Annotated in this window: 42 protein-coding genes and 1 riboswitch (1 of these 43 running past the window's edge); of the genes, 26 read left to right on the forward strand and 16 right to left on the reverse strand. The window is 51.9% G+C overall.

Annotation, left to right across the window (positions count from 1 at the left end; translation table 11 throughout):
• Positions 1-185 precede the first annotated feature (185 nt).
• Together RAC90_RS00005 and RAC90_RS00010 are read right to left on the reverse strand one after the other, a co-directional pair.
• Complete coding sequence (locus RAC90_RS00005; protein ID WP_375123789.1) at positions 186-662, reverse strand: hypothetical protein; 477 nt, start codon at positions 660-662, stop codon at positions 186-188.
• A gap of 799 nt (positions 663-1,461) precedes the next feature.
• Positions 1,462-1,629, reverse strand: coding sequence for a hypothetical protein (locus RAC90_RS00010; RefSeq protein ID WP_375123790.1), 168 nt, complete (start codon positions 1,627-1,629; stop codon positions 1,462-1,464).
• Positions 1,630-2,024: 395 nt separating this feature from the next.
• A riboswitch (TPP riboswitch) is annotated at positions 2,025-2,121 on the forward strand.
• A 34-nt stretch (positions 2,122-2,155) separates the two neighbouring features.
• Between RAC90_RS00010 and thiM the strand changes: the two genes are divergently transcribed.
• Both thiM and thiD read left to right on the forward strand, forming a co-directional pair.
• Positions 2,156-2,944 (forward strand): hydroxyethylthiazole kinase, encoded by a 789-nt coding sequence (thiM, locus tag RAC90_RS00015; RefSeq protein WP_152607495.1) that lies wholly within the window; start codon positions 2,156-2,158, stop codon positions 2,942-2,944.
• Positions 2,941-3,741, forward strand: coding sequence for a bifunctional hydroxymethylpyrimidine kinase/phosphomethylpyrimidine kinase (gene thiD, locus RAC90_RS00020; protein WP_133745368.1), 801 nt, complete (start codon positions 2,941-2,943; stop codon positions 3,739-3,741). The genes thiM and thiD overlap by 4 nt, the downstream gene beginning before the upstream one ends.
• Positions 3,742-3,769: 28 nt before the next feature.
• On the opposite strand, the gene RAC90_RS00025 is transcribed toward thiD, so the two are convergent.
• The 13 genes from RAC90_RS00025 to RAC90_RS00085 all read right to left on the reverse strand — a co-directional run bounded on the left by RAC90_RS00025 (position 3,770) and on the right by RAC90_RS00085 (position 26,124).
• Positions 3,770-4,456: a GntR family transcriptional regulator gene (locus RAC90_RS00025; protein WP_039338144.1), complete on the reverse strand. Its 687-nt coding sequence runs from the start codon at positions 4,454-4,456 to the stop codon at positions 3,770-3,772.
• Positions 4,457-4,506: 50 nt separating this feature from the next.
• Positions 4,507-5,967: a mannitol dehydrogenase family protein gene (locus RAC90_RS00030; protein ID WP_044242198.1), complete on the reverse strand. Its 1,461-nt coding sequence runs from the start codon at positions 5,965-5,967 to the stop codon at positions 4,507-4,509.
• A 155-nt stretch (positions 5,968-6,122) separates the two neighbouring features.
• Complete coding sequence (gene yegS, locus RAC90_RS00035) at positions 6,123-7,022, reverse strand: lipid kinase YegS (protein ID WP_054633462.1); 900 nt, start codon at positions 7,020-7,022, stop codon at positions 6,123-6,125.
• 230 nt (positions 7,023-7,252) lie between these two features.
• Positions 7,253-8,629: a tRNA 5-hydroxyuridine modification protein YegQ gene (yegQ, locus tag RAC90_RS00040; RefSeq protein WP_033740520.1), complete on the reverse strand. Its 1,377-nt coding sequence runs from the start codon at positions 8,627-8,629 to the stop codon at positions 7,253-7,255.
• 116 nt (positions 8,630-8,745) lie between these two features.
• Complete coding sequence (baeR, locus tag RAC90_RS00045; protein ID WP_033740518.1) at positions 8,746-9,453, reverse strand: two-component system response regulator BaeR; 708 nt, start codon at positions 9,451-9,453, stop codon at positions 8,746-8,748.
• Between the two features lie 6 nt (positions 9,454-9,459).
• Positions 9,460-10,848: a two-component system sensor histidine kinase BaeS gene (gene baeS, locus RAC90_RS00050; protein WP_375123791.1), complete on the reverse strand. Its 1,389-nt coding sequence runs from the start codon at positions 10,846-10,848 to the stop codon at positions 9,460-9,462.
• Positions 10,845-12,245, reverse strand: coding sequence for a multidrug transporter subunit MdtD (gene mdtD / locus RAC90_RS00055; protein ID WP_375123792.1), 1,401 nt, complete (start codon positions 12,243-12,245; stop codon positions 10,845-10,847). Before mdtD ends, baeS begins: the two co-directional genes overlap by 4 nt.
• A 12-nt stretch (positions 12,246-12,257) precedes the next feature.
• The gene (gene mdtC / locus RAC90_RS00060; protein ID WP_367143851.1) at positions 12,258-15,335 is read right to left on the reverse strand and encodes a multidrug efflux RND transporter permease subunit MdtC; all 3,078 of its coding nucleotides are present in this window, start codon (positions 15,333-15,335) and stop codon (positions 12,258-12,260) included.
• Positions 15,332-18,454: an MdtB/MuxB family multidrug efflux RND transporter permease subunit gene (locus RAC90_RS00065; protein ID WP_054687524.1), complete on the reverse strand. Its 3,123-nt coding sequence runs from the start codon at positions 18,452-18,454 to the stop codon at positions 15,332-15,334. The genes mdtC and RAC90_RS00065 overlap by 4 nt, the downstream gene beginning before the upstream one ends.
• Positions 18,454-19,683, reverse strand: a complete 1,230-nt coding sequence (locus tag RAC90_RS00070) for an MdtA/MuxA family multidrug efflux RND transporter periplasmic adaptor subunit (protein ID WP_054687526.1) — start codon at positions 19,681-19,683, stop codon at positions 18,454-18,456. The genes RAC90_RS00065 and RAC90_RS00070 overlap by 1 nt, the downstream gene beginning before the upstream one ends.
• A gap of 898 nt (positions 19,684-20,581) precedes the next feature.
• Positions 20,582-21,934, reverse strand: a complete 1,353-nt coding sequence (yegD, locus tag RAC90_RS00075) for a molecular chaperone (RefSeq protein ID WP_375123793.1) — start codon at positions 21,932-21,934, stop codon at positions 20,582-20,584.
• 75 nt (positions 21,935-22,009) lie between these two features.
• On the reverse strand, positions 22,010-25,345 hold the full coding sequence (locus RAC90_RS00080) for a diguanylate cyclase (protein ID WP_375123794.1): 3,336 nt from the start codon (positions 25,343-25,345) through the stop codon (positions 22,010-22,012).
• A gap of 167 nt (positions 25,346-25,512) precedes the next feature.
• Positions 25,513-26,124 (reverse strand): phosphatase PAP2 family protein, encoded by a 612-nt coding sequence (locus tag RAC90_RS00085; protein WP_033740507.1) that lies wholly within the window; start codon positions 26,122-26,124, stop codon positions 25,513-25,515.
• 278 nt (positions 26,125-26,402) lie between these two features.
• Between RAC90_RS00085 and udk the strand changes: the two genes are divergently transcribed.
• The 3 genes from udk (at position 26,403) to asmA (ending at position 29,533) form a co-directional block, all read left to right on the forward strand.
• Positions 26,403-27,044 (forward strand): uridine kinase, encoded by a 642-nt coding sequence (gene udk / locus RAC90_RS00090; protein ID WP_006119880.1) that lies wholly within the window; start codon positions 26,403-26,405, stop codon positions 27,042-27,044.
• A gap of 84 nt (positions 27,045-27,128) precedes the next feature.
• Positions 27,129-27,710 (forward strand): dCTP deaminase, encoded by a 582-nt coding sequence (gene dcd, locus RAC90_RS00095; protein WP_006119878.1) that lies wholly within the window; start codon positions 27,129-27,131, stop codon positions 27,708-27,710.
• A 14-nt stretch (positions 27,711-27,724) separates the two neighbouring features.
• Positions 27,725-29,533 carry an outer membrane assembly protein AsmA gene (gene asmA, locus RAC90_RS00100; RefSeq protein WP_375123795.1) on the forward strand — a complete coding sequence of 603 codons (1,809 nt, stop codon included), beginning with the start codon at positions 27,725-27,727 and terminating at the stop codon, positions 29,531-29,533.
• Positions 29,534-29,557: 24 nt separating this feature from the next.
• Here the strand turns inward: asmA and RAC90_RS00105 are convergent, their stop codons facing one another.
• Positions 29,558-31,129, reverse strand: coding sequence for a TerC family protein (locus RAC90_RS00105; protein WP_054633470.1), 1,572 nt, complete (start codon positions 31,127-31,129; stop codon positions 29,558-29,560).
• Between the two features lie 777 nt (positions 31,130-31,906).
• Between RAC90_RS00105 and wbaP the strand changes: the two genes are divergently transcribed.
• The 21 genes from wbaP to asnB all read left to right on the forward strand — a co-directional run.
• Positions 31,907-33,340, forward strand: coding sequence for an undecaprenyl-phosphate galactose phosphotransferase WbaP (wbaP, locus tag RAC90_RS00110; RefSeq protein WP_039338133.1), 1,434 nt, complete (start codon positions 31,907-31,909; stop codon positions 33,338-33,340).
• A 274-nt stretch (positions 33,341-33,614) separates the two neighbouring features.
• Positions 33,615-34,754 carry a polysaccharide export protein gene (locus RAC90_RS00115; protein WP_033740498.1) on the forward strand — a complete coding sequence of 380 codons (1,140 nt, stop codon included), beginning with the start codon at positions 33,615-33,617 and terminating at the stop codon, positions 34,752-34,754.
• A gap of 9 nt (positions 34,755-34,763) precedes the next feature.
• A complete protein-coding gene (locus tag RAC90_RS00120; RefSeq protein WP_006119871.1) occupies positions 34,764-35,198 on the forward strand; it encodes a protein-tyrosine-phosphatase in 435 nt (144 codons plus the stop codon).
• Positions 35,199-35,210: 12 nt separating this feature from the next.
• A complete protein-coding gene (gene wzc, locus RAC90_RS00125; RefSeq protein ID WP_039338132.1) occupies positions 35,211-37,388 on the forward strand; it encodes a tyrosine-protein kinase Wzc in 2,178 nt (725 codons plus the stop codon).
• Positions 37,389-37,634: 246 nt separating this feature from the next.
• Positions 37,635-38,771 (forward strand): EpsG family protein, encoded by a 1,137-nt coding sequence (locus RAC90_RS00130; RefSeq protein WP_006119869.1) that lies wholly within the window; start codon positions 37,635-37,637, stop codon positions 38,769-38,771.
• 128 nt (positions 38,772-38,899) lie between these two features.
• A complete protein-coding gene (locus tag RAC90_RS00135; RefSeq protein WP_054687534.1) occupies positions 38,900-39,817 on the forward strand; it encodes a glycosyltransferase in 918 nt (305 codons plus the stop codon).
• 81 nt (positions 39,818-39,898) lie between these two features.
• Entirely contained in the window at positions 39,899-40,651 is a 753-nt protein-coding gene (locus RAC90_RS00140) for a glycosyltransferase family 2 protein (RefSeq protein WP_006119867.1), read from the forward strand.
• Positions 40,652-40,697: 46 nt separating this feature from the next.
• Positions 40,698-41,732, forward strand: coding sequence for a glycosyltransferase family 4 protein (locus tag RAC90_RS00145; protein ID WP_054687535.1), 1,035 nt, complete (start codon positions 40,698-40,700; stop codon positions 41,730-41,732).
• 88 nt (positions 41,733-41,820) lie between these two features.
• On the forward strand, positions 41,821-44,031 hold the full coding sequence (locus RAC90_RS00150; protein WP_375123796.1) for a phage tailspike protein: 2,211 nt from the start codon (positions 41,821-41,823) through the stop codon (positions 44,029-44,031).
• Positions 44,032-44,181: 150 nt separating this feature from the next.
• On the forward strand, positions 44,182-45,444 hold the full coding sequence (wcaK, locus tag RAC90_RS00155; protein WP_039338130.1) for a colanic acid biosynthesis pyruvyl transferase WcaK: 1,263 nt from the start codon (positions 44,182-44,184) through the stop codon (positions 45,442-45,444).
• 4 nt (positions 45,445-45,448) lie between these two features.
• Positions 45,449-46,672, forward strand: a complete 1,224-nt coding sequence (locus RAC90_RS00160) for a glycosyltransferase (RefSeq protein WP_039338129.1) — start codon at positions 45,449-45,451, stop codon at positions 46,670-46,672.
• Positions 46,669-48,009 (forward strand): lipopolysaccharide biosynthesis protein, encoded by a 1,341-nt coding sequence (locus tag RAC90_RS00165; RefSeq protein ID WP_033740483.1) that lies wholly within the window; start codon positions 46,669-46,671, stop codon positions 48,007-48,009. The genes RAC90_RS00160 and RAC90_RS00165 overlap by 4 nt, the downstream gene beginning before the upstream one ends.
• 268 nt (positions 48,010-48,277) lie before the next feature.
• Positions 48,278-49,174, forward strand: a complete 897-nt coding sequence (gene galF, locus RAC90_RS00170; RefSeq protein WP_006119858.1) for a UTP--glucose-1-phosphate uridylyltransferase GalF — start codon at positions 48,278-48,280, stop codon at positions 49,172-49,174.
• A 49-nt stretch (positions 49,175-49,223) separates the two neighbouring features.
• Positions 49,224-50,237: a UDP-glucose 4-epimerase GalE gene (galE, locus tag RAC90_RS00175; RefSeq protein ID WP_033740479.1), complete on the forward strand. Its 1,014-nt coding sequence runs from the start codon at positions 49,224-49,226 to the stop codon at positions 50,235-50,237.
• 483 nt (positions 50,238-50,720) lie between these two features.
• Positions 50,721-51,797 (forward strand): UDP-N-acetylglucosamine--undecaprenyl-phosphate N-acetylglucosaminephosphotransferase, encoded by a 1,077-nt coding sequence (wecA, locus tag RAC90_RS00180; RefSeq protein WP_375123797.1) that lies wholly within the window; start codon positions 50,721-50,723, stop codon positions 51,795-51,797.
• A gap of 143 nt (positions 51,798-51,940) precedes the next feature.
• Entirely contained in the window at positions 51,941-53,026 is a 1,086-nt protein-coding gene (gene rfbB / locus RAC90_RS00185) for a dTDP-glucose 4,6-dehydratase (protein WP_054633479.1), read from the forward strand.
• On the forward strand, positions 53,026-53,913 hold the full coding sequence (gene rfbD, locus RAC90_RS00190) for a dTDP-4-dehydrorhamnose reductase (protein ID WP_375123798.1): 888 nt from the start codon (positions 53,026-53,028) through the stop codon (positions 53,911-53,913). The genes rfbB and rfbD overlap by 1 nt, the downstream gene beginning before the upstream one ends.
• A gap of 59 nt (positions 53,914-53,972) precedes the next feature.
• On the forward strand, positions 53,973-54,851 hold the full coding sequence (rfbA, locus tag RAC90_RS00195) for a glucose-1-phosphate thymidylyltransferase RfbA (RefSeq protein WP_054633481.1): 879 nt from the start codon (positions 53,973-53,975) through the stop codon (positions 54,849-54,851).
• Positions 54,852-54,853: 2 nt separating this feature from the next.
• Positions 54,854-55,393: a dTDP-4-dehydrorhamnose 3,5-epimerase gene (gene rfbC / locus RAC90_RS00200; protein WP_054633482.1), complete on the forward strand. Its 540-nt coding sequence runs from the start codon at positions 54,854-54,856 to the stop codon at positions 55,391-55,393.
• A gap of 119 nt (positions 55,394-55,512) precedes the next feature.
• The gene (locus tag RAC90_RS00205; RefSeq protein WP_375123799.1) at positions 55,513-56,727 is read left to right on the forward strand and encodes an oligosaccharide flippase family protein; all 1,215 of its coding nucleotides are present in this window, start codon (positions 55,513-55,515) and stop codon (positions 56,725-56,727) included.
• Positions 56,715-57,671 carry the 5' portion of an asparagine synthase (glutamine-hydrolyzing) gene (asnB, locus tag RAC90_RS00210; protein WP_375123800.1) on the forward strand. 903 nt of this gene lie beyond the right edge of the window, so 957 of the gene's 1,860 nt are visible here — the first part of the coding sequence; its start codon is at positions 56,715-56,717; its stop codon lies off the right edge, out of view. Before RAC90_RS00205 ends, asnB begins: the two co-directional genes overlap by 13 nt.

Here is a 57,671-nt window from a genome sequence, read left to right on the forward strand (position 1 = left end):
GCTGAATATTAGTAAGACATTATTTTTTGAATTAACGGAGTATCGGTTAATATTAATATAAGGTCGCAAGATAGTGGTTGGCACATTATTCCTTAATGAAATCAATGAAATAGCACCTTTGCATGCTGTTTTTTTGTCGTGTCTGTACTCATCTTGCGAAGTAAGGCTATATTTCTGCAAAGCAATTATTTCGTAGAATCATCAATCATATGCTGAAGTACTGCAATAATTTCCTGTGCTGATGCCCCGTTATCATATATCTTATCAATTTCGTACTTATCGACTGGCGTCAAGTAATAGTGTCCATCCTGGGCTGCCTTAAACAGTCTTACGCCTTTCTTATGTGCTGTGACCAATGCTACAGATAACTGTTTAATGATTGTAAGAAACTTACGTACAGTATTAATAGTTGGTAGTGAATCCTCTTTGTACATAGCTGAATAGTAATCTAACCAGTACTTAATAGTGTTTTTATTCACTTCAAAAATATTAAAAAACACATAATATACTTTCTTGTGCGGATATCCATTCTTACCAGAACACTTAGTAATAATATCGTTAACAATTTTTTTTCCATTTAACGTAAGATCATTGTAATTACTAAAGTTACCAGCTATATTTTTAAATTCAGTATTGTCAAAATTTTGTGTTTTTCCTGCCATAAATAATCCTCTTATAACAAACAATTCAAATGAAAGATGGTTTTCTATTAATTAGTGGATATGATAAAAATTTATAATATATGTCTTGTTCTTTTATTGCCATCAGCTATTTCTTTTGCCTTCTTAACTTGCAATTCATTAGTTAATGGCATTATTGCTATTTTCAGAAGCATTAGAGTCGAAAAATTCTGATGCTTTATTATTAAAGCTTAAATATTGTCACCCCAGCTTGAATGTGTCATCCTTCAGTAATTAATGTACTGTTTGCTATTGATGACGCTATATTGCATTGTCGGGCAGCATATTTGATTTAGGATAGAATCTTTAATCGTATCAAAAATTTTCTCCATTAGTCCTATTATTAATTATTTCGCATAAAATATATGTTTTTCCTGAGCCATACTCAGTAGATACATAATTAAATTTGGTAAAAATAGATATAGGATTAATCATTTGTATACACTCTATATTGATAACTTTAGAAAGACCGGCTCATGCGAGTGAGTCGGCCTTTTTTTTGGGGCGATTAGTTGTTTAACTGGGGGCTGTGTAAATGCTTAATTTTTATTTTTTGGTACCAGTTCTTGTATTTCGTAAGTTTGTTATTTCTTAGCTTCTCTATGTATCCTTTTGGTAATCGCACTTTTAATATGTTACATATTCGTGCTGAGGTCATATCGCTACATAGAATGTTTTCATATTGATAGAAAGTCAGTGATATATCTGATGAAATTATTTTTTTACGAACTGATTTATTCAACGTCTTTCTATTGGTACGTATTTCCCTTTTTTTCAATTGTTATTCTCCATGATTTGTTCTTTTGCTAATATATTGTTGCAGCCATTTTGTTGCAACAATGTTCATATCTGGTGGGGGATTGTTGAAGTACATCATTTCATCATATTCTTCTTCCAGTCTTTTTATATTAGATAATATTTCATTTTCTAAATTATCTTTAAATTTCATTTTATACCTATGTGTATAAGATTTGGCTTTCAGATTTTAGTATAGGTCACAAAAAAACTTGTTTCATGAGAAAATAACAGTTAATTACTGTCTCTACAGATTATTTCTGTTGAAGGTAATTACATAGCGGAAAGAAATGAATAAAGTAGGGCATCTACTTTATTTTTCTAAACATGATTCAAAACTTCATTTGGCGATAATAATGATTAATTCTGTCCATAGATTCTAACTATAACCGTTTTACATGGGTAAAGAATAATCAAGCTTTTTGTTTTCCTGTGGGGTACAAAATGGGGTACAGGCTGGGGTACAATGCTCAATAGTGAGATTCGTAAAAACAACCTTATACAAACAGGTAAACTTACATAACTCACTAATTAATAAAGAAATGTAATCTACACGACTCGGGGTGCCCTTCTTTGTGAAGGCTGAGAAAAACCCGTATTACCTGATCTGGATAATGCCAGCGTAGGGAAGTCTGATGCCTGACCGCATTCGCCTTCTTGTCCGCCGGTTGGGAGTTCTGATGACACATCAACCGCACCATCTTTCTGATGCGCAATGCGCGCCCATCCTGCAACAGTTTCGCCGTCAGTCACCGCTCGTGCACTGCATGACCAATGATGTGGTGCAAATGCTCACGGCTAATGTCCTGCTTGCTCTGAACGCGTCACCTGCCATGGTCATCGATCGCGAGGAAGCGCCGCAGTTCAGCGGTATCGCGGATGCACTGTTAATCAATGTCGGCACATTAACGCACGAACGCCAGCAGGCCATGGCCGCGGCAATCGAGGCGGCTAATCTGGCAGGCACGCCCTGGACGCTGGACCCGGTAGCGGTGGGCGCACTGACGTTGCGTACCCGGTTTTGTCAGCAGGTGCTAATGCAGTCGCCTGCCGTGATTCGCGGCAATGCTTCCGAGATTCTGGCGCTGGCCCAGCAGGCTGACGGCGGACGTGGCGTGGACAGTCTGCACGCCGCCGAAAGCGCCCTGCTGGCCGCCCAACAACTGGCGCGGGAGTATCAGACCTGTGTGGTGGTCACTGGCGAGGTGGATTATGCCACCGACGGGATGCGTACCCTGTCGATCGTCGGCGGATCGCCCTTAATGACGCGGGTGGTCGGTACCGGCTGTGCACTGTCTGCGGTCGTCGCCGCCTTTGCCAGCCTGCCGGGTGACAGACTGGTCAATATCGCCAGCGCCTGTCGGGTGATGGCACTGGCCGGAGAGAAAGCCGCACAGGCATCAACCGGGCCGGGCAGCTTTGCACCGGCGTTTCTGGACGCGCTCTGGACACTGGAGGCCGCCCTGTGAAACGCATCAATGCTTTAACGATTGCCGGTACCGATCCCAGCGGCGGTGCCGGGATTCAGGCCGACCTGAAAACCTTCTCCGCACTGGGCGCTTACGGCACCAGCGTGATTACGGCCCTGGTGGCGCAAAATACCTGTGGCGTACAGTCGGTGTACCGTATTGATCCTGATTTTGTCAGCGCACAGCTGGATTCCGTTCTTGATGACGTGCGCATCGACAGTGCAAAAATTGGCATGCTGTCCGACGCGGCGATCGTGGAGCGGGTGGCGGTTGGCTTGCAGCGCCGGGCAATCCCGTTTGTGGTGCTGGACACGGTGATGGTGGCCAAGAGCGGCGATGCCTTACTGAGTCCTGATGCCATTGCCTGTGTCCGCGAGCGCCTGTTGCCACAGGTGTCACTGATCACACCTAATCTGCCCGAAGCCGCCGCGCTGCTCGAATGCCGTATGGCCAGCAATGAGAACGAGATGCTGACGCAGGGCGATGCCCTTCTGGCGCTGGGTTGTCAGGCCGTGCTGATGAAGGGCGGACATCTGGATCATGGCGAAAGTCCTGACTGGCTGATCACGCCAGCGGGGCGGCAACGGTTCAGCACGCCTCGGGTGAAGACGCGCCATACGCACGGTACCGGTTGTACGCTGTCTGCTGCGCTGGCGGCCCTGCGTCCACGGCACAGTGACTGGGCGGAGACGGTTAATGAAGCCAAAACCTGGCTACAACAGGCCCTGCTGGCAGCCGATTCGCTGGAGGTGGGCCACGGGACTGGACCTGTTCATCATTTTCATCAGTGGTGGTAACGGCTTCGCTCAGCGATTGTACGGCGCGCTACTCAGCCTCGAACCAGTCACGGTTTTGCCTGATCACGGGCGCGAGCGAAAACATCATTGCCTGCAGATGGTGACGCAGGGCGGTTTCTGCCTGGTCCGCATCGCGCGCTTTCAGGGCGGCAAAAACGGCTTCATGTTGTTCGATCAGCGTTTCAGCGGGCGCGACCTGATTCAGGGTGAGATAGCGCACCCGGTCCATCGTCGCCTTGATGTTTTCAATGGTTTCCCATGCCAGCATACAGTCGATGCTCTCGGCAATCAGACGATGGAATTCATCGTCCAGGCTGAGAAACATCTGGCTGTCGCCCCGGGCGGCAGTGATGCGCTGGAGCTGCAGATTATGCTCCAGCGCCATCAGTCCGCGCTGGCTTGTTTCCCGCGCTGCGCGGCGTATCACGGCCAGTTCTACCGCTTCCCGGATAAAGCGTCCATCTTCGACCTGCTTCGCTGAAATCTTACGCACAAAGGTGCCGCGCTGTGGAAGGATTTGTACCAGACCGGCTTCTGCCAGCTTAATGAACGCCTCACGTACCGGCTGGCGAGAGAGATGAAAACGGGCGGAAACCTCTTTTTCCGACAGCAAAGCGCCCGGCTGAATGACGCAGGTGACGATATCTTTGCGTAGATAACGGTAAATCTGCTGATTGACCGGTTCACTTGTCGTGATGGTGTAGGAAAGCGTCATGTTCTGTCCCTGTTAACATTAACCCGATTTCGCCAGCGCGTTAAAACGCCTTAGCCCTGTGCGATGGCCTGTTGCACGGCTGCCCGTGCCCCCACTTTCGTCAACTGTATATAGCAGGCGGAGAGCGCGTCAACAAAGGCTGTATTATCCGCCAGATCCTCGCCGAAAACGGTTTTCAGGCCCAGTAAGGCCCGCACCCGCTCCTGACCTTCCGCGCTTTCCGCCACACAGGTGGCCAGCTGCGCTTTAAGTGGGTCGCGGATCGCTATAGGTTCGCCTTTTTCATCGACCGCACCGACATAGCGCATCCAGGCGGCAATGCCCAGTAACAGCAGCGGGCAGGGTGTGCCGTTAGCGAGATGCCAGCGCACGCTGTCGAGAAAGCGTTGTGGCAGTTTCTGGGTGCCATCGGTCGCAATCTGGTAGGTGCGGTGTCTGATAGCGCGGTTGGCAAAGCGAGCGATTAAGGCGTCGGCGTAAGCCGGTAAATCCACGCCCTGCGTGGTTAACGTCGGTGCCTGTTCGTTAACCATCAGCGCACGTGCAGCCGCCCGGAACGCGTCGTCAGCCATACAATCGCTGATGTGTTCATAACCCGCAAGGTAACCAAGGTACGCCAGAAAGGAGTGGCTGCCATTGAGCATGCGCAACTTCATTTGCTCAAACGGCAGCACATCCTCCACCAGTTCGGCACCGGCCTTGTCCCAGTCAGGTCGGCCGCTGACAAAGTGGTCTTCAATCACCCACTGAAAGAAGGGTTCAGCCTCAACGGCCACTGGATCGGACGAACCAATACGGGCACGTAACGCGTCAAAGGCGGCCTCATTCATCGCCGGAACGATGCGATCTACCATGGTGGAGGGAAAGGTGATGTTGTGCTGAATATAGTCCGCCAGCGACGCATCATGCTGCCGGGCGAGCTGCGTCACCACATTCCGTGTGACGTGGCCATTTTCAGGCATGTTATCGCAGGACATCACGCTGAAAGGCGCTAAACCCAGATCGCGTCGACGGCGGATGGCGGCGACAATCAATCCGGGCAGCGAGCGGGGCTGTGCGGGGTGCGCCAGGTCATGTACGATATCCGCATGTTGCAGATCGAGATTGCCGCTGGCGGGCAGGTGACAATAGCCTTTTTCCGTCACGGTCATCGACACAATCGCCACGTCCGGCTGGCACAGGGCCGTAATCACGGCATCAATGCCGTCCGTTTTGCCGTGCAGTGCCGCGGTAACCACCCCAATGACCCGGGTTTTCACGGCGTCGTCACTTTTTTCGGTCAACGTATAGAGAAAGTCCTGCTGGCGGAGTGCCTGAATCAGCTCGCCGCTGTTAAGGTTAACCTCGCAGATTCCCCAGTCGCTACCCTGTTCGGCCAGTTTATCCGTGCACAAGGCCTGATGGGCGCGATGAAAGGCACCAAAGCCGATATGCACTATACGGGTTTTAAGCTGGCGACGGTCATAGGCGGGCAGATGAACATCCGCAGGAAGGTGATCGATGTGTAGCATAAAGCATCCTTGTGGCAGACGGACGGCAGGCCATGCTGGCATTAAGGATGAAAAATTACGCGCCCCGCTACTACCATACAAGTTGAAGTAGCGGAATTGTGAATGTAATCACGAACTGTTTACATTAAGGCCGGGAGCCAGGGCTCCCGTGAGAATTAACTCAGCAGGGCACACTGCGGCGGCAGGCGGCAGCTTAACGCGCCCGGCATGATATCGATGGTAAATGACTGGCCTGTCAGCGGTTCGCCATCCAGGTTAAAGGTCATTTCATGCGGTGAGCGAATCGTCAGGGACGATAAGCGCGTGGAAATAATGCCGGGATTCTCTTCATCGCCGGTCAGGGAATGCAGCAGGGTAGGCAGCAACTCCTGCGCGGTGACAATGCTGACGTCCAGCAGGCCATCGTTAATCAACGCCGACGGGCATAAACGCTGACCGCCTCCGGCCTGACGACCGTTGCCGATGCCGATGACCAGCGCATCGCCCTGCCAGTTAAAACCGGGCCCGGTAATTTCACAACTGTCCGGTTTTAGCGTGTCCATGCGCATCAACCCATGAATAAAATAGGACACGCCGCCCAGCGCGGATTTGAGTTTTTCCGGCGTCTCGGTCGTAATGCGCGTGCCAAATCCTCCGGTCGCCATATTAATAAAATAGTGATGCTGGTTAACGCGGGCGAGGTCGATATCACAGGCTTTACCCTGGATAGCCAGGCGCAAGGCGTGCTCAATCTCTTCAGGAATGCCGACGCTGGTGGCAAAATCGTTCGCTGTGCCCAGCGGCAGAATCCCCAGAACCGGGCGCTCATCCGCGTTGACCGACGCCAGTGCGGTAGCGATTTCGTTGACGGTGCCGTCACCGCCGCCCGCCACCACGGTTTCCGCCTGCAGTTCAAGGGCTTCTTCCACGTAACGCTCACCGTCTCCTTTTTCATACGTCACGCGCACGGCTATGTTAAAGCCCTCGGCGCGCAGCTTCGTGATCGCTTCACGGAGATCGTCATTGCCTGCGCCTTTACCATTCAGGATTAGCAGCGTAAGCGATTGTTTGTCCATTATCTGTTCCTTGGAGATCGAAAGCGTAGTTAGTGGTTATAGCATAGCCGGAAGAGAAAAATGATTGGCGAAAGGGAGAAAAAAGAAAACCCGCACGGGGGAGCCGGGCGGGTGAATGAGGTGGATCCAGTTACTGCTGCTGATAATTGTTACTCATTGGTAGCAGGCAGCACTATAGTTCAGTAAAACCGAGCCGTCTGTGATCCTGTTCTTGCTTTTGTCAAATTTTGTCAGGCCGTGGCGTGAGCGGCATGCGGATCCTGAGTGTTCTGGCCTGGCGCAAAGTTACGCAGCAGCAAGGCAAACCGCAGATCTACCTCCGGCGGCACTTTCATCCAGACGCGATGCCCGTCTCCCGGGGCCACCTCTGTCGGTTCTCCACGGCTGTTTTGCAGGGCATCAAGGGTGCAGATCAGGTTACCGGACGGCGTCATGATTTCCAGGCTGTCATGCAGAACAAATTTATTCTTTACCCGTACTTCCGCCCAGCCCTCGCGCTGTTCACCGCTAAACTCCCCGACGAACTGCTGGCGCTCTGAGACAGAGTAGCCGGTCTGGTAATTCTGGTAGCTGTCGTGGGTGTGACGACGCAAAAAACCTTCGGTATAGCCGCGATGCGCCAGGCCTTCCAGGGTTTCCAGCAGGGCAGAATCAAACGGTTTACCTGCCGCCGCATCGTCAATGGCTTTGCGATAAACCTGTGCGGTGCGGGCGCAGTAGTAATAGGATTTGGTGCGACCTTCGATTTTCAGCGAGTGAACGCCCATCTGGCTCAGGCGCTCGACGTGCGCCACGGCACGCAGATCTTTCGAGTTCATGATGTAGGTGCCGTGTTCATCTTCAAAGGCGCTCATCATTTCGCCGGGTTTCATTTTCTCCTCCAGCAAAAACACCTTGTCGCTGGGTTGCCCGATGCCCAATGTAGGCGTCACGTCCTGTACGCTGACCGGCTGATGAATTTCAACAATGTTGCCGACGTCATCTTGTCTGGCTTCCTGCAACTGATATTCCCAGCGGCAGGCGTTGGTGCAGGTTCCCTGGTTAGGATCGCGTTTATTCATGTAGCCCGACAGCAGACAGCGCCCGGAGTACGCCATACACAGTGCGCCGTGCACAAACACTTCCAGCTCCATGTCCGGCACCTGCTCGCGAATATCGGCGATCTCCTCCAGCGACAGCTCGCGGGATAAAATCACCCGGCTTAAGCCCATTTGCTGCCAGAATTTCACCGTTGCCCAGTTCACGGCGTTAGCCTGCACAGATAAGTGGATGGGCATGGCCGGAAACGCCTCGCGCACCAGCATGATCAGGCCAGGATCGGACATGATTAACGCGTCGGGCTGCATCTCAATTACCGGCGTTAAATCGCGAATAAAGGTTTTCAGCTTGGCGTTATGCGGGGCGATGTTCACCACCACATAAAACTTTTTACCCAGCGCGTGGGCTTCGTTAATGCCTTTCGCCAGGTTTTCATGGCTGAATTCGTTATTGCGTACCCGCAGGCTGTAGCGCGGCTGGCCGGCATAGACGGCATCGGCCCCATAGGCAAACGCGTAACGCATGTTTTTCAGCGTTCCGGCGGGGGAAAGTAATTCGGGTTTCATGATGTGCTCACTGATGTCAGGTCAGCATGTCGCCTGGGCGGCATGTGCAGGGGGAAACCCTGCAAAAGGTGTGGAATTGTAGGCAGGGTGAAAACGGAAGTAAATTGATCTGGGTCAATCTAAATCAACTGGCAGACATCGGCTTCCCAGCGATAGCCCATGCCATATACCGCGCGGATAAAGGGTTGTTCGCTGTCCAGGCTTTCCAGTTTCCTGCGCAGGTTCTTGATATGGCTGTCAATGGTTCGGTCGGTGACAACCCGGTAATCGTCGTAGAGATGGTTTAACAACTGTTCACGGGAGAAGACTTTTCCCGGTTCAAGGGACAGCGTTTTCAGCAGACGAAATTCAGCGGGCGTTAAATCCAGCGGCTCATCACGCCAGCTGGCCTGAAAGCGGCTTTCATGAACTTTCAGCAAAGACGCGACGGGCGCTTCTTCGGGAGATCGCTTCACCCGGCGCAAAATGGTTTTGACCCGCGCTACCACTTCGCGTGGGCTGAATGGCTTGCAGATATAGTCATCCGCACCAATCTCCAGGCCCAGCAGGCGATCGATTTCTTCCGTGCGCGCGGTCACCATAATAATCGGCAAGTCGGAATCACGGCGAATCTCACGGCACAGCGTCAGCCCATCTTTACCCGGCAGCATCAAATCCAGCAGGATAAGATCGGGCGGCGTCTGTTTAACGTAGTCCAGTACCGCGTTGCCGTGCGCCAGATGATGCGTGCGATAGTTAGAAGCCTCAAGGTAATCAATCATCAGCTGTGCCAGCTTGGGTTCATCTTCAACCACAAGGATTAGCGGGTAAGTGTTTTCCTGGTTCATAATCTTCTAAACGGGAGGAACATAACGCAATTGTAGCGCGATTTTCAGCCCACCTAAATCCGCATGCGAGGCGCTGATGCTGCCACCGTGGGCATCAACAATGTTTTTACAGATTGCCAGCCCCAGGCCAGAGCCGCCGCTGGCGCGATTGCGCGAACCTTCTGTGCGGAAAAAACGCTCAAATATTTGTGCCTGTTGATCGCCTTCCACGCCGGGCGCGCTGTCCTCTACGGTGACGTGCCAGTAGGGCACGTCATACCAGAGCCGCACCCGGACTACGCCGCCGGCATCGGTGTAACGCAGGCTGTTTTCCAGCAGGTTAATAAACAACTGCATCAGCCGGTCAGGATCGCCAAAAAACGACGCGTCATCCGGCATGTCGAGCTTCAGGGTTAGATCATGGCTGCGGTAGCGCTCGGTAAAATTGCCTGCGCTGATCTCAATAAGCTGCACCAAATCGGTGGCCTGCTTGCGATAGGCCAGTGCGCCGACGTCAGAGAGCGAAAGCTGGTGCAGATCATCCACCAGCTTGGTCAGCAGCGCCACTTCGCTTTGCAGAGAGGTAATCGCGTCTGGCGTGAGTTTACGTACACCATCCTGCATGGCTTCCAGCTCACCGCGCAAAATCGCCAGTGGCGTGCGCAATTCATGCGAGATGTCGGCCATAAAGGCCCGACGCATACTTTCATTTTTCTCCAGCGAACTGGCCAGCAGGTTAAAGTCATGGGCCAGCTGGCCCAATTCGTCCTGGCTGTCAACCTTAACCCGTGTGGCTAAGTTCCCCGCCGCCAGATGATGCGTACCGTCTACCAGTCTTTTCACCGGTGCCAGCAAGCCCCGCGCCATCAGCCAGGTGACCAGGGCGGCAAGCAGAGTAGAGAGGCCCACGATATACCAGCTGGTTCGTCGCTGCTGCTGATCAAAATTGATATCGGTGCTGCGCGTCAGGCGCTCTGGCGGCGAGCTGATGATCCAGCCCACGACTTTACCGTTACTGAGCGTAATATCGTGACGTATCCCTTCCGGGGGAACCTGTGAGCGCGGGCCGACCATCACTTTGTAGTGCTGATCGAGTACCCAGAACTGGGTGCGCCAGCCGTGAGGCGGTAACTGGTTACTGCTGTCCGGGTTTTGCTCCAGCGAGCGCAGCATCGAGAAGATCAGCCGGTCGTTATTACGCAGAAAATCCCAGTCGCCATGCTGTTCATACTGATCGGCCAGCGCCGCACCCAGCAAATTCAGCCGCTGTTCATTCCCGCGTTTAATATAGTCCACAAAGCCATGTTCAAAGCTGAGCCGGACGCCCCAGTGCATGGTAATCAGGACCAGCATGCAGGTGGAGAATATGGCCATGAATAATTTGGCACCGATGCCAAAATGCAGGAACGATCTCATTCACTTCTCCGACGTCGCAGATCGACGCTTTTACTCATCTCTTTCGGAACCCGCCAGAACACCAGCGCAGGCAGAATAATGATCAGCGCCATACAGAGATAAACACAGATAAACGCCTGATGGCTTAAACCCTGTTCCCCGGACGTTGCATGACCAAACGCGCCCAGCAGCAGGCCCGCCACGGTTACGCCAATACTCATTGAGAGCTGCATGATCATCGATAACAGGCTGTTGCCGCTGGAGGCCAGGTCATCGGGTAGATCCTTGAGCGTCAGCGTGTTCATCGAAGAGAAGCGAATCGCATTCACCATGCCTTGCAGAAACAGCACCAGCGGCAGCATGACTGTCCAGCCGAGCATCGCCACCAGTGGAAACAGCAAGACCACCAGCGCCAGGCCTATGGTTGAACCCACCAGCACGTTGCGATAGCCAAACAGGTTAACAATGCTGACAACCACACGCTTCATGCCCATATTGCCCAGCACCATGGCAATCATCATCAAGCCTGCATGAAACGGGCTGAAGCCCATGCCGATTTGCAAGAACAGCGGCGTCATAAAGGGCAACATGCCGCTGCCGATGCGGCCAATCAGACTACCGAGTAAGCCAATGGAGAAAATGCGGTTGTCGAACAGCTTCAGGCTGAAAAGCGCACTGTCGTTTTGGCGCGCATGCAGCAGATAAAACAGAAGAGAGCCGGTGCCGATGAGGATCATCGCGGCCAGTAACAAGGCAGAGCCGCCGCTACTGCGTTGACCGTCAAGCGCCAGCGTTAACGTGGCCATTCCGGCGGCCAGCAGGACAAACCCGACAAAATCAAAGCGTCGCGGCGGCATCGCGTAGTTCGGCAGTAACTTCAACGTGGCGACGGCACCGATGATGCCGACCGGGATGTTAATCAGGAAAATCCAGTGCCAGCTGGCATATTCCACCAGCACACCGCCCAGTGCGGGCCCCAGCAGCGGCCCAATCTGGCCGGGCAGGGTGACAAAGGTCATCGCAGACATATACTGGTCACGCGGTACAATGCGCATTACCGTCAGCCGTCCTACCGGCACCATCATGGCCCCGCCAATCCCCTGAATCACACGCGCCATGATAAGCTGATTCAGCGTGCCTGACAGGCCGCACAACAGCGATCCCACGCTGAACAGTACAATCGCGCTAAAAAAGATATTTCTCACGCCAAACCGGTCCGCCAGCCAGCCGCTCAGCGGCAGCGTCACCGCCACCGTGAGCACATAGGCCACAATCACCGAATGCATATGCAGTGGGCTCACGCCCAGATCGTGCGCCATGGACGGGATCGCCGTGTTGACGATGGTGGTGTCCAGCGTCTGCATAAAAAAACCAAAGGCAACAATCCACAACTGCCAGCGGACCGTGACGCTCTGCATGATATTTACCCCTTAATGCTGAGTGGCATTCATCATCTGGGTGCGCGTTTTACGTCGCAGTTTGTCCATCATTAAGTACACCACCGGCGTGGTATACAGCGTGAGGAGCTGGCTCATGATCAAGCCGCCGGCAATGGTAATGCCCAACGGCTGACGCAGCTCGGCGCCGTCTCCGCTGGTCAGCACCAGCGGTAACGCGCCAAACAGGGCCGCCAGCGTGGTCATCAGGATAGGGCGGAAGCGTAACAGGCAGGCCTGGAAAATCGCCTCGCGGGCACTCAGGTTGCCGTTGCGTTCTGCGTCAAGCGCAAAGTCGACCATCATGATGGCGTTCTTTTTTACTATCCCGATCAACAACAGAATCCCGATCAAGGCAATCAGGCTGAACGGCGTATCAAACAGCTCCAGCGCCAGCAGGGCACCGACGCCCGCAGACGGCAGCGTCGAAAGAATGGTCAACGGGTGCACATAGCTTTCGTAGAGAATCCCCAGCACGATATAAACTGCCGCAACCGCAGCCAGCATCAACCAGAGTTGACTGCTTTGCGATTGCTGGAACGCCTGTGCGGTGCCGGCAAAGCTGCCGCGCACGCTGGACGGTACGCCAAGCGCCGTCATAGTGCGATCGATCGCCTCGGATGCCTGGGACAGCGACACACCTTCTGGCAGATTAAAGGAGAGGGTTGACGCGGCAGACAAGCCCTGATGATTAACCGACAGCGGCGCGTTGGCCGGTTGCCATTTGGCGAACCAGGAGAGCGGGATGGGTTTGCCGTCGCTGTTAATCACAAACATCTGATCCAGTGAACTGATGTCCTGGGTATAGCGCGGATCCACTTCCATGACGACCTTGTACTGGTTCAGCGGCTGATAGATGGTGGAAATCTGACGCTGACCAAACGCATCGTTGAGCAACGCATTCGCTTCGGAAACATTAATGCCCAGCCGCGCCATGCTGGCCCGGTCATACGTCAGGGCCATTTCGCTGCCCTGATCCTGCTGATCGGAGTTAACGTCGGCCAGTTCCGGCAGGGCGGTAAAGGCCTGACGAATTTTCGGTTCCCAGGTGCGCAGCGCAGCCAGATCGTCTGTTAACAGAGAATACTGATAGCTGGCGTTGGCTTCGCGACCGCCCACCCGGATATCCTGCACCGCATTAAGATACAGGTTGGCACCGGGCTCCTTTGCCAGCTTGGTACGCAGGCGGGCAATCACTGCCTGTGCATTATCTTTGCGTTCGGACAAGGGTTTCAGGGAGATAAACATCAGGCCCATATTGGTGCGCATGCCGCCGGTAAAGCCCACCACGCTTGAGACATCCGGATCGGCCCCCACGATTTTCATGAAGTCCTGCAACTTACCGCGCATCGCCTGAAACGAAATGCTTTGGTCGGCAGAAATAAAGCCGGACAGGCGACCGGTATCCTGCTCGGGCAAAAAGGTTTTAGGGATACTGATGAACAGCCACACCGTCAGGGCGACAGTGCCCACGAGCAACAGGATGACCCAGCGCGCATGGTTCAGCACGACGTTCAGAGAGCGCGCATAACCCTGTTGTACCGCCAGCAGCAGGCGGCCAATGCCCCGTCGCCGCGGCTGACTGCGCGGCGCATGGGGTTTCAGCAGGTAAGCACACATCATAGGCGTCAGCGTGATGGACACAAACAGCGAGATCAGAATAGCAACCGACAGGGTGATGGAAAACTCCGCGAAGAAGCGGCCAATCAATCCGCCTGTCATCAACAGCGGCAGGAAGACCGCGATCAGCGACAGGCTCATCGACAGCACCGTAAAGCCCACTTCACGCACGCCTTTGAGCGCGGCGGCCAGCGGTTTCATGCCCGATTCAACATGACGGGCAATGTTTTCCAGCACCACAATGGCATCGTCCACGACAAAGCCGGTGGCGATGGTCAGCGCCATCAACGACAGATTGTTCAGGCTAAAGCCGCACAAATACATGGCGGCAAAGGTGCCAATCAGCGAGACCGGCACGGCCGCCGCCGGAATCAGCGTGGCGCGACCTGAGCGCAGGAAAACAAACACCACCAGAATGACCAGGCCAACGGCGATAATTAGCGACTGCTCCACTTCTTCGAGCGACGCGCGGATGGTGGGTGATCGATCCTGGGCAATCTGCAGATCGATCGCCGTCGGGATGATTTCGTGCAGTTCGGGCAGTTCAGCGCGAATACGATCAACCGTCTCAATCACGTTCGCATCCGCCGTTTTGCGAATCACCAGCAAAACGGCCGGTTTGCCCCGCGACATACCGGCGTTGCGCACATCCTGCACGGAGTCCTCAACGGTGGCGACATCGGACAACCGTACTGCTGCGCCGTTGTTGTATTGCACGATCAGCGGCTGGTATTCCCGGGCGGTTTGTAATGCATCGTTGGTCCGTAACTGCCAGCGCTGTTGCCCGTCTTCCAGCGCGCCCTGGGGACGGCGCTGGTTAGCGTTAGCGATGGTCTGACGCACCGCATCCAGCGACACGCCCTGATTAAATAACGCCTGCGGATTGAGCGCCACGCGCACTGCGGGCAGCGAGCTGCCGCCCACGGTGACATCGCCCACGCCATTAATCTGCGACAGCTTCTGTGCCAGCTGTGTCGACGCATAATCATAAAGCTGGGCTGGCGTGTACAGATCTGACGTCAGCGTCATAATCATGATCGGCGCGTCAGACGGGTTGGCTTTGCGGTAGGTCGGACGCGACGGCATGCCGGTAGGGAGCAGGCTCTGCGCCGCGTTAATGGCCGCCTGTACATCACGTGCCGCGCCGTTAATATCACGATTAAAATCGAACACCATAATAATGCGGGTCGATCCCAGCGAACTGGTCGAGGTCATTTCACTGACGCCTGCAATTCGGCCCAGCGAGCGCTCCAGCGGCGTGGCGACCGAAGACGCCATCGTTTCGGGCGAGGCTCCTGGCAGGGACGCTGACACCATAATGACCGGAAAATCCACCTGCGGCAGCGGCGCCACCGGCAGCAGGCGGAAGCCCAGAATGCCCGCCAGCGCAATGGCCAGCGTCAGTAGCGTCGTGGCGACCGGACGATGGATAAACAAAGCAAAAAACTTCACGGCTGCGCCTCCGTCTGACCCAGGCGACGACGCAGGTTATGCGCCAGGCGGTCAAACAGCAGGTAGATTACCGGCGTGGTAAACAGCGTCAGAATCTGGCTCAGAATCAGGCCGCCGACCATGGCGATCCCCAGCGGCTGCCTCAGCTCTGCACCCACGCCAGTGCTGAGCATCAGCGGTAATGCACCCAGCAGGGCGGCCAGCGTCGTCATCAGAATCGGTCGGAAACGCAGCAGGCAGGCCTGATAAATCGCATCATAGGGCTTCATGCCCTGTTCACGTTCCGCCGCTAACGCGAAGTCGATCATCATAATGGCGTTCTTTTTCACAATACCAATGAGCAGAATGATGCCGATGATGGCAACAATATCCAGCTCATTCCCACTTATCATCAGCGCCAGCAGCGCACCGACGCCCGCCGTGGGCAACGTGGAGAGAATGGTGATGGGATGGATAAAGCTCTCATACAGCACGCCGAGCACGATATACATCGCCACGACTGCCGCCACAATCAGCCAGACGGTACTGGTCAGGGCAGCCTCGAAAGCCAGCGTGCTGCCCTGGAACTGCGTCATCACCTCTGACGGCATCCCCAGTTCCGTCTCTGCCTGGTTGATCGCTTTGGTCGCATCCTCCAGCGAATAGCCCTTCGCCACGTTGAAAGAGAAGGTGGCGGAGGGGAACTGACTCAGGTGGTTAATCGCTAAAGGCGCATGGCGCTGGGCAATGCTGGCGATCGCGCTCAACGGCACGCTGCCACCGTCAGTGCTGTTCAGACGAATACCGTCCAGGCTTTGCAGGCCCGGCATGGTGCTGTTGTCCTGTTCCAGCACCACGCGGTACTGATTCGCCTGGGTATAAATCGTGGAGATCAGCCGCTGACCAAAGGCGTCATACAGCGCGTTATCTACGTCCGCCATGCTGATGCCCAGCCGGCTGGCACTGTCACGGTCCACTTTGATATAGGCTTCCAGCCCCTGGTCCTGCCAGTCACTGCTGACGTCACGTAGCGCAGGGTGTTTCTGCAGGGCGTTAAGCAGGGCAGGGACCCAGGTGCTGAGCGAATCCAGCGAACCGGACTGCAGGGTAAACTGATACGGCGTTCGGCTGGCCTGGGTATCAATTGTCAGGTCCTGCACCGCCTGCAACCACAAGGTGACGCCAGGAATTTTGCTGATCTGCGCTTGCAGCCGCTGCTGAATCTCCGGAATACGCTCGCTACGCATATCCAGCGGTTTGAGGTTAATCTGCAATCGGGCGCTGTTGAGTGACGGATTGGTGCCGTCCACGCCCACGAACGAGGTCAGACTCTGCACAGCCGGATCTTTCATAATCACAGAGGCAACATCGCGTGTCCGCTGCGCCATACTGGCGTAGGATACCGACTGCGGTGCCTCCAGCGTTCCCTGGATAATGCCGTTGTCCTGCTGCGGAAAGAAACCTTTCGGAATGGCCATCCACAGCAAAACCGTCAGCAGCAACGTGCCGAGCGCCACGGACAGCGTCAGCCAGGGGTGATTCAGCACCCGGCGCAGCCCACGACCATAAACGGCAATGATGCGATCGAACATCGCTTCGCTGGCACGGGAAAAGCGGTTCTGCTTACGCAGTGACTCGGCGCTCAGCATGCGGGCACACATCATCGGCGTCAGGGTGAGCGAGACCACCGCTGAGATCAGAATTGCCACCGCCAGCGTCACCGCAAATTCGCGAAACAGGCGACCAATCACGTCGCCCATGAACAGCAGCGGAATCAATACCGCAATCAGTGAAAACGTTAACGAAATAATGGTAAAGCCAATTTCGCCTGCCCCTTTCAGGGCCGCTGTCATCGGCTTTTCCCCTTTTTCGATATAGCGCGAGATATTCTCAATCACCACGATGGCATCGTCCACCACAAAGCCTGTGGCGATGGTCAGCGCCATCAGCGTCAGATTATTGATGGAAAAGCCCAGGAAATACATTGCCGCAAAGGTGCCAATAAGCGACAGCGGAACAGCCACGGCCGGAATGATGGTCGCAGGCACATTACGCAAGAACAGGTAGATGATCATCACCACGAGCGCCATTGCCAGCATCAGCTCATGCTGCGTATCGGTGACGGACGCGCGGATATTGGTGGTGCGATCGGTGACCAGTTTCACATCGACGGATTTGGGCAGGCTGGCAATCAGCCCGGGCAGCATGGCGCGAATATTGTCGGCGGTTGCAATAATATTGGCACCCGGCTGGCGCTGCACATTCAGTACGATGGCGGGTTCACGGTTAGACCAGGCACCCAGCCAACTGTTTTCGGCACCCTGTTCAATCGTAGCCACATCGGCCAGCCGCACTGGCGCGCCATTTTTATAACTGACGATCAGCTGGCGGTAATCCTCGACCGATTTCATCTGATCGTTGGCTGACAGCGTAATCGAGCGGGTCGGACCATCAAGACTGCCTTTCGCGGAATTTACGTTGGCGTTGGTGATCGCCGTACGCACCATTTCGCTGGTCAGGCCCATAGAGGCTAATGCCTGGGTGTTCATCTTAACGCGCACAGCGGGACGCTGGCCGCCGGTCAACGTGACCAGGCCGACGCCGGTCACCTGGGAAATTTTCTGCGCGACGCGTGTTTCCACCATGTCCTGTACTTGGGTTAAAGGCATGCTGGTGGTGGTGACGGCGAGCGTCATGATGGGCGGATCCGCCGGGTTAACTTTGCTGTAAACCGGCGGATTCGGCAAATCGCTGGGCAGCAGGTTAGAGGCAGAGTTAATCGCCGCCTGGACTTCCTGTTCTGCGACATCGAGCGGCAGCGAGAGCTGGAACTGCAGCGTCACCACCGAGGCGCCGCCAGAACTTTGCGAGGCCATCTGCTTAAGACCGGACATCTGACCGAACTGACGTTCAAGAGGCGCTGTAATCGACGACGTCACCACATCCGGACTGGCACCGGGATACAGGGTAACAACCTGAATGGTCGGATAGTCCACTTCGGGTAACGCTGACACCGGCAAAAAGCGGTAACCCAGAATCCCCGCCAGCAGAATAGCAATCATCAGTAACGTCGTCGCGACCGGGCGCAGAATAAACTGGCGTGACGGTCCTCCGCTGCGGTCAGGAGGCATAACCTGCATTACTCTGACTCTCCTTTGGATGGCAAGCTGGCGCGGCTCTGTTTAGTTGCACTGCTCTGTGCTGCAACCACTTCCACTTTTGCCCCCTCTGTCAGGCGGTCAAGGCCATCCGTTACCACGCGGTCGCCCGCGCTCAGTCCGGCATTGATGACCACTTTCTGACTGTCCTGGAAACCGGCGGTCACGGTTTTCTTACTCACCTTATCTTCGCTGTTAATCACCCAGACAAAGTGGCCTTCGTTGCCCATCTGTAACGCAGCTACCGGAATCACGACGGCATCCTGCAACGTATTCACCTTCAGCCGGGCGTTGACGAACTGATTAGGGAAAAGCAGGTCATCCTGATTATCAAAACGCGCTTTGATTTTAATGGTCCCTGTCGTGACGTCGATCTGGTTATCCAGGCTGAGCAGTTTTCCGCGCGCAATCAGATGTTGATTGCTGCGGTCCCAGGCTTCCACCAGCAACGGTTCGCCACTTTTCTGCGCCTGCATGATCTGGCTGATATTGTTTTCGGCGACGCTAAAGACGACATCCACCGGATGCGTCTGAGTGATCACCACCAGACCATTGGTATCACCGCTGGTGATGTAGTTGCCAATATCAACCTGCTTCAGGCCGACGCGACCCGCAATCGGGGAAGTAATTCGGCTGTAAGTCAGGTTCAGCTGTGCGCTGGCAACGCTGCCTTCGTCGGCCTTAATCGTGCCCAGGGTTTCACTGACCAGCGCGTTTTGCGTATCCAGATCCTGCTGGGATACCAGCGAGGTTTTCGCCAGCTTCTGATAACGGGCTAAATCACGGCGGGCGTTCGCTAGCGTAGCCTGATCGCGCGCCAGCTGGCCTTGAGCCTGCATCAGGGCGACCTGATAGGGACGCGGATCGATCTCTGCCAGCAGATCGCCGGCTTTGACCTGCTGACCTTCCGTGAAATGGATCGCCACCAGGTTACCATCTACCCGGCTGCGTACCGTGACGGTATTGGCTGCGGTCACCGTACCCAAACCGCTAAGGTATTGCGGCACACTTTCTGTCACGGCGCTGGCAGCCTGCACGGGCGCAAGCGCTTTATGCCCGCCGTTGCCTCTTTTGCCGTGTTCTGACTGGCTGGGTGTTTCGTTGCCTGCGGGTTGGGCTGGATGCTTCCACCAGTAGTAACCGCCTGCAGCAGCGGCAATAACCACCGCTAAAATCAGGCCTTTTTTCATTCCAGGATGTCGGTTGTTCATTGTTATTGTTGCTCTCCAGCGATATCGTTCCAGGACGCGGGCGTAAACGTTAGCCTGCAAACCACGAATTGTAGTCGTCCCTGCGGGTAAAAATTTGAAGGAATTAAGGATATCTGTCAGCGCACCGTAAGTTTGTCGGTTTTTTGAAAAAACGGCGTTGGCAAAGAGTCAGATTTGATGTGAAACAAGGCGGACTACGCTGACCACAGCGCGCCGGATCATATCCTGCCTGACCAGGAAATACAGGATTAAAAACAACTTATCCTTCAGGAAGATGACACATTCATCACCCAGCGCTTTACGCAGCCGTGCGCAGCATGAAGAAGGTCAGCGTTTAACCTTACGTTATGCCTGCTGAGACATTGAGCGCTGAGCAAGGGGGCGCGGTGCGAAGAGGAATAAGCATCATCTTCGATACCGCCGGGTCCGTCAGTAACGTGTATTGCCGGACTGGGCGCTATCCTTAACGCGGCAGAACCGGCTGACGCATGGTGCCGCTTTAACCCCGCTCAAGATTAAAGGGCAGAAGGGCTTTTTTCTGAGGACAGGCACTGCATTCGTTTTGCCTTCACCGCAAAAGAAAGCACGGGCTCACATACTGTGTCGCTTTACCCGCGCACAAACTGACAAAGCCAGAAGGGGCATTTTCTGCGAGGTATTCCGCAGCGCTGAGCGACCTGAAGGCACCGCGTGAGCGGCGCGAGGACCGCCGAAGCCAAAGTGCCTCTTCTGGCGATCTCACCCGCCGACATCACAACAATGGGTTAGCATCCCAAAACAGCTCAGCCTGACGTCTTCGCGGTAAAGGCAAACGAAGGAAAGGGAGCCGAAGCCAAAATGCCCCTTCAGGCGATTTCACCCGCCGAGAGTGCTGCACTTTATTCGACTCCCCCCGCTGTCAGGCAAACATCACCTCAGCCCAGCGCGCCAGACCAGCAGTCACTGAGGCAAAGTCATCTCCGCCAGCAATCGGTGTACCTGGCAGGGCCTGCTGCAGCGCAGCGCGCAGCAGAGGCGAACGTGCACTACCGCCCGTCAGATAGATCACTTCCGGCTTAATATGACTGGTCGCCAGCGCCAGATGTACCTGTTCCAGGATCTTCTCCAGCGGCTGGCTGATCGCGTCCTGCAGGGTTGCCACGCTGATATCGGCCTGTAAATCCGCGCTGATAAAATCCAGTGCGGCGGCGAAGTCAGGGCGGTCGGAGAGGGCGATTTTGCTCTCTTCCGCAGTACGCACCAGACGATAGCTCAGCTTTTGTTGCCAGACTTTTAACAGGTGTGCCACGGCGGCAGGATTTTCGGCATCCCGTACCAGATCGCGCAACAGTTTGCCGCAGACGGTACTGTAAAAATCGCTTTGTGCAGGCACATCGTTGATGGCGACGGCATTCCACCAGGGCAGGGCAGGTAAGGCCGTGCCTTTTTGTGTCTTCCCGCCCGCGCCAAGCAGCGGCATCAACGCTTTAAACGCCAACATAATATCCAGGTCATTACCGCCCACGCGGCAGCCACTATGGCCCAGCAGGCTTTCCCGCCGGTCTGACAGATGACGCCACTGCGGCCCCATCAACAGCATCGAACAGTCGGTGGTTCCCCCACCGATGTCCACGACCAGCACGCGGGTTTCTTTTTCGAGTGTGGCTTCAAAGTCCAGCCCCGCCGCGACCGGCTCAAACTGAAACTCCACCTCCCGAAAGCCCGCGCGTTTAGCGGCACGCAATAAGATGCCCTGCGCCTGCGCGTTGGCCTCTTCGCTGCCCAGTCCCTGAAAGTTCACCGGGCGGCCAATTACCGCCTGTTCAATTGACTGGTCAAGCTGTGCTTCGCCCTGCTGACGAATATGCAGCATCATGGCGCACACTAAATCTTCAAAGAAGGCGATCTGCTGGGGTTTTAACCCACTCGCGCCCAGGAAGGACTTCGGCGACTTCACGAACCAGACATCTTCCGGATCGACCATATAGTGCTGAAGCGCGGTCAGACCGAACTGCACGCTATCGGAGAGAACATCGATATCTTCTTCACGGTTATAGCGCAGCGCCCGTTGCAACAGCGCCGTGCTTTCCTGGTCCGGCGTGGCAACCTGATGATGGCGATGAAGCCATTCCGTAACGGCTTCACGTGTCGGGGAGCAGATCATCGATGGCAGCAGGCGTTGACCGTTCTCCAGCGTTAACAGTCGTGGTGTGCCTTTTTCGCTGACCGCAATCAAGCAATTAGCCGTACCGTAATCGAATCCAATGAACATTTTTCGCCCCCAGGCAGGAAAAAGGGGGCGACTTTAGCGCAGCTGTAAAGGTGAGGCAAGCGGCGAGCGGCAGAATTAGCGAATCGCAAAAAGGTGATCTTCACTCAGTTTGCTGAGCGGCTGGCGCTCGGCAACAGCACTGCCCCAGACTCCGTCAACATCCAGGCTGGTAAGCGTGGTCAGAACGGCCGGCACGGAGACTGGCCCCGCAAGCAATATAATATTGCGTTCATTGGTCTGGCTTTGAATAATGGAAATCAGCATTTCATCCATCAGATTGTTATGCAGGTTCGCCACCAGCTCGGGTGCCAGAATCAGGCAGTCCACCACTTTACCGGTTAACTGATTAAACGCATCCAGGTTACGGCCAAACTGTTGCAGCACGATGCGACAGCCTGCCTGGCGCAGTTTCATCAGTGTAGCCAAAAGCTGCTCGCCGCCCGATAACACGCTGGCGGCATGCAGCGCGATACCGCTGTTACTGTTCGCCAGACCGGATTCTGCAAAACGGACACAAAGTTTCTCAACGAAAACCGGATTATAAAGCGCGTTAACATCCACGGGCAAAATTAAGGCAATGCCTTTTTGGCTCATAGCCGCAATGCGATGACGGAAAAAAGCCTCAACGATATTGTCTTCCAGCCGCTGTTTCAGCGCCGCGTCAGTCAGGTTGTTACGCAGCAGATGTTCATCCACCAGCAGTCCTTCCCGGGTAAATAACTGTACTTCAATCAACCAGACGCTGGCAGAGTGCGGCTTGCCTGGCGGTGCGACAGCCCAGACCTGAAGTTCCACCTGCAAGGCATCAAGGGTTGCCTGATCCAGCGAATGGTGGCTGCCGGTCAGGGCCAGCGGATGCTGTTCGTACACCATGTAGCGCCCGCGGCCGCTGCGTTTAGCGTTGTAACAGGCAATATCGGCCTGGGACAACACATCACTGCTTTGACAATTATTCGGTGAAATTTGTGTCATGCCTGCGCTGGCCCCAACCTGATAGGCCCGGCCCAGCCATTCAAAACAATAGTCGTTGACTGCACGCACGATACGCTGCACCACATCACGGGCCTGGTCCACCAGACATTCAGGCATGAGCACGGCAAATTCATCCCCGCCAAGACGGGCGAGAAAGTCGGTGCTGCGCAGGTGATGACGCATTAAATCGGAAAGTTCGCTCAGCAGTGCATCCCCGGCGGCGTGCCCGGCGCTGTCGTTAACCGCTTTGAATTTATCCAGGTCAATAAACACCAGTACATGCTGATGTTGATGTTCAGCGGCATCGGACAGCAGTCGCTTCAGTTGCAACTCAAAACTGGCGCGATTGGGCAGGCGGGTTAACGTATCGTGCAGCGCGCTGTAGCTCAATCGTTTCATGACCTTACGTGATTCACTCACATCCTGAATGACCATCACCGCGCCGCGTTCAGTTCCCGATTCCGATTTCAGCGGCGTTATCGTGTAATGGATATCAATGTGCTCACCATTCAGGGTGTGAAGCACCCACTCTTCAGACAGATAGGGCGCAGTCTTTTCAGAATGCGTGGGGTTGATCATCAGATTTTCCACGGGCGCGCCGTGACGGCCATGGGTGATGTGAAGCAGTTCACTTACCGGTCTGCTGACCGCGGCTTCCTGTGACCAGCCAGTCATTTTTTCAGCCACCGGATTCATGAAGGTGACGCGCATGGCCTGATCCGTACTGATGACGGCCTCGCCGATGGAATCGAGCGTAATCATCATGCGCTCTTTTTCCTGAAACAGGGCTTCGTTCAGGTTACGCAGCGGCGTAATATCCTGTGCAACGCCCAGTATGCGCTCGATCCGGCCTTCCTGACTGAGTAAACGATTCGCCTGAGAACGTATCCAGTAATGTCCTTCTTCGCGTATCACGCGATACTCCATTTGAAACGCGCTGCTTTCTTCAATGGCCTGCTGTATGGTCTGCACACAAAATGCGCGATCGTCGGGATGCACCAGTTTGATCCACAAGTCGAAGCTGGGCACTTCATCCGACTGCAAACCGAACAATGTGTACATGCGTTTATCCCACAGCATTTCTCCACTGTTCATGTTCCATTCCCACACGCCAATGCCGCCCGCTTCGTTGGCCAGCGTGATACGTTCCATTAACCGCTGGTTGACCAACTCGCTCTGTTTTAATTCAGAAATATTCACAATCTGCGCAATAAAATAGAGCGGTTGTTGTTCGCTGTCCCGTACCAGCGAAACCGTCAGCCGCACCCAGACGATTTCATGGTCCTTACGGAAGTAACGCTTCTCCAGCGTGAACGACAAAATCTCGCCAGCCAGAAGCTTATCCATTTTGCCATCGTCAATACCCAGGTCGTCAGGATGCGTAATCTGCTGGAAAGTCAGGTTCTTTAATTCGTACTCGGGATAACCCAGCGTGTCGCATAATGATTTATTCACCTGAAGCCAGCGGCCTTCGGGTGAAACCAGCGCCATGCCAATAGCGGAATACTCCATGGCGTTACGAAAACGCGTTTCGCTTTCACTGATATGACGCGTTTCATGGCGGAACGCATCCATGACCAGCGACATAATATGGCAGGGGATTAAGACCATCAGAAACGGCAGCCAACTGACAATCATGGCGTAATTCGTCGTCGTAGGCGTGACGATTATCCAGTCTAAAGAAAGCAGCAGCGCCATAAAGCTGGCGTTGAGAAAGAACAGGACAAACGCCTCCACCTTGGGCAGTCGAACAGCGCACCAGAACAGCACGACCAAAATGAAGGTAAACGGCCAGGGCAAAAAACGCAGCGACAAATAGCTGGCAATCAGCGTCAGAACGAGGCTGAAAAGTGTTTCAAACAGCGAGGCGCGCCTGAGGTAACCCTTAGGCAAGGGCCAGGAGAGCAGCAGCAGAACCGGCCCAAGGGCGAGCATGCCGATGATTTCCGAAATCACCCATGTATAAAAGAAGGCGAAAGAGGCCTGTTGTCCAACCTGTAAAACCCACAGCGCCAGTACGCCACCAATCAGTGGCGAAATCACGCCGGTGGCAAAAACAAAGCGCAGCCAGTCGCGCAGCGACACCAGCGGTGCCTCGCGGTTAAGCAACGCGCGCAGCAGCATGCCACCGATGCCCGCCTGCAAAAGGTTCAACAGGGCAAATTTTAAATTTGAAAGCGCAGGACCGATGACAAACGCATTGGCTGCGGCGGTGCCAATCAGGCAGGCCGCAAGGAACAACGGCAACTGACGTGATGTGCAGCGAAACACCACCACGGTCATTAAGGCGGTGGAAAACCATAAAGGCGAAATCTTGCCGCTCACTACGATCAGTTCAAGGCAGAACAAGGTCAGGACGAACGAAACCAGGCCAAGCCCGCAGGCATGAAGCCACGAATTAGGTGATTTATCTGACGAAGCCAGCGCATCAACGATCATTTATCGATCCAGCAGGGTACAAGGTATTGACATGGCAGGTGACGAGATAGCCATCCTGATTGAAGAATGCTAGCACATTTGTTGGAGAAAAAAGGGGGGAAATCATTAAATTGCGTTATTTGACCGATTGACGGGCTCGTCTGTGAGGCGAGCCCGTCTCGCCTTATTCAACGAAAAAGGTCGGCACGGGTATAGGGTTTTTCCAGGCCCGCGAGGCAGGCTGAAAAGTGCTCAAGAAACTGCTGCGTGGTGGCGATGCGTCCATGTCCCAGCAGCAGCACCGGCACCAGCAACGCGGCGGCAATCTGCGGCCAGCTAAACCCTTTTAATGCGGTTTCGCGTTGTGAAAGCAAAAAAGCGGTGCTCAGTGTAAAGCCTAACAGCAGTCCGGTCAGGACTTCGCTGAGGGAATGGGCATGGATGACGAGGCGGGAAAACCCCACCATTAAGGGGATCATATAGCCCACGCCAATGGCGAAACCGCGCCACAGGCTCGGCCAGCGTCCGGATATCAGCCAGAGCATCACGGGCCACAGGGTGGCAGACATGGCGCTGTGGCCGCTAAATCCGGTGAAGTTAAAACGGGCACTGCCAATGCCAAAGCCCAGAAAGAGAATTTTTGACAGGCTGACGACCAGCCCCGCCAGGCCAAAGGCAAAAAGCCAGTACCATACGGTGCGCCGGTTATCGCTTTTCCACGGTAAAATCAGTGCAATAATCACCGCCGTGGGAATTAACAACATACTGTCACCAAAATAGGTGAGGGTCTTCCAGAGCATAGTTTTCCTTTATTTTTTTCGGGCCCCAGGCCCTTTTTGTTCAGGTTTGTAAGACCTGATACGTGCTGTGCATCGTCATGCTGTCTGAGAGGGCTAGTTTATCGATGAAATCATTCGAGTTAAAAGGGGAAAGTCTGAAAACCGGCCATGCCATTTCTCTGGCATCAAAAGACCGAAATCCCTATACTTAGCGCCAAATCACCCTCTCCGTTCAGCCCCATTAACTGGGTGCGCAGTTTGCGTACAGTTTCTGGCTCCAGTATCAGGTTTTTAAAAGTATGACTGACAAGTCCCATCAGTGCGTGATCGTTGGCATTGCAGGTGCATCCGCATCCGGTAAAAGTTTAATCGCCAGTACCCTGTATCGTGAAATTCGCGATCAGGTGGGTGATGAACACATCGGTGTTATTCCCGAAGATGCCTATTACAAAGATCAAAGTCACCTCACCATGGAAGAGAGGGTTAAGACCAATTATGACCATCCCAGCGCGATGGATCATGATTTGCTGTTACAGCACCTGCGCGCTGTCAAAGCAGGACAGGACATTGAACTGCCGGTTTACAGCTACGTTGAGCACACCCGCACGCAAGAGACGCTGCATCTCAAGCCCAAAAAAGTCATTATTCTTGAAGGCATTCTGTTGTTAACGGATGCGCGGTTACGCCAGGAACTGAATTTTTCCATTTTCGTCGATACGCCGCTGGATATTTGCCTGATGCGCCGAATGAAGCGCGACGTCAATGAACGCGGTCGCTCAATGGATTCCGTCATGAGTCAGTATCAGAAAACGGTACGCCCGATGTTTCTGCAGTTCATTGAACCGTCAAAACAGTACGCGGATATCATCGTGCCGCGCGGTGGTAAAAACCGCATCGCGATTGATATTCTGAAGGCCAAGATTAATCAGTTTTTCGAGTAGTTTACGTCTCAAAAGGCGTGACGCGAACAGGTTAAAAGCACAGATGCGCCCTGTTCGCTACACTTACTTCATGGAGTTACCGTAATGAGATTATGCGACCGCGATATTGAAGCCTGGCTCGACACCGGAAAACTGGCGATTACCCCACGGCCAACCGTGGAACATATCAATGGTGCAACAGTGGACGTGCGTTTGGGCAATCAGTTCCGGACGTTCAGCGGACATACCGCGCCGTTTATTGATTTAAGCGGCCCGAAGCACGAGGTCAGTGCTGCGCTGGATCGCGTCATGAGCGATGAGATCGTGTTGCCGGAAGGTGAGGCGTTCTTTCTGCATCCGGGCGAACTGGCGCTGGCGGTAACGCTGGAATCTGTCACGATTCCCGACGATCTGGTGGGCTGGCTCGACGGGCGTTCTTCACTTGCCCGCCTCGGGCTAATGGTTCACGTCACTGCGCACCGTATCGATCCGGGCTGGCAGGGCCGTATCGTGCTGGAGTTTTATAATTCAGGCAAACTGCCTCTGGCGTTGCGCCCTGGCATGTTGATTGGTGCGCTAAGCTTTGAACCGCTTTCCGGTCCGGCAGCGCGTCCCTATAATCGCCGTGAGAATGCAAAATATCGTGGCCAGCAGGGTGCTGATGCCAGTCGTATCGACAAAGATTAATTCATGAGGATGTGATGAGAAGAGTGATAACCACGCTGGCCATTCTACTGGTGGTGGTCGTAGCGGGATTAACGGCGTTGATCATGCTGGTGAACCCTAACGACTTCCGTAGTTACATGGTTCAAGAGGTCGAACAGCGTAGCGGTTATCAACTCACTATCGATGGCGACCTGCGCTGGCATGTGTGGCCGAAACTCAGCATTCTCGCCGGACGGATGAGCCTGACGGCACCCGGAGCGGCGCAACCGGTTGTTTCTGCCGATAACATGCGTCTGGATGTTAATCTTCTGCCGTTACTTTCCCATCAGCTCAGCGTAAGCCAGGTGATGTTAAAAAATGCCATCGTGCGGGTCACGCCAGACAGCGCCGCGCGGGCACCTGAGAACGCGCCGCGCGCGCCCCACAACAGCGAACCCACCTCGTCTGCCGGCTGGTCGTTTGACATCGACAATCTGCAACTGTCCGACAGCCTGCTTATCTGGCAGCAGCCGGGCGGGGACGCCTTTACCTTCCGTAATCTTAATCTGGATATGGAGCAGGATCAGTCCAGAATCGCCACGATCGGCCTGACGACCAGTCTGACCCGTAACCAACGCACCGCTGTCCTGACGCTGAAAGGGCAACTGGACAAATCACGCTATCCGCATCAGTTGAGCGGCCAGGTGGCGCAGGTCGACTATAACCTGACCGGAGCGAGCCTGCCGCCAGAGGGCATTAAAGGCACGCTGAGCTTTCAGGGCAACTGGGACCTGGATAAAAATCGTTTTGACGTGAGCAATCTTAAGCTGACCGCTAACGACAGCGTGCTCAGCGGGCGCGCTGAAGGCGAACTTACGCCGCCGCAAAAGCTGGCGATGGATCTTCATGCCAGCGCACTCAATATGGACAATCTGTTGTTTATCTCGACCCTGACCCAGCAGATGAGTGGACAAAACAGTCAGATTGCCCCGGCACCGGTCATCGCGGACCAGCCTGAACCGACCAATGCAGACTCCCCGCTTAACGACATTGATCTTGATTTGTCGCTGCAGGCCGATAGCGCGGTCTGGCGTGGCCTGAACCTGACCAAACTCTCCCTCAAAGCGGTTAATCAACAGGGGCTGGTAACCTTCAGTACATTATCAGGCAATGTGGGGCAGGGGAGCTTCTCTGTACCGGGCAGTATCGACATTCGTCAGCCTGTTACGCAGGTCGCTTTTACGCCGGTGCTGAACCAGATAGCTATCCAGCCTTTATTAAAAGCGCTGGCCTTGCCGCCGTCGCTGCAGGGAACCCTGAGCCTTAAAGGTGAATTGTCGGGTGAAAATCTGACGCTTGCGGATGCAAAACGCAGCTGGCAGGGCAAGGCCGATATCCAGGCGCATGATCTGAAACTGGCCCAGCTCGACTTACAGCAAATGGTGCGCAGTGCCGTGGCACGTGTCAGCGACCGTGTCAGCAGTGATTCTCAGGCGTCCGGACAGGGCATTGAGCAGGTGAGCGGACAACTGGCCATGAAAAATGGGCTGCTGACGTTAAGTCATCTCGACGGTGGAGGGAAGGCGCTGACGCTGCGCGGCGAGGGGCGTATCAATCTGGTGCAGCAACAGCTGGATGTGACGCTGGGCCTGACACTGAGCGACTGGCGCGGCGACGAAAACCTGGTGGCCGCGCTGTCCGACCAGGTGATTCCGTTCCGTATTTATGGCAGTTGGGCTAATCCGCAATATACGCTGCCGGTAGATGATGTCATGCGTGACAGGCTACAGAATGAGGCAAAATCCCGCCTCAATCAGTGGCTCGATCGTCAACAGGCAAAAGACAAGAACAGTACGCACCCGTAATCACCGTCGGCAGCCGGCGCTGAATTACGCTTTCAGCGCCGCACCGTCGACGTGAGGTACAATCCCTACCTTCTGAATCCGATGCTGGTCGACCTGTAAAGTCCGTAGCCGGTATTCGCCAAGCTGAATCTCTTCGCCTTCCTGCGGCACATGTTGCAGGCGATCCATCATTAAACCTGCGATCGTGTGGTAATGCTGTGTGTTTTCTCGCGGCAGCGTGACGTAAAGGGCCAAATCGTCCAGTGGCATATGGCCATTGGCAATCCAGCCGCCTGCGCCGTCAGGCTGAATGTCGTGGCGCGCCTCTGAATCGGCTTCGTTCGGCAGATTGCCCGCAATCGCCTCCATTAAATCGCTCAGCGTCACCACGCCTTCTACCGACCCGAACTCATCGACCACAAACGCAAAATGCGTCTGTGCCTGGCGGAACTGCTCCAGCGCCTGTAACACCGTTATGCGCTCATGGAAGACCAGCGGCTGACGGATCAGGCTACGCAGATCCAGGGCATGCCGATGCAGCGACTGATGCAGCAGATCGTTAACATGGACAACACCAAGCGGTTCATTACCGTTTTCGGTGATAACGATGCGCGTATGCTGATTGCGATCAAGATCGGCCATAATGACGTCGGGGTCGTCGCTTAAATCAATGTGCTGAACATCATGGCGCGTGGTCATAATTGTGTCGATACGACGTTGCCCCAGTCCCATCACGCTGGCAATCATCACACGTTCCTGCCGGTTAAACAGGGCAACAGACTCACCGTCAGCCAGCATAGAAGCGGTTTGCGTATCCAGCTCGGCCTGTTCCGCTTCACCACGCAGCAGCCGCAGCACGGCTTCAGCTGTGCGCTGGCGAAGGGGCCGTCCAGCTGACAACACTTTACGGCGGTTAAACTGTGCCAGCTGATTCAGGGCTTCAATGACGACGGAGAAACCGATCGCGGCATACAGATAGCCCTTGGGAATCGCAAAACCAAACCCTTCCGCCACCAGACTGAAACCAATCATCAGCAAAAAGCTCAGACACAGAATCACGATGGTCGGATGGTTGTTAACAAAGCGCGTCAGCGGTTTACTGGCTAACAACATCAGTAAAATGGCGATAGTGACCGCCGCCATCATGATCGGCAGATCGTTGACCATCCCGACGGCGGTAATCACCGCATCCAGAGAAAAAATGGCATCCAGCACGACAATTTGTGCCACGACGGGCCAGAATTTAGCGCCGCCCTTTTGTTGAGTGTCCTCCGCATCGCTGCCTTCAAGTCGTGTGTTAAGTTCGGTGGTCGCTTTGAACAGCAAAAACAGCCCCCCGCACAACAGCAACAGATCACGCGCACTAAAGGCATGATGCGCGAAGGTGAATAAAGGTTGAGTCAGCGTTACCAGCCAGGAAAGCGAGGCTAACAGCAGCAGGCGACAAACCAGCGCCATGAGCAGACCAATAATGCGCGCGCGGTCGCGCAACGCCGCAGGCAGTTTCTCCACCAGGATAGCGATAAACACAAGGTTATCAATACCCAGCACCAGCTCCAGAACGATTAGCGTTACTAAACCTGCCCACAATGAGGGATCGGTCATTACCTCCAGCATGCGTTATTCACCTGAATGTCTAAAAATAAGCTTTGTCTGATGATAGTGGACAGACGGCGTCGGGACAAATAGCGGAATGACAGGCGCTTTATGCTTTATTTAGACACAGGCCACTTTAATTACAGGCGAATTAATGGACGAAATGATTAATGCGGGAAGGACGGTAAGGGATAAAGGTTGCAGATTAATGTCACTACACTCGCCATTCAGAGGAATTTCTTATGCGATTAATCCTGGTGCCAACATGGAATAAATCTGATTTTTTTCTTCCCTGGCACCCAAAATGAGCGGCTTCAATACTTATTACTGGTAGTCTTTTTCCTAAAATAGTCCGGTGATGGCGGGGTCCACTTGTAAACAGGCCAGTAATAACTAGTATAGCAACGAGTTAGTTAACGCCTGCGTCTGAACCTGTAATTTGCGCAATCATCCGTCAGGGTAAGCAGCGGAATGTAAACGCATTCGGCAAGGGATGCGTTGTGCGCCTTCATTTGTGGCGCAGGGAGAACCCGAGGCTATCAAGGCGGTATTGGCACCGACAGCCAAGGGCGGTAGCGTGCCTGATTTGCCGCTGTGGTTTGATATTTAATCAGTCCTGTGTGGGTAAAGTCAGAGTAATCTGTTGGTATTGAGTACGGGATTATTGTTTTCATAGTCAATGACAATGGCGTAAATGCCGCAGGAGCTCCCCTCAGAAACGCTTCAGGCTCAACATCAGTACTGTTCACTTCAGGGTCTGGTCGTGGTGGGTTAAGGAAATAAAATAAAGAGTTAAATATGCGCGATAACCATTTTACGTTTAAAAGTCTTATCACCAAATTATTATTGGCTTGTTCTGATTTAATATGTTTCAACGCGGCATTATTTATCGCGATGATGCTAATTAATTTGACATCTCCGTCTCTTTTATCGGATATGTCTGACCGGGAATTAAATTTAAAAATTGCTACCCACATTTGCCTGTCAGTAATTTGCGTGGGCTGGTTCTGGGTCAGACTGCGTCATTACACCTATCGCAAACCTTTCTGGTTCGAATTAAAAGAAATTTTTCGTACCATTCTTATTTTTTCCGTTATTGAACTGTCAATTACGGCACTGTCTCAGTGGCAGATGTCCCGTTTTGTCTGGCTGCTGACCTGGCTTATCACGCTGGTGATTATTCCTGTCTGTCGCTCCGTTTTTAAACGCGTCTTAAATAATTATGGCCTGTGGAAAAAACAGACCATCATTATCGGCAGCAGTAAAAATGCCCAGGAAGCGTGGGAAGCGCTGCAAAGTGAAGAAGTCATGGGATTCGATGTCATTGCCTTCTACGACGTTGATGGGACCTGCCCTCAGGACGTCATGTCGGGCGTTCCCGTTCTGCGCGACGAACAGGACGTATGGAAGCTGACCAATGCGGACACCCAGTTCATCGTGGCGGTGGAATTCGAGCAAAGCCAGTACCGTGATATGTGGCTGAAATCACTGGCTATGCACAACTGTCGCTCCGTTTCTGTCATTCCGACGCTGCGCGGCGTACCGCTGTACGGTACCGATATGGCCTACATCTTCAGCCATGAAGTCATGATCCTGCGCGTGCAGAATAACCTGGCTAAGCGTACGTCACGCTTCCTGAAGCGCGTGTTCGATATTGTCGGCGCACTGTCTATCATCGTCATGCTGCTCCCCGCGCTGCTGGTGCTGGGTTTTCTGGTCGGCCGGGATGGCGGTCCACCGATTTATGGTCATGAGCGCGTGGGCATGAATGGCCGTAAATTCAAATGCCTGAAATTCCGTTCGATGGTGATCAACTCCAAAGAAGTGCTTGAGGAAGTGCTGCGTACCGATCCGGTCGCCCGTGCTGAGTGGGATAAAGATTTCAAACTTAAAAACGATCCACGCATTACCAAAGTCGGCCACTTCATTCGTAAAACCAGCCTGGATGAGCTGCCGCAACTGTGGAACGTCGTTCGGGGTGATATGAGTCTGGTAGGACCGCGTCCTGTCATCGAAGACGAGCTGGCACGCTACGCCGGTGACGTGGATTACTACCTGATGGCCAAACCCGGCATGACCGGACTGTGGCAGGTCAGTGGTCGTAACGACGTAGATTATGAAACGCGCGTCTATTTCGATTCCTGGTACGTGAAAAACTGGTCGTTGTGGAACGATATCGCCATTTTGTTCAAAACCGTCGGTGTCGTGCTTAAGCGTGATGGTGCTTATTAACCGCAGGAAAAAGGTGCCAGCCTCTCTCTGACAGCACACGACAGGGGAGCGGGTTGGTACATTTTTCTAAAAAAAAACGGTACGGCATTGATAAACAGCCATGTTCTGCTTTGCTTTATTTCTTTCTGGGTAAAGCGCGCGATCGGTAAAAGACAGGAGCTAAGAATAATGAACGACATGTTCAGTGCCTGAGTCAGGATAGTTTACTTTTTTTGAGCGCTTACACAGCGGCGTACTTGCCTCTATCAAACATTAACTGATAGCGAAGATCTAAATGATTACAATGAAAATGAAGATGATACCTGTTTTGGTATCTGCCACGTTTATGGCCGGCTGTACCGTCGTGCCGGGGCAAAATTTATCCACTTCGGGAAAAGATGTCATTGAGCAGCAGGACAACAACTTTGACATCGACAAGTACGTTAACGTGTATCCGTTAACGCCGAGCCTGGTGGAAAGAATGCGTCCTAAGCCACTGGTAGCACAAGCCAACCCGTCACTGCAAAATGAGATTCAGAACTATGAATACCGTATCGGCATTGGTGATGTGCTCACCGTGACCGTATGGGATCACCCTGAACTCACCACGCCCGCTGGTCAGTACCGCAGTGCAAGCGACACCGGTAACTGGGTCCATTCAGATGGCACCATTTTCTACCCTTATATTGGTCGGGTCCGTGTCGCAGGCCGGACCGTAGGGGAAGTGCGTAATGAGATCGCGCGTCGCCTGGCACAGTACATCGAAAGTCCTCAGGTTGACGTCAGCATTGCTTCCTTTAAGTCACAGAAAACTTACGTAACCGGTGCGGTGACCACCTCAGGTCAACAGCCTATTACCAACGTTCCGCTCACTATCCTGGACGCAATTAACGCCGCGGGCGGACTGGCTGCGGACGCCGACTGGCGCAACGTGGTTCTGACGCATAATGGCCGCGAACAGCGCGTGTCATTGCAGGCGTTGATGCAGAATGGCGATCTGAGCCAAAACCATCTGCTTTATCCGGGTGACATTCTGTATGTGCCGCGCAACGACGATCTGAAAGTCTTCGTTATGGGTGAAGTGAAACAGCAGGCCACCCTGAAGATGGATCGCAGTGGCATGACGCTGGCAGAAGCGCTGGGCAATGCGGCGGGCATGGATCAGACCACGTCGGATGCGACCGGTGTCTTTGTTATCCGTCCGACACGCGGCACAGACCGCAACAAGATCGCCAATATTTACCAGTTGAACACCAAAGATGCTGCATCGATGGTGATGGGTACCGAATTCCAACTCGAACCTTACGATATCGTCTACGTGACCTCGACGCCGCTGACGCGTTGGAACCGCGTGATATCGCAGTTGATACCAACCATAGCCGGTGTTAACGATGCGACGCAGGCCGCACAACGCATCCGCAACTGGTCGAACTAAGGTTTCGCCATGATTAAGTCTGTGTTAGTCGTCTGCGTAGGCAACATCTGCCGCTCTCCTACCGGAGAGCGCCTGTTCAAACGTGCGCTGCCGCAACTCTCTGTCGCCTCAGCCGGTCTGGGTGCCCTCGTCGGGCACGCGGCGGATAAAACCGCCTCTGACGTCGCGGCCGATAACGGGTTGTCACTGGAAGGGCACGAGGCCCAACAGTTAACGGCCAACCTGTGTCGGGAATATGACCTGATTCTGGTGATGGAAAAGCGCCACATTGAACAGGTTAACCGCATTGACCCGGCAGCGCGTGGCAAAACGATGCTGCTTGGGCACTGGCTCGATCAGAAGGAAATTGCGGATCCGTACAGAAAAAGCCGTGAGGCCTTTGAAGAGGTTTACGGGTTACTGGAACACGCCACTCAGAAATGGGTCAGCGTTTTAAGCCGATAGTTGGGATTATCCATGAATAGTAAAAATAAAGTCATGACCGCGCCACGCGAGGAATCGAATGGATGGGATCTGGCACACCTTGTGGGACAGCTGATTGATCACCGGTGGGTGATCGTCGCTGTGACCGCTTTTTTCATGCTGGTGGCAACCCTTTACACCTTGTTTGCAACACCCATTTACAGCGCCGATGCGATGGTTCAGGTCGAGCAAAAGAACACCAGCACCGTTCTGAATGAACTGCAAACGCTGATGCCGACCACGCCTGCTTCTGACACTGAGATTCAGATTCTGGAATCACGCATGGTGCTGGGCAAAACCGTTCAGGACCTCGGTCTGGACGCGGTGGTCTCACAGAACTATTTCCCGGTTATCGGTAAAGGTCTGTCGCGCCTGATGGGCAATAAACCGGGCGAGGTCGCGGTTTCCCGTCTGGAGATCCCACGCACTATCGACAAACGCAGCGTTAAGCTGGAAGTGACCGGAAAAGACAGCTACACCGTTTCGGCTGACGGGGATGAGCTGTTTAAAGGAAAAGTCGGGCAGTTTGAAAAACACGGTGATGTCAGCATGCTGGTCAGCGATATCAATGCTGAGCCCGGCACCACATTTACCGTCACCAAACTGAACGAGTTGCAGGCGATTAACAGCATCCTGTCTAACCTGACCGTCGCGGATAAAGGAAAAGATACTGGCGTGCTGGGCCTGCAGTATGTGGGTGAAGACCCGGATCAGATCAGTAAGGTGCTGAATCAGATCGTCAACAACTACCTGTTGCAGAACGTTCAGCGTAAATCTGAGCAGGCGGAGAAAAGCCTGGAGTTCCTGAAAACGCAACTGCCTGAAGTCCGGGCCAAACTGGATCAGGCTGAAGATAAGCTGAACGCCTTCCGCCGCGCGAATGAATCCGTTGACCTCTCACTGGAAGCGAAATCGGCACTGGATTCTTCCGTCAGCGTACAGAGCCAGCTTAACGAGCTGACCTTCCGTGAAGCCGAAGTGTCGCAGCTGTTTACCAAAGATCACCCGACCTATCGTGCGCTGCTTGAGAAGCGCAAAACGCTGGAAGATGAGCAGGCTGAGTTAAACAAGAAAATTGCGCAGATGCCGAAAACCCAGCAAGAGATTCTGCGTCTGACCCGCGATGTGCAGTCAGGCCAGGAAATCTACATGCAACTGCTTAACCGTCAGCAAGAGCTGAGCATCAGCAAGGCCAGTACCGTGGGTGATGTTCGCATCATCGACCAGGCGGCCACCGCTAACGCACCGGTAGCACCGAAGAAGCTGTTGATTATCGCCGCCAGCTTTATCCTGGGCCTGATGGTTTCCGTGGGCGTGGTTCTGCTTAAAGCCCTGTTGCATCACGGCATCGAAAATCCAGAACAGCTGGAAGAGCTGGGCATGAACGTCTATGCCAGCGTACCGCTCTCCGACTGGCAGCGTAAGAAAGACACCGAAGCGCTGGCACGTCGTGGCCACAAGGTGAAAACCGATCCGCATGAGACGCTGCTGGCGCTGGGTAACCCGACCGATCTGTCCATTGAAGCGATTCGTAGCCTGCGTACCAGCCTGCACTTCGCCATGATGGAGGCGAAAAACAACATCCTGATGATTACCGGGGCCAGCCCGGGCATTGGTAAAACCTTTATCTGTGTCAACCTGGCGACGCTGGTGGCCAAAGCCGGTCAGAAAGTGCTGTTTATCGACGGTGACATGCGCCGGGGTTATACCCACGAACTGCTGGGTGCTGATAACAAATCCGGGCTGTCAAACGTCCTGTCCGGCAAAACGGAGTTTAGCCCGGCCATGATTCAGCAGGGCGCGTACGGATTTGATTTCCTGCCACGTGGTCAGGTGCCGCCGAACCCGTCGGAGCTGTTAATGCATCGCCGTATGAGTGAACTGCTGGACTGGGCAAGCAAAAACTACGATCTGGTCCTGATTGATACACCGCCGATTCTGGCCGTTACCGACGCCTCCATTATCGGCAAACTGGCCGGTACGTCGTTGATGGTGGCGCGTTTCGAAACTAACACCACGAAAGAAGTGGATGTCAGCTTCAAACGCTTTGCCCAGAACGGTATCGAAATTAAAGGGGTGATTCTGAACGCCGTGGTACGCAAAGCCGCTAACTCTTATGGTTACGGCTACGACTACTACGACTACGAATACGGTAAACCCACGAAAAGCTAAGCGCTAAGTGAGAAGGGGCGGGTTTCACCGCCCCTTTTGATCGCTGGCTTGCGATGACGACACGCAACGATTTGCACAGATGATTCTGGATAGAACGCACAATAAGCGACGATCTCACGTCAATCATCAGAATTCATCATCAACATGCCCTGGTCTTTCACGCAGACCCGCTGAGACAGCCCCCTGGAAGGGCATCAGCGCTGGCCATTGTTGGCATGTGAACTTGTGGATTAAAGGAATCACACCATGGCTCCATATTGGTCAATATCAGGGTTTTTGCTGCTGCTTTCGCTGTTCGAAATCCTGGTTAAAAAAGACGAACGCACAAATTATGCTTTAACCTGGCTGCTCTGTATTGCTGCTATGATTTTGATTGTTTTCGGCGGTATTCGCGGTCTGGGCACCGGCATGGATGACTTTCAGTACCGGAGTTTCTTCGAGGATTTCGTACGACGTATCCAGATTAACGGTTTTTTTAATACCGTCGCTTTTTTCCGTTACGAACCGCTGATTTTCGCCATGGCCTGGCTGACCAGCCTGTTTTCGCACAATGCCAGCGTCTTTCTGTTTGTGTTTTGTGCCATTGCAGTTTCCATAAATACCTACTTCTTTAAGAAGATGTCACCCTATCCGGTGCTGGCGCTGGCGCTGTATTCCGCGCACATCTTTATTAACAAAGACATAAACCAGATTCGCTTTGGCCTGAGCTCCGCGCTGTTCCTGGGTGTGCTGTGGTCCATTTACCTCAAGCGTTACTGGTGGGCATTTACCTTTTTTATTCTGTCATTTATGAGCCACAACACCGCCGTTATGGTGGTGACGCTGGTGCCGTTCCTGTTTATTCGTGACTGGCGCTGGTGGCCGGTGGTTATCATTCTCTTCAGTCTGCCGCTCTCCGTTGTCGGCGGTTCCAGCTTTATCGCGCTGATTGCCGGTCATCTGGGGTCACTGGGTGAAAGGGCATCGGGCTATAACAATGACCCGTCCTACGCAATGGATGGCAGTATCCTGTCAGTCTCGAACCTGAAAAACATCATGCTGGTGTTTATTTTCTTCTATTTCATGCTGACGGAAGAGCTGAAGCGCGAAAATTACGCCCAGTACCGTCTTAACTATCTGCTGATTTTAAGTTTTGCTATCGGCGGGGCGATCAGGATCTTCCTGTACAACTTCCCGTCGGGTTCACGTCTGTCCAACTATTTGCAACAGGTCGAGCCGATTATCCTGACCTCGCTCATCTTTCAGGCCAGGCGCGTCTGGAAGCCCGCACTGTTTGGCATGCTGGTTTTCTTCCTGCTCTATTACCTCTACTACAACACCATCTCCACCAAACAGGCGGTTGTCGGCTACGAAGTGGCGCAGGAGTTTTGGTTGACTCGCTAATCAACCCGGCGATTGTCCTGCCGTGAAAGGCGTCACGCAGGGGCGGTTGCCAGTCAGAACACAGGTTTTTCTTCGACCTTTGTCGATTGAATTGTTTATTTTTGAACTATTTTAATGAGGTGCTGGCAATGAAGGACATTCGTTTCTCCATCGTAATTCCGGCTTATAACGCGTCAGAATCGATTGTCACGACGCTGGATTGCGTTAAAGCACAGACGTATCGTCATTTCGAGGTCATCATCGTTGATGACAAATCGGCGGATGCCGCCGCGCTCGCCGAGGTGGTTCGCAGCGAGCGTTACCAGGACCTGGACATCAACCTGGTGTTGTCAGAGGTCAAGCTGAATGGTGCAGGTGCGCGTAACAAAGGCATTGAACTGGCCACGGGCGACTATGTCAGCTTCCTGGATGCCGACGATGAATGGCACGCCGATAAGCTGCTGCAGGTCACAAAAAAAATTGCCCAACTTGAGGCGCAGGGCAAAGACAAGACCATTATCTTCAGCCAGGTGAATATCTATCAGGACGGCGCGTTCCTGAAAGTCATGCCGATGCAGCCGCCTGCTGAAAATGAAACGGTGGCGGAATATCTGTTCGGTTGTTATGGCTTCATTCAAACCAGCACGATTGTGCTGAAGCGTGAAGATGCCGCCAAAATTCAGTTCGATGCGCGCTTTATTCGCCATCAGGATTATGACTTCTGTATCCGTGCCGATCGGATGGGTTACCGGTTCGAGATGATTGACGCGCCGCTGGCTAATTATCATCTGGTGACCTCGTTCGGTTCAAAGCACAAAGGGGAATCGGTCAAGTACTCCCTGTTCTGGCTGGATACCATGAAGCCGCACCTTACCGCGCGTGATATTCACACCTATAAAGCCTTTAAGCTGCCGCTGCGCTACAAAATGGATGGCAACGCCCTGATGGCGAGCGTGAGTTTTGCCCGCTATTTCTTGCTCACTAATAAAGACAATCGCACCTACTTCCTCAACCGCGTGAAAGACAAGCTGAAAGCGCGTTTTGGCGGTGAAAAGGCACTTTCCTGATTCTCTTAAATGTTGTGACGTTTCTGTGCTGCCGGAAGCCTCTCCCGGTCGCTCCGTCTTTTTATTTATTCAGGTATGAAAATGACTAATCACTCTGGTACCGTTGGCATCGTGATGCCTATGTATAATGCCCGCCAGACGGTATTACGCGCCGTGCAGTCCGTGTTAAATCAAACCTATCAGGACTGGCACCTCTATCTGATCAACGATAAATCCACCGATGACTCCCTCGCCTGGGTAACAGAACAGTGCCAGGATCCGCGTATTACGATTCTGGACAATGCCGTGAACATGGGCGCAGCCGAAACCCGCAATGTCGGCTTGCGCGCGGCCAAAGAAGAGATCATTGCTTTTCTGGACAGCGATGATGAATGGCACAGTGATAAACTGCGTCAGCAGATGCAGGCGATAGCCGATGGGGATAATCTGGTTATTACCGAATATCATTATAAAACCCGCAAAGCTGACCACGATATCCGCTACTCGAAGCCGTATTTACAGCAGGACAACTTCGTAAAAAAACAGTACCGTGTCTGCTTCTCTTCCGTGTGCTTTCGCCGTCCACCAGGCGGTATTTTTTTCCAGCGCAAAGGTCATGAAGACTTCCTTTTCCTCTACGAACTGTTTAGCCGTTATAAACAGGCCAGGATAATTCAGACAATTCTGGTGAATTATTATGAGCTGGGCGATTCTCTGTCGCGTAATAAAAATAAAGCCGCGAAATGGCACCTCGAACTATTAAGAATTATCTATAAAAACAATCCGTTAAAAATCTATTACTATTACGCCTGGTATATGGTGAACGGTGTGCTTTTTAGCCTGAAACACCGTTAAGCCGATCGGCAGGATTGTCTGTAAACTTTGAGGTGGATAACGTTTCATGAAAAAAATCGTCCTGGTGATCAAAGACGCTTACTCGTATGCCGGCACCGAGAATATCTGCAACTTTATGTCGGAATGCCTCGGTGATGAGCACGACGTCACCATTTACTCGCTGGAAGGGCACGGTCAGCCGTTTTACCCGTTTGAAAAGGTTAAGCGCATCGTCAGCTTTGAAGGGGAAAGTAACCCGATTAAAAGTGCGGTGGCACGTATCCAGCAGGAAGGCTTTGATACCGTGTTTTTGATCAGCATGGGCCGCCTGAGCGTGATGTTTGCGTTCTGGAATCTGATGACGTTTAAAAAGAAACGTTTCAAAGCCTATGCCTGTGAGCACGTGGCCATCAACTCCTTTAGCAAGCCCATTAAATTCCTCAAATTCCTGCTTCTGCGCTACTACGACCGCGTGATTGTGTTGACGGATAAAGATCATCAGGTCTTTCAGCGCTGGCACATTCCCAGCCAGACTATCCCCAACCCGGTCGTATACAAAGCCTGGCAACGCACCTCGCGTCATCGCCAGGCGCTGGCAGTCGGCCGTCTGGACAATCAAAAGGGTTTTGACCTGCTACTGGATATCTGGCGCGACTTTGCCAAAGCCCATCCAGACTGGACCCTGGTCATTGCCGGTGACGGCGAGCTGCGCCAGCAACTGCACGATCAGGCTGCCGTGCTGGGCATCACCTCCAGCGTGAAGTTCGTCGGCAAAGTCAGCAACATCAACGACTACTATCGCGACAGCGATATGGCGCTGATGACCTCGCGTTATGAAGGTTTACCGCTGGTTTTGCTGGAAGCCAAATCGTGGTCGTTGCCGGTGGTGGCGTATGACTGCCCGACGGGTCCTCAGGAGATCATCAATCACGGTGAAGACGGCTTCCTGGTGCCAATGAACAAGAAAAGCGAATTTCTGGCGCGGATGGAGCAACTGGCGAGCGATGATGCCTTGTTCTACGCCATGAGCGAAAAAACCCAACACACTGCGCTGAAATTTGACGGCAAACAGATTAAACAAAGCTGGCTGGCGCTGGTGTAAACGGGCTGGAGATGCTCATTTTTGCTGTGCCTCATGGGACACCTTTTATGGCTGAGTTTACAGCCTTCATGACGACGGGATTTACTGCATGAAAAGAAGAGAAGTCTTGCAAACCGCAGCCTCCGCCCTTGTCGGTGCGCTTTCCGTGAGCACGTTTTCCAGCTACGCCGCCAAAAATACGGGTCTGGCGCTGAAATCGGTTGATGCAACGGCGATCCCGAAAGGGGATGTTCCCATTCTTACCCCTGAAAATGTGTACGCCATGCCACCGCAGTTTTGGCAAAATTTTCAGGGGAAGCTGTGGATTGGCAAAGCAGGCAGCGATGCCCGCCAGCCCGGTAACCAGATTCCGGTCTTTTTGCGTGATGCCAACGGCAATCTGGCGCAAATCACCCAGCCGATTACGCTGAACAAAGGCAATTTTGATCAGTTCGTCAAAGACAATGCGGCGCTTATCGCTAATCCGTCGCACGCCATGGCGCTGGAGGACAGCAACGGACAGACCGTATTCAACATTCCGGATGTCAGTCAGCCGGGTCAGGCCGCTTTTAGTCAGCGTCTGGCGCAGCCTGCCGGTTATCAGCTCATCGGGGAAATTCCTTCTGTCGATGATCTGCGTAAAACGCGGCCGCTGTTTGAAGGGGCAAAGATTAAGCTGAAGAGCTGGCATCCCGGCCTGGAAGTGGGCGGCGGTGAGTTTGTTGGCAGTTTTCAACCCGCTCAGGACGATCAGGGCGTGATTTTCAGCGGCGACGGCTTTCACTGGCGCCGCGTGGTGGATGACTATAACCGGCTGTCGCTGTTTGACTTCGGCGCGATCGCCGACGGCAAAACCGACAGCGCGCCCGCCATTAAAGCCATGTATCAGTGGTCGCAACAGAGCGATCAGCCTATCTGTGTCCAGTTCCCGGCAGGCACCTTCTTCGTGACAGGCTGTGACTTTGGCGAAGAACAGCGTCGCTTTTTCCGTATCTCCGGGGCCATGGTCAACTTCGGCTACTTCCCGGCGACCACCATCGTTTCTGATGGTCAATCCCCGTTTGTGTTTGAGGTCAGCGCCCGCTGGGTGGAAATCTCCAACCTGATTTTCAATGGCAATACCGATACGAAGCCGAACAGGCAGGGCCTGTTCCGCAATACCTGTCCGGGAGGGCAATTCTTCCGGGGGGCCTGTCTGCGTTTCAACAACGTTGGTGGCACCGCGCTGAGCCTGCTGGATACGCTGGACTGTAAAATTGACCAGTGGTACGCCTCGGCCTGTACCGGTGATGTCATTCAGGCCGGCTGGTCAGGACAGAAGAAGGGCAACTGGGATCACAGCACGGCGATTGAGCTTTCCAACTTCAATGCGCAGCACTGTAAAGGTGGCAAGGTCCTGAATCTGCCGCGCTGCAGTCAGTCGCTGATTCATAACGGCTGGATTGAACACTGCGACAATCCCGGCGATATCTCCAATGGTCAGTGGATTATTGATGCGCTCAGTCTGGAAGATTGCAAAAACCCGCTTATCGCCTGGCACTCGCGCCTGAATACGCGCCAGACCAACCTGCAGTCGGGGAGCTGGATTGATAACTCAGAGCAGGGCGATCGCTGGTTAAGCGCCTGGGAGATGGGATCGACCCGCGTTGAATCCTACGGCGTCGCGATTGATGGCAGCCTGAAATACAACTATCTCACTTCGCGCTGGTTGCTGGAAAACAACACCAGTCAGCCCGTGTGGTACGAACTGGCTAACCTTTATTCTCCTACTGTCGGTGACTCGTGGGAAATCGAGGTCTTCGGCCAGTCGCAGTTTAACAACGGCACGGACAGAGAACCGCTGATGAATCTGATCGACGGCAGAAACACCGGTGGTCGCGCGGTGATTCATGTACAGCGTAAGAAAGATCATGCTGAAGCCAGCTGGTCAGCGGAAGGCAGCAGCCCGGTGCTGGACGTGCGTTACGTGGCGAAAACCGACACCGATACACAGGTCTTTATCAGGCTGGCAGGCTGGACGCCTTCTGCTGCCATCATGATCAAAAGCACCGCGAAGGACCGTTTTGTGACCGGCCGCTGCGCACGGGTCGATGCCAAAATGACTAAAGCCACGCCCGACAGTGGCAGCCATGCTGCACCGCAGCGCTTTAGTCTGCACAACGGCAAAGCGGGCGTGGGCGCAAATGAGCAAGGCGATCTCCTGCTGGCTTCCCGCGCGCTGTCGGCTGACAACGTGGATACCCGTAAACCAGAAGGTTTCGTGTCGGTGGTCATTAACGGTAAAACCGTTGCCTTGCCCTATTTTGCCATTAAAGCGTAATTGAGAGAGGGCTGCCCTTAGCGGCAGCCAGGGCCAACAGGATCTGGGCTGTTGGCGTGCATGTTATTGCTGTTTTTTATCAGTGTTCATTTTGCCCGTTTCGGAACTGGGCGGTTGTCAGAATTAGAAAAAATTTAATTCGGAGTTTTTATGAAAATTTTATTGGTGGGTAACCATACCTGTGGGAATCGTGGGGATGGCGCGATTCTGCGTGGACTGATTGATTCAATTCAGGCCGCGCGCAACGATGTCGATATTGATGTGATTAGCCGTTATCCAACCAGCTCCGGTTATCTGCTTCAGCAACATATTCAGCAGGACAAGCTGTTCCTGCATAACAACTCCTCGGGGAAGGGCCTGATTGGCTCAGTCAAACGTAAGGTAGCGAACCGCCTGATGCCGAACATCATGATGGCACACCTGGGTAAGGGCGGTCCTTACAAGTCATTTTCCGTGCCGCCGCACCTTAAAGCCTTTACGGAAAGCCTGAAGGATTATGATGCCATCATCCAGGTAGGCGGCTCATTCTTTGTCGACCTCTATGGCGTAACGCAGTTTGACCATGCGCTTTGTGCTCTGTTAGCTAAAAAACCTATTTACCTGATTGGTCACTCGGTCGGTCCGTTCCAGAATGCGCGCACCAACCAACTGGCAAATTTTGTGTTTGATCGGGTGGACAAGCTTATTCTGCGTGAATCGGTCAGTCTGGATCTGATGAAGCGGGATGGCGTTACCAGCTCGAAAGTGGTGGCCGGTGTGGATACCGCGTTTCTGGTTCGTGCCCGTGAAGTGGAAAACCCCAGCCACAGCCTGCAACACTGGCAGAGCGTGATCCGCGCGCGTAAAACCATTGCCATCACGGTACGCGAACTGGCCCCCTTTGATAAGCGTTTGGGCGTCACGCAGCAAGACTATGAAGCCGCATTTGGCCGGGTGATTAACGCGATGATCGCGAGCGGTTATCAGGTCGTCGCCCTGTCTACCTGCACCGGTATCGACAGCTACGCCAAAGATGACCGCATGGTCGCGCTGACCCTGCGTGACCACGTGCAACAGTCTGAGCATTATCACGTCGTGATGGACGAGTTTAATGACCTGGAACTGGGTGTGCTGCTCAGCGAGTGTCATCTCACCATTGGTACCCGTCTGCACTCTGCCATTATCTCGATGAACTTCGGCACGCCTGCCGTAGCGATTAACTATGAGCACAAATCCATGGGCGTCATGAATCAGTTAGGCCTGCCGCAGATGGCGACCGATGTGCAGAGCCTGATGGACGGTTCCCTGATCGATAAGGTGCAGAGCGTCCTGGCCGACTACGACGCGATCAAGCAAAACGTTGCTGCTGCCGTGGCGCACGAAAGGGAAGTGGGTAACCGAATCACTGAAGAGATTCTAAACGTAATAGGATGATGTGATGAAACTGACTTTTTTCACGATGCGTTTCCCGGTTGCCTCTGAAACATTTGTTCTGAACCAGGTCACTCATTTTATTGATGCGGGCTATGACGTTGAGATCATCTCGGTATTTCCGGGGGATCTGGTCAACCGGCATGGCGCGTTTGATGAGTACGGCCTGGCAGCAAAAACGCACTACCTGCTGCCAGAAGAAAAAGTGTCGCTGACGGACAAGCTGGGACAACGCCTGAAACTGGTTTTGCCTAAAATCACCCGGGCATCCTTATTACGTTCGCTTAACGTGCGCCGCTATGGCGCACAGTCAAGCAAACTGCTGCTTCCCGCCATTGTCGCCAATGCGCGTCAGACCTATGAAGCGGATGTGTTCCTGGTGCACTTCGGCTATGCCGGTGCGCTGGCAAATAAACTTCGCGAACTGGGTATTCTGAAGGGCAAACAGGCCACCGTTTTCCACGGCGCGGATATTTCGCGTCGTCACATTCTTGACGAGCACAAGCAGGATTACCGCAACCTGTTTCAGCAGAGCGAGCTGATGCTACCGATCAGCCATCTGTGGCAAAACAAGTTGATCGAAATGGGCTGCCCGCCCGAAAAGATTCACGTGACCCGTATGGGCATTGAGCCAGAGAAATTCAACTTCCAGCCGCGCGACGGTTTTCACACGCCGCTGCGTATCGTGTCTGTCGCCCGCCTGACTGAGAAGAAAGGCCTGGATGTCGCGGTCAAAGCCAGCGCCATGCTTAAGCAGCGCGGCGGTCAGTTCCAGTACACGATTATTGGTAACGGCGATCAGGACAAGATGATGCGTGACTTCATTGCGAACGAATCGATGCAGGATTGCGTCACCATGCCAGGTTTTAAACCGCAGGAGGAAATTCGTAAGGCGCTGAGTGATGCCGATATCTTCCTGCTGCCGTCAAAAACCGCCGCCGATGGCGACATGGAAGGTATTCCTGTCGCGCTGATGGAGGCGATGGCGGTCGGGTTGCCGGTGGTCTCCACCTTCCACAGCGGTATTCCTGAACTTATCGAAAACAACGTTTCCGGCTGGCTGGTCAAAGAAGATGACGCTGACGCGCTGGCCGACACCTTACTGAAACTGTCCCAGGGCGAGGTAGACGTTGCCCCCGTTGTTGCGGCCGCCAGACAGAAAGTGGAAACCGAGTTTAATCAGCATATCGCCTACCGCGAGCTGGCACAGATTCTGGAGCAAATGGTTTGAGTGGAATAAAGTCACAGGCGATTTGGTTGTTTGGCAGTACCTGTTTTTCAGCCGTACTGCAGGTCGCGCAACTGAGTTTTCTCGCCCGTAAACTCGAAACCCATGAACTGGGGCTGCTGGCCATTATCAACGCCATTCTGGCGGTGGCGGGTGTCCTGCAGGACATGGGAATGAGCAGCTATCTGGTACACCGCCAGGACATCACGCGCCGCGAGCAGAGCACGATCTATTGGGTTAACGTCGGTATTAGTTTCTGTACCGGCCTGGTTATGCTGGGCATTGCTTTCCCGGTTGCCTGGTTCTATCACCTTCCGGCGTTAACCGGACTGATTATGCTGACCAGTCTCAACTTCCTGGTGCTCGGTCATCTGTCTCAGTATCAGGCGCACTATATCAAAACCAAACGCATGGTTTCGCTGGCGAAAATTGAGATGGGCACGAAGCTGTTCGCCTTTCTGTGTGTTGTCGCCATGCTGGAGTTTACGTCGCTCACCGTCGCGGCAGCGATTCTGGGCCTGTTTATCAATGCGTTCACCCGTATTTTGTGCATGATTGCGCTTGGAGAGAAGTCCTGGCGGCCTACGCTGGAGTTCGACAAACAGACCTTTTTTAACGCGGTACGCTACGGAATTTACCAGCTCGGTTCGCAAACCATTAACCAGTTACGCACCCAGGCCGATGCGCTGGTGGTGGGGAAAGTGATGGGCGCTGACATGCTCGGTGTTTACTCACTGGCGAAAGAGCTGGTGTTGCAACCGCTCAAGCTGGTGTCGCCCGTGATTAACCGCCTGGCGCTGCCGCGCTTTGCAGAGAAGCAGCACGATCCGGAGCAGTTGAAGAAACTGTTCCTCAAGGGCACGCTGGTGATTATGTTGTTCAGTAGCGCGATGTATCTGGCTATTGGTATTTTGTCACCCGTCATTGTTCGCGTGCTGTATGGTGCCTCACATGAGCAGGTTTACCATCTCATTCCGTTGATGCTGCTGTTTGGCATGCTGCGCCCGATGGGCGGTCTGACTGGTGCTATTTCCCAGGCTAACGGTCGCACCAACGTGGAGTTCTACTGGAACATCGTCGCGAGTCTGGTGGTGGTGGCGGTACTGGCCACGACCTTTATCTGGCCGAACGTCCTCTATGTCGCGCTGACGCTGTCGATTTCGCAGGTGTTAATTTCCGCCCTGGCGCATCCGTTCTTTATTAAACCGGTCATTGGCATTCGTTTTATACCCTATGCCCGACAGTGGGTGTCGGTCTCCGTGCTGTTTGCGGGACTGATGCTGCTGGTCAATCACTTCAACCTTTTCGTGATGCCGGAATGGTTTGAACAGTGGCTGTAAGTGTCATTATCACGGGCGACTTCGGGTCGCCCGAGTCGTTTTATGGCTGGCCTTAAAAAAGGCAAAGGGCGTTGCATTCAGACCGCCAGAGACTCGCTTGTCTGCGGGATTGCACTTTATTTCTAAACGGCGAAAACCCAGGGAAAATCCCGAATTTGTAAGATTTCACAGCGAGTTAGTGTGGGCTTTTCAGATAAAGATTATACTTCCTTTTCCGGTCCATCCGGCATAATTGACGCATGTCTTCACTTCATTAGATGGAATAAATATGACCAAGCTTAAAGCAGTAATCCCGGTTGCGGGTCTCGGCATGCATATGCTTCCGGCGACCAAAGCCATTCCGAAAGAGATGCTGCCTGTTGTGGACAAGCCAATGATTCAGTACATCGTTGACGAGTGCGTAGCTGCAGGTATTAAAGAGATTGTGCTGGTCACCCATGCGTCCAAAAATGCGGTGGAAAACCACTTCGATACAACGTACGAACTTGAAGCGTTGCTTGAAGCGCGCGTGAAGCGCCAGCTGTTGAGTGAAGTACAGTCAATTTGTCCGCCAGGCGTGACCATCATGAACGTACGTCAGGCGCAGCCACTGGGTCTGGGACACTCCATCCTCTGTGCCCGCCCGATGATCGGCGATAACCCGTTCGTTGTCGTCCTGCCTGATGTCCTGCTGGACGATTCTACCGCTGACCATTTACGTTATAATCTGGCGGCCATGGTGGCGCGTTTTGAAGAGACCGGTCACAGCCAGGTTCTGGCGAAGCATCTGACCGATTATGACCTGTCAGAATACTCGGTGATCACGACGGAACAACCGCTGGAAAACCCGGGCGACGTCAGCACCATCAGTAACTTCGTTGAGAAACCAGAGCATCCGGCTGAGTTAAACTCAGACCTGGCGGCGGTAGGGCGCTACGTCCTCTCTGCCGATATCTGGCCAGAACTGGAACGTACCGAACCGGGCGCATGGGGACGTATTCAGTTAACGGATGCGATTGCCAGCCTGAGCAAGAAAAAAACGGTCGATGTGTCCCTGATGACCGGTCACAGCTTTGACTGTGGACGCAAGTTGGGTTACATGCAGGCGTTTGTCTCGTACGGTTTACGAAACAATGCGCAGGGCCGTGATTTCCGCGAAGCAATCAAGCATATTCTGGCGAAGTAATCACTGTATAATTCGCCGCGGTTAACGCGGCAGAAAGGGAGAAGTTGAGATGGCAATTTTGGTTACAGGCGGCGCGGGTTACATCGGCTCTCATACCGTACTGGCGCTGCTGGAGCGCGGTGACGACGTCGTCGTCCTGGATAATCTGTGCAATGCCTCGCGTGAGGCGATTAACCGTGTTGAGAAACTCGCCGGCAAGAAAGCCACCTTTATTGAAGGTGATGTCCTTGACCGCGCCTGCCTGCGCGACCTGTTTGCCTCTCACCGTATTTCTGCCGTGATTCACTTCGCCGCACTTAAAGCGGTGGGTGAATCCACGCGTATGCCGCTGGAATATTACGAAAATAACGTTGCCGGTACCGTTGTTCTGCTGGAAGAGATGCGTAACGCCGGCGTCTGGAACTTCATTTTCAGTTCCTCTGCCACCGTTTACGGCGCTAACGCGCCGGTACCTTACGTTGAAACTACCCCGATTGGGGGGACGACCAGCCCGTACGGCACCTCCAAGCTGATGGTCGAATTCATTATCCGTGATTTTGCCAAAGCCGAGCCGAAGTTCAAAACTATTGCGCTTCGCTACTTCAATCCGGTTGGCGCGCATGAATCGGGTGAGATCGGTGAAGATCCGTCAGGCATTCCAAACAACCTGCTGCCCTACATTGCCCAGGTCGCTATCGGTCGTCTGGATAAGCTCGGTGTGTTTGGCGGTGACTATGATACGCCAGACGGCACCTGTCTGCGTGACTACATTCATGTCGTTGACCTGGCGGAAGGCCACCTTAAAGCGCTGGATCATCTGGACAAAATTGAAGGTTATAAAGCCTACAACCTGGGTGGTGGCAAAGGCTTCTCCGTACTGGAGATGATCAAAGCCTTCGAAAAAGCCTCGGGCAAACCGATTCCGTATGAAATCAAACCACGTCGCGATGGCGATCTGCCGGCGTTCTGGGCGGATGCGTCGCTGGCGAACCGTGAACTAGACTGGCGCGTGACGCGGGGAATTGACGCGATGATGCGCGATACGTGGAACTGGCAGTCGAAGAACCCGGAAGGGTTTCGTTAATATTACTCATTAGCATTTGTAAAATCCCATATCGTTCGATGCTAACAAGCAGCCGGACGTATGGGTTGTTCTGTACTGTCTTTAAACCATTTACATCATTGTAAGCACTCACCCGTTAAAAAAAGGACATAGTTATTTTTTGTCCATAAATCAAAAATCTAGGGCGCTTTCAACCCCTTCCGCTTGCCACTGAAAACAAAATTTGTTGATTAAATGGTCAGATTTCAGATGCCAAATCTTGTGTGATCAGAAAATTGTTAAAAAGTGGCGCTTTAAACCTTGTCTCAAAGCCAGGATAGTACGAGAATCGTAAGGTTTTTTATCGATTCAGCCAGGTTCTCGAAAATAATAACCGGGCAAGACAACGCCATTTTGTAATGCAGTCTATGCTTAACGATGGCTAAAACTATGTTCACGCAAGTGGTAGCGATAGCCAGGGGCGGTAGCGTGGTTAAAATATGACAACTCAGCAGTGGTGCATACATGCAAGAGATCGTTTGTGTTTTTCTAAGTGCATTCGCGTTGCTATTCATTGCGCGCAAGGTCGCTCGCAAAGTCGGACTGGTCGATAAGCCTAACGACAGAAAGCAGCATAAAGGACACATTCCCTTAGTTGGCGGCGTTTCGGTCTACTTATCACTATGGATTTTATACATCATGCAGCCTGGTTGGCTGCCTGATTTCACCATATATATGTTCTGTGCCACCGTACTCTTAACTGTAGGTGTGATGGATGATCGTTTCGATCTGCCTGTTATGCCTCGCATCATGATCCAGGCTTTAATGGCGTGCATCATGATGTGGAACGGGTACTATCTCTACTCCCTTGGCAATGTTTTGTTCGGTTTTCAGCTTGTGCTGGGGATGTTTGGCTATGCGTTTACGCTCTTTGCCGTCATCGGGGCAATTAATGCCTTCAACATGGTCGATGGCATTGATGGTCTGTTAGGCGCATTATCATGCGTAACGTTTGGGGCTTTGGGGATTATTTTTGAACTTGGGGGTAATCCAAAGCTCGCGTTATGGTGCACCTGCCTGATGGCGGCCTGCCTGCCTTATATTTTACTGAATCTTGGTATTCCATGGGGTAAGAAATTTAAGGTCTTCATGGGCGATGCAGGAAGCACGTTAATTGGCTTTACAGTAATTTGGCTGCTTATGATAGCAACTCAGGGAACTGAAGCGGTAATGCGGCCTGTTACCGCTCTCTGGTTGATAGCGGTTCCTTTGATGGATATGGTAAGAGTGATGAGTTCACGTATCAGACGTGGTTGCAGTCCTTTCAGGCCAGACAGAGAACACCTTCACCATCTATTGATGAGAGGTGGACTGACCGGACGCGGTACTCTCGCCGTCATGGTTTGCTGTGCGGCTATGCTCGCAATGATTGGGATTGTAATGGATAGCATTGGCATGGGTGATTGTTGGCAACTACTGGCATTCATTGGTCTGTTCTTCTCCTTTAATGCAGCCATCAACAAGTCAGCAAGATTTCATAGAATAAACCCAATTAATCTCTCAAATCAGAACGAAAATGAAGCATTAGCAGATAAATTCTGAACTTACATTTATTTTGGCTAAGATGCGGCACTTTCGCTGTAGCGAAGACTAAATTTAACACACAAAGTAAATTGCATTCTGAGCCAATTAATTAGAGATTGGCTCAATATGTTGAACTTGAAATAATATTCTGGATAGCAATCGTGAAAATTTTAGTGACTGGTGGTGCAGGTTTTATTGGATCCGCGGTAGTTCGTCATATAATTAAGAATACGCAAGATAGCGTTGTAAACGTTGACGCACTGACCTATGCAGGTAATCTTGAGTCACTCAAAGATGTTGAGAACAGTGAACGTTACAGTTTTGAACATGCAAATATCTGTAATTCAAGCCAAATGGCTTCTGTGCTGGAACGCCATCAGCCCGATGCAATTATGCACCTCGCTGCAGAAAGTCATGTCGACCGTTCAATATCTGGACCCGCAGCATTTATAGAAACTAATATTGTAGGGACATACACTTTACTGGAAGCAGCACGTCAATACTGGCTCAAGCTTGATGAATCGAAGAAAAACGCTTTTCGCTTTCACCATATCTCAACGGATGAAGTCTATGGTGACTTACCTCATCCCGACGAAGTACCAGAATCTCAACCACTTCCCTTGTTTACAGAAAAAACATCGTATGCACCAAGCAGCCCTTACTCTGCATCGAAAGCATCCAGCGATCATCTGGTAAGAGCATGGACACGCACCTACGGTTTACCTTCCCTTGTCACCAATTGTTCTAATAATTACGGTCCTTATCATTTTCCAGAAAAACTTATCCCTCTCGTCATACTTAATGCGCTTGAAGGTAAATCATTACCTGTTTATGGCAAAGGCGACCAGATTCGTGACTGGCTGTATGTTGAAGATCATGCGAGAGCGCTCTATACAGTTGTGACATCTGGACAAATAGGTGAGACATACAATATTGGCGGTCATAACGAAAAGAAAAATCTCGATGTTGTATTCACAATTTGCGATTTATTAGATGAACTCGTGCCCAAAGATGTGTCTTACCGTGAGCAAATCATCTATGTAAAAGACAGGCCTGGACACGATCGCCGCTACGCTATTGATGCGAGCAAAATTGGAAACGATCTAGGTTGGAAACCTCAGGAAACCTTCGAAAGTGGTATCCGTAAAACAGTAACGTGGTACTTACACAATACTGAATGGGTTAACAATGTGAAAAGTGGTGCATACAAAAGCTGGATAGAAGATAACTACGGAGAGCGTCAGTAATGGATATCCTGCTTTTAGGTAAATCAGGGCAGGTGGGCTGGGAACTACAAAGAGCACTTGCGCCACTAGGTAATGTTGTTGCGCTTGACAGGCATTCGCAAGCGTATTGTGGTGATTTAAGTCAACCTGATGCTATCGAGCAAACTATCAGACAGCTCAAGCCGCACATCATAGTTAATGCTGCGGCTTACACGGCAGTCGATAAAGCAGAATCTGACAGTGAACAAGCGTACTTATTAAATGCTGACTGCGTTGAAGTTATTGCAAAAGAAGCTGAAAACATCAACGCATGGGTTGTGCATTACTCAACAGATTATGTTTTTTCGGGCCAGGGCGAAACGCCGTGGCGCGAAAATGATATCACGGAGCCTGTTAATATTTACGGTGCAAGTAAACTGGCGGGTGAAAAAGCGATTCAGATGCACAGCACCAGATATCTGATTTTTCGCACAAGTTGGGTCTATGCAGCAAAAGGAAGTAATTTTGCTAAAACAATGCTGAAGCTTGCAAAAAACAAAAAAGAGCTGTCCATCATCAACGATCAGTTTGGCGCACCTACAGGTGCGGAGTTACTGGCCGACTGTACAGCTCATGCACTTCGTGTTGCCGTTTCCCAACCCGAGGTTTGCGGTATATATCACCTGGTAGCGAGCGGTATCACCACGTGGTTTGATTATGCATCATTAGTATTTTCCGAAGCGCGTAACAACGGTGCCGTGCTTGAACTAGAAAGCGTTAAAGCGGTTCCAACTAGTGCTTATCCGACGCCAGCTCCCCGGCCAAATAATTCACGACTAGATAATACTAAATTTCAGCAGACATTTAAGCTGAATTTGCCTGAATGGGAAATTGGTGTTAAGCGTACGCTGAATGAACTATTAAGTTAAAAATTTGATAATCCGCTAATGCCTGAGATCAGGCATTTTGTGCTTAAAGAGAAAAATATATGGAAAAGCGTAAAGGCATAATTCTTGCGGGTGGATCTGGAACCCGACTCTACCCTGTAACAATGGCTGTCAGTAAACAGCTACTGCCAATTTATGACAAGCCTATGATCTACTATCCGCTTTCTACGCTTATGCTGGCCGGGATTCGAGACATTTTAATTATAAGTACGCCTCAAGATACACCGCGTTTTCAGCAATTACTTGGTGATGGAAGTCAGTGGGGCATCAATTTAGAATATAAGGTTCAGCCTTCTCCTGATGGATTAGCACAAGCATTTATTATTGGCGAAAGCTTTATTGGAAACAGCAACGTCGCATTAGTATTAGGTGACAATATATTTTACGGCCATGATTTGCCAAAGCTTATGGAAGCTGCCATTGAAAAAGAAAATGGTGCGACTGTTTTTGCCTATCATGTAAATGATCCAGAACGATACGGCGTTGTTGAATTTGATAAGCAAGGCACGGCAATAAGCCTGGAAGAAAAACCTGATACACCTAAAAGCAACTACGCGGTCACAGGTTTATACTTTTATGACAACGATGTCGTCGAAATGGCTAAGAATCTTAAACCTTCTACTCGTGGTGAACTCGAAATCACCGATATTAATCGTCTCTACCTTGAACAGGGACGCCTGTCTGTAGCCATGATGGGGCGAGGTTATGCGTGGCTCGATACAGGAACGCATCAGAGTATGATCGAGGCAAGCAATTTTATCGCGACAATAGAAGAGCGACAGGGGCTGAAAGTATCTTGTCCTGAAGAAATCGCTTTCCGTAAAGGGTTTATATCAGCTGAAAAAGTTGAGACATTGGCTAAACCACTTTTAAAAAATGCGTATGGGCAATACTTGATGAAAATGTTGAAAGGCTATTAAGCATGAAAGTGATTGAAACTGAAATTCCAGAAGTGCTTATCTTTGAACCACAAGTTTTTGGAGATGAGCGCGGGTTCTTTATGGAGAGCTTTAATCAGAAAAAATTTGATGAAGCGGTTGGGAAAAAGATTGAGTTTGTTCAAGACAACCACTCTAAGTCTGCTAAAAACGTACTTAGAGGATTGCATTATCAAATTCCACCCTACTCTCAAGGAAAGTTAGTCCGTTGTGTTACGGGCGAAGTCTATGACGTAGCCGTCGACATACGTGAGAATTCCTCATACTATGGGAAGTGGGTAGGTGTGCATTTATCGGCTGAAAACAAGCGTCAGTTATGGATTCCTGAAGGGTTTGCACACGGGTTTTTAGTTTTGAGTGATTCTGCAGAGTTCTTATACAAAACGACAAATTATTATCATGCAGAAAGTGACAGAGGTCTGATGTGGAATGATCCTGACATCGGTATTCAATGGCCTTTAGTGAACTCACCTCTGCTGTCTGATAAAGACCGCAATCAACCTGGTTTCAACAAAGTGCCTTAAAAGCATACGAAATAAAACAAACTAATCAGCTGATAGTTTAGAAATGAATTGTCAGCTGGTTAAAAAAAACTCAACGCTAATATAAATAATTAATTTTACGCGCAATATGAGAAAGCAGTATGGGGCATTACAAGAAAATAGTTTTTGATAATTTCTTTCTGGCTGTCCAGTTTTTATTTGGTGGTTTAACAGTATTTTATGTGTCGCCAATGATTATTAAAATTATTGGTGTTTATGATTATGGAAAACTGGCGGTTTTTTTAAGCCTGGTTACATATATGTCAGTAATAATCCAGTATTCCTTTAATATGACTGGTCCAAAACTAATAGCGGAAAATAGTGATAAAAAAGAACATATCTTTAATGTAATTTTGTCAGCGAAAGGTGTTTTATTTTTGCTGATGACCTTGTTATTTTTTTTGTATTTTTTTATTAATCATGAAAAATACAGTCTGGTCTATCTTTTGTTTCTTATTATGCCATTTTCATGGGTTTTAAATAGCGCATGGTTTTTACAATATAATGGTAAGTTTTTAATCAGTAGTGTTTGCTCCATCTTAGGCTCTATAGCAACATTTATTTTTGCCTACTTTTTTTTGAAAAAAAGTGATGGCTATGCTGTAGCTATCATGTGTCTGGTTTTGTCGGCAGCAATTAATGGTTTATTAACTTTTATTTTTTCTGTCTGGAATATAGATAAAATAAGAATTTTAAAACCATTCGGTGTAATTAAGGATGGTCGCGATATTTTTATATCGCAGATGATTTCAGCACTGTACACAATGTCAGGTGTTTTAATTGTCTCGTTTTTTTACGGTTCGGCTCAGAGTGGTGTTTATGCCGCTATTGAAAGATTCATGAACCTTTTTATTTCATTAGGAATATTAACACATGTGGCGGCGTATCCTAAGTTGACTGTAATTTTTAATAAGGACTTTAAAAAATACAAGGGTACAGTCCTGTTCGTTGTAGGCGTTTATACATTATTCTCTCTTGGTATCTTATTAGGACTGTTTTTATTTGAGGCTCAAATAGAAAACTATATATTTGGTAGTCAATACGATGATGCATATAAAGTTTTGTACTCGGCAGCATTTTATATTTTTTTTGGTATTTATGGTCCAGTTATAACTGGCTATTTAAATCTTATTAATGAAAGTAGCAAAATAATTAAAATAAATATATCGATAACCATCATTTCCATGTTGTTAGGTGGTTTCTTATTGAGGTTTTTAGGCAGTGAAGGTTGGTTGCTGGGGCTTGGCTTGGCTCAAATTATCAATGTAATATATTTCATAAGAATATTTTTCCGGAGATCGTCATGTGTGGGATAGTTGGATTTATTGGTGAACACAAAAACAAAAACATTATTGCTAATATGCTGGCTACTATTAAACACAGGGGCCCTGACTCCGATGGTATTTGGCATGACGATTCCTGCAATTTATTTTTAGGTCACACTCGTTTATCAATTGTAGATTTAACCGCGTCCGGTCATCAACCGATGGTCAGTGATTGTGGCAACTACGTGTTAACCTTTAATGGCGAAATTTATAATCACATTGAACTTCGCAATAAATTGTCAAATACGCTGTCATTAAATTGGAGGGGGATGTCAGATACCGAAACTTTATTAAAGTGTATTATAGAGTGGGGTTTAGTTAAGACACTTGAAAACCTGACGGGGATGTATGCCTTTGCGCTATGGGATGTTCGTAAAAGGACGTTAAGTTTAGCACGGGATCGCTTGGGTGAAAAGCCACTATATTATGGATATTTGGGTGGGTCTTTTGTATTTTCATCAGAATTAAAAGCGATAAAAGAACATCCGGACTTCAGTGAAGAAATAGACTGGGATTCCGTTAACGGGTTTCTACACAAAAACTACATATCATCACCCAACTCAATATATAAAAATATTAAAAAATTAAAAGCTGCACACTATTTGCGTGTCACGTACGAAGATATTTTGTCAAAAGCTGATGTTCAGCCTGTTTGCTATTGGTCAGTCTCGTCTTCATTAACTGATAATAATAATTACGAAAAAAAAGACTACAATAAATCTTTAGAAGAATTAGACGTTATATTAACCAATACGATAGCGCTACAGTCTATTGCTGATGTAAAAGTGGGTGCTTTTTTATCAGGAGGTATTGATTCAAGTGCTGTTGTTGCGTTACTTAAAAAGAATAATCAAAACGTTACTACTTTTTCTATTGGAATGCCCGATAAAGAATTCGATGAATCGCAACATGCTATCGAAATCGCAAAATATCTC

This window comes from Pantoea sp. CS_6, assembly GCF_041954745.1.
In the GTDB taxonomy this organism is placed as follows: Bacteria; Pseudomonadota; Gammaproteobacteria; order Enterobacterales; family Enterobacteriaceae; genus Pantoea; species Pantoea stewartii.

Excerpts from the sequence above, each read along its gene's own strand:
- RAC90_RS00135 (WP_054687534.1), top strand. The coding sequence starts at position 38,900 with ATGAAGGACATTCGTTTCTCCATCGTAATTCCGGCTTATAACGCGTCA.
- RAC90_RS00010 (WP_375123790.1), bottom strand. The coding sequence starts at position 1,629 with ATGAAATTTAAAGATAATTTAGAAAATGAAATATTATCTAATATAAAA.
- wcaK (WP_039338130.1), top strand. The coding sequence starts at position 44,182 with ATGAAAATTTTATTGGTGGGTAACCATACCTGTGGGAATCGTGGGGAT.
- galF (WP_006119858.1), top strand. The coding sequence starts at position 48,278 with ATGACCAAGCTTAAAGCAGTAATCCCGGTTGCGGGTCTCGGCATGCAT.
- RAC90_RS00105 (WP_054633470.1), bottom strand. The coding sequence starts at position 31,129 with ATGCTGGAGGTAATGACCGATCCCTCATTGTGGGCAGGTTTAGTAACG.
- RAC90_RS00030 (WP_044242198.1), bottom strand. The coding sequence starts at position 5,967 with ATGCTACACATCGATCACCTTCCTGCGGATGTTCATCTGCCCGCCTAT.
- wecA (WP_375123797.1), top strand. The coding sequence starts at position 50,721 with ATGCAAGAGATCGTTTGTGTTTTTCTAAGTGCATTCGCGTTGCTATTC.
- RAC90_RS00115 (WP_033740498.1), top strand. The coding sequence starts at position 33,615 with ATGATTACAATGAAAATGAAGATGATACCTGTTTTGGTATCTGCCACG.
- RAC90_RS00065 (WP_054687524.1), bottom strand. The coding sequence starts at position 18,454 with ATGCAGGTTATGCCTCCTGACCGCAGCGGAGGACCGTCACGCCAGTTT.
- rfbC (WP_054633482.1), top strand. The coding sequence starts at position 54,854 with ATGAAAGTGATTGAAACTGAAATTCCAGAAGTGCTTATCTTTGAACCA.
- RAC90_RS00160 (WP_039338129.1), top strand. The coding sequence starts at position 45,449 with ATGAAACTGACTTTTTTCACGATGCGTTTCCCGGTTGCCTCTGAAACA.
- mdtD (WP_375123792.1), bottom strand. The coding sequence starts at position 12,245 with ATGCAGAGCGTCACGGTCCGCTGGCAGTTGTGGATTGTTGCCTTTGGT.
- RAC90_RS00150 (WP_375123796.1), top strand. The coding sequence starts at position 41,821 with ATGAAAAGAAGAGAAGTCTTGCAAACCGCAGCCTCCGCCCTTGTCGGT.
- RAC90_RS00145 (WP_054687535.1), top strand. The coding sequence starts at position 40,698 with ATGAAAAAAATCGTCCTGGTGATCAAAGACGCTTACTCGTATGCCGGC.
- thiM (WP_152607495.1), top strand. The coding sequence starts at position 2,156 with ATGACACATCAACCGCACCATCTTTCTGATGCGCAATGCGCGCCCATC.
- rfbA (WP_054633481.1), top strand. The coding sequence starts at position 53,973 with ATGGAAAAGCGTAAAGGCATAATTCTTGCGGGTGGATCTGGAACCCGA.
- baeR (WP_033740518.1), bottom strand. The coding sequence starts at position 9,453 with ATGAACCAGGAAAACACTTACCCGCTAATCCTTGTGGTTGAAGATGAA.
- udk (WP_006119880.1), top strand. The coding sequence starts at position 26,403 with ATGACTGACAAGTCCCATCAGTGCGTGATCGTTGGCATTGCAGGTGCA.
- yegD (WP_375123793.1), bottom strand. The coding sequence starts at position 21,934 with ATGTTCATTGGATTCGATTACGGTACGGCTAATTGCTTGATTGCGGTC.
- galE (WP_033740479.1), top strand. The coding sequence starts at position 49,224 with ATGGCAATTTTGGTTACAGGCGGCGCGGGTTACATCGGCTCTCATACC.
- dcd (WP_006119878.1), top strand. The coding sequence starts at position 27,129 with ATGAGATTATGCGACCGCGATATTGAAGCCTGGCTCGACACCGGAAAA.
- RAC90_RS00080 (WP_375123794.1), bottom strand. The coding sequence starts at position 25,345 with ATGATCGTTGATGCGCTGGCTTCGTCAGATAAATCACCTAATTCGTGG.
- RAC90_RS00005 (WP_375123789.1), bottom strand. The coding sequence starts at position 662 with ATGGCAGGAAAAACACAAAATTTTGACAATACTGAATTTAAAAATATA.
- wzc (WP_039338132.1), top strand. The coding sequence starts at position 35,211 with ATGAATAGTAAAAATAAAGTCATGACCGCGCCACGCGAGGAATCGAAT.
- yegS (WP_054633462.1), bottom strand. The coding sequence starts at position 7,022 with ATGGACAAACAATCGCTTACGCTGCTAATCCTGAATGGTAAAGGCGCA.
- RAC90_RS00070 (WP_054687526.1), bottom strand. The coding sequence starts at position 19,683 with ATGAACAACCGACATCCTGGAATGAAAAAAGGCCTGATTTTAGCGGTG.
- RAC90_RS00120 (WP_006119871.1), top strand. The coding sequence starts at position 34,764 with ATGATTAAGTCTGTGTTAGTCGTCTGCGTAGGCAACATCTGCCGCTCT.
- asmA (WP_375123795.1), top strand. The coding sequence starts at position 27,725 with ATGAGAAGAGTGATAACCACGCTGGCCATTCTACTGGTGGTGGTCGTA.
- RAC90_RS00085 (WP_033740507.1), bottom strand. The coding sequence starts at position 26,124 with ATGCTCTGGAAGACCCTCACCTATTTTGGTGACAGTATGTTGTTAATT.
- wbaP (WP_039338133.1), top strand. The coding sequence starts at position 31,907 with ATGCGCGATAACCATTTTACGTTTAAAAGTCTTATCACCAAATTATTA.
- rfbD (WP_375123798.1), top strand. The coding sequence starts at position 53,026 with ATGGATATCCTGCTTTTAGGTAAATCAGGGCAGGTGGGCTGGGAACTA.
- RAC90_RS00130 (WP_006119869.1), top strand. The coding sequence starts at position 37,635 with ATGGCTCCATATTGGTCAATATCAGGGTTTTTGCTGCTGCTTTCGCTG.
- RAC90_RS00025 (WP_039338144.1), bottom strand. The coding sequence starts at position 4,456 with ATGACGCTTTCCTACACCATCACGACAAGTGAACCGGTCAATCAGCAG.
- RAC90_RS00205 (WP_375123799.1), top strand. The coding sequence starts at position 55,513 with ATGGGGCATTACAAGAAAATAGTTTTTGATAATTTCTTTCTGGCTGTC.
- baeS (WP_375123791.1), bottom strand. The coding sequence starts at position 10,848 with ATGAGATCGTTCCTGCATTTTGGCATCGGTGCCAAATTATTCATGGCC.
- RAC90_RS00140 (WP_006119867.1), top strand. The coding sequence starts at position 39,899 with ATGACTAATCACTCTGGTACCGTTGGCATCGTGATGCCTATGTATAAT.